General features: G+C 63.2%; 55 protein-coding genes and 2 tRNA genes (1 of these 57 running past the window's edge). 38 read left to right on the top strand and 19 right to left on the bottom strand.

Annotation, left to right across the window (positions count from 1 at the left end):
- Positions 1–988, bottom strand: partial view of an NfeD family protein gene (locus tag IEV75_RS01890; RefSeq protein WP_188450844.1) — the 5' portion only. 482 nt of this gene lie to the left of the window's left edge; 988 of the gene's 1,470 nt are visible here — the first part of the coding sequence; its start codon is at positions 986–988; its stop codon lies off the left edge, out of view.
- A gap of 274 nt (positions 989–1,262) precedes the next feature.
- On the opposite strand from IEV75_RS01890, the gene IEV75_RS01895 reads away from it, so the two are divergent.
- On the top strand, positions 1,263–1,712 hold the full coding sequence (locus IEV75_RS01895; protein ID WP_188450845.1) for a hypothetical protein: 450 nt from the start codon (positions 1,263–1,265) through the stop codon (positions 1,710–1,712).
- A 19-nt stretch (positions 1,713–1,731) separates the two neighbouring features.
- Positions 1,732–2,322, top strand: coding sequence for a YqaA family protein (locus IEV75_RS01900; protein WP_188450846.1), 591 nt, complete (start codon positions 1,732–1,734; stop codon positions 2,320–2,322).
- Between the two features lie 13 nt (positions 2,323–2,335).
- Here IEV75_RS01900 and IEV75_RS01905 read toward each other — a convergent pair.
- Positions 2,336–2,410 (bottom strand) — tRNA-Thr (locus IEV75_RS01905).
- A gap of 376 nt (positions 2,411–2,786) precedes the next feature.
- Here IEV75_RS01905 and IEV75_RS01910 point away from each other — a divergent pair.
- From IEV75_RS01910 to lpdA, 10 genes are all read left to right on the top strand, one after another.
- The gene (locus IEV75_RS01910; protein ID WP_188450847.1) at positions 2,787–2,957 is read left to right on the top strand and encodes a hypothetical protein; all 171 of its coding nucleotides are present in this window, start codon (positions 2,787–2,789) and stop codon (positions 2,955–2,957) included.
- Positions 2,958–3,029: 72 nt separating this feature from the next.
- On the top strand, positions 3,030–4,298 hold the full coding sequence (gene murA / locus IEV75_RS01915) for a UDP-N-acetylglucosamine 1-carboxyvinyltransferase (protein WP_188450848.1): 1,269 nt from the start codon (positions 3,030–3,032) through the stop codon (positions 4,296–4,298).
- A complete protein-coding gene (locus tag IEV75_RS01920; protein ID WP_188450849.1) occupies positions 4,295–4,744 on the top strand; it encodes a DUF2948 family protein in 450 nt (149 codons plus the stop codon). Before murA ends, IEV75_RS01920 begins: the two co-directional genes overlap by 4 nt.
- Positions 4,741–5,226, top strand: a complete 486-nt coding sequence (locus IEV75_RS01925) for a UPF0262 family protein (protein WP_188450850.1) — start codon at positions 4,741–4,743, stop codon at positions 5,224–5,226. Before IEV75_RS01920 ends, IEV75_RS01925 begins: the two co-directional genes overlap by 4 nt.
- Positions 5,223–5,642, top strand: a complete 420-nt coding sequence (locus IEV75_RS01930) for an arsenate-mycothiol transferase ArsC (RefSeq protein WP_188450851.1) — start codon at positions 5,223–5,225, stop codon at positions 5,640–5,642. Before IEV75_RS01925 ends, IEV75_RS01930 begins: the two co-directional genes overlap by 4 nt.
- Positions 5,643–5,774: 132 nt before the next feature.
- The gene (infA, locus tag IEV75_RS01935) at positions 5,775–5,993 is read left to right on the top strand and encodes a translation initiation factor IF-1 (protein WP_019961978.1); all 219 of its coding nucleotides are present in this window, start codon (positions 5,775–5,777) and stop codon (positions 5,991–5,993) included.
- Between the two features lie 5 nt (positions 5,994–5,998).
- Positions 5,999–6,589, top strand: coding sequence for a Maf family protein (locus tag IEV75_RS01940; protein ID WP_188450852.1), 591 nt, complete (start codon positions 5,999–6,001; stop codon positions 6,587–6,589).
- A complete protein-coding gene (locus IEV75_RS01945) occupies positions 6,589–7,647 on the top strand; it encodes a ribonuclease E/G (protein ID WP_188450853.1) in 1,059 nt (352 codons plus the stop codon). The genes IEV75_RS01940 and IEV75_RS01945 overlap by 1 nt, the downstream gene beginning before the upstream one ends.
- The gene (locus tag IEV75_RS01950; RefSeq protein ID WP_188450854.1) at positions 7,644–7,820 is read left to right on the top strand and encodes a DNA gyrase inhibitor YacG; all 177 of its coding nucleotides are present in this window, start codon (positions 7,644–7,646) and stop codon (positions 7,818–7,820) included. The genes IEV75_RS01945 and IEV75_RS01950 overlap by 4 nt, the downstream gene beginning before the upstream one ends.
- 77 nt (positions 7,821–7,897) lie before the next feature.
- Positions 7,898–9,319 carry a dihydrolipoyl dehydrogenase gene (lpdA, locus tag IEV75_RS01955; protein WP_188450855.1) on the top strand — a complete coding sequence of 474 codons (1,422 nt, stop codon included), beginning with the start codon at positions 7,898–7,900 and terminating at the stop codon, positions 9,317–9,319.
- 206 nt (positions 9,320–9,525) lie between these two features.
- On the opposite strand, the gene IEV75_RS01960 is transcribed toward lpdA, so the two are convergent.
- Positions 9,526–12,207, bottom strand: coding sequence for a TonB-dependent receptor (locus IEV75_RS01960; protein ID WP_188450856.1), 2,682 nt, complete (start codon positions 12,205–12,207; stop codon positions 9,526–9,528).
- Between the two features lie 196 nt (positions 12,208–12,403).
- Between IEV75_RS01960 and IEV75_RS01965 the strand changes: the two genes are divergently transcribed.
- Together IEV75_RS01965 and IEV75_RS01970 are read left to right on the top strand one after the other, a co-directional pair.
- Positions 12,404–12,479: transfer RNA gene (locus IEV75_RS01965), tRNA-Phe, on the top strand.
- Between the two features lie 64 nt (positions 12,480–12,543).
- Positions 12,544–13,761: an MFS transporter gene (locus IEV75_RS01970; protein ID WP_188450857.1), complete on the top strand. Its 1,218-nt coding sequence runs from the start codon at positions 12,544–12,546 to the stop codon at positions 13,759–13,761.
- Between the two features lie 61 nt (positions 13,762–13,822).
- Here IEV75_RS01970 and IEV75_RS01975 read toward each other — a convergent pair whose 3' ends face one another.
- On the bottom strand, positions 13,823–15,310 hold the full coding sequence (locus IEV75_RS01975; RefSeq protein ID WP_188450858.1) for an NADP-dependent isocitrate dehydrogenase: 1,488 nt from the start codon (positions 15,308–15,310) through the stop codon (positions 13,823–13,825).
- Positions 15,311–15,425: 115 nt separating this feature from the next.
- On the opposite strand from IEV75_RS01975, the gene IEV75_RS01980 reads away from it, so the two are divergent.
- The 7 genes from IEV75_RS01980 (at position 15,426) to IEV75_RS02010 (ending at position 21,783) form a co-directional block, all read left to right on the top strand.
- Positions 15,426–16,304, top strand: a complete 879-nt coding sequence (locus IEV75_RS01980; protein ID WP_188450859.1) for a LysR family transcriptional regulator — start codon at positions 15,426–15,428, stop codon at positions 16,302–16,304.
- Between the two features lie 210 nt (positions 16,305–16,514).
- Positions 16,515–18,020, top strand: a complete 1,506-nt coding sequence (locus IEV75_RS01985; RefSeq protein WP_188450860.1) for a SulP family inorganic anion transporter — start codon at positions 16,515–16,517, stop codon at positions 18,018–18,020.
- Positions 18,021–18,030: 10 nt separating this feature from the next.
- On the top strand, positions 18,031–18,885 hold the full coding sequence (locus tag IEV75_RS01990; protein ID WP_188450861.1) for a universal stress protein: 855 nt from the start codon (positions 18,031–18,033) through the stop codon (positions 18,883–18,885).
- An 11-nt stretch (positions 18,886–18,896) separates the two neighbouring features.
- Positions 18,897–19,253: a TraR/DksA family transcriptional regulator gene (locus IEV75_RS01995; protein ID WP_188450862.1), complete on the top strand. Its 357-nt coding sequence runs from the start codon at positions 18,897–18,899 to the stop codon at positions 19,251–19,253.
- Positions 19,254–19,380: 127 nt separating this feature from the next.
- A complete protein-coding gene (locus IEV75_RS02000; protein WP_188450863.1) occupies positions 19,381–19,890 on the top strand; it encodes a bactofilin family protein in 510 nt (169 codons plus the stop codon).
- Positions 19,891–19,936: 46 nt separating this feature from the next.
- A complete protein-coding gene (locus IEV75_RS02005; RefSeq protein WP_188450864.1) occupies positions 19,937–20,635 on the top strand; it encodes a ParA family protein in 699 nt (232 codons plus the stop codon).
- Entirely contained in the window at positions 20,581–21,783 is a 1,203-nt protein-coding gene (locus tag IEV75_RS02010; protein ID WP_188450865.1) for an alpha/beta hydrolase, read from the top strand. Before IEV75_RS02005 ends, IEV75_RS02010 begins: the two co-directional genes overlap by 55 nt.
- Here IEV75_RS02010 and IEV75_RS02015 read toward each other — a convergent pair whose 3' ends face one another.
- The 3 genes from IEV75_RS02015 to IEV75_RS02025 form a co-directional block, all read right to left on the bottom strand.
- Positions 21,784–23,370 (bottom strand): AbgT family transporter, encoded by a 1,587-nt coding sequence (locus tag IEV75_RS02015; protein WP_188450938.1) that lies wholly within the window; start codon positions 23,368–23,370, stop codon positions 21,784–21,786.
- Positions 23,371–23,492: 122 nt separating this feature from the next.
- Positions 23,493–24,578 (bottom strand): Rieske 2Fe-2S domain-containing protein, encoded by a 1,086-nt coding sequence (locus tag IEV75_RS02020; RefSeq protein WP_188450939.1) that lies wholly within the window; start codon positions 24,576–24,578, stop codon positions 23,493–23,495.
- A 60-nt stretch (positions 24,579–24,638) separates the two neighbouring features.
- Positions 24,639–25,253, bottom strand: coding sequence for a TetR/AcrR family transcriptional regulator (locus IEV75_RS02025; RefSeq protein ID WP_188450866.1), 615 nt, complete (start codon positions 25,251–25,253; stop codon positions 24,639–24,641).
- A gap of 284 nt (positions 25,254–25,537) precedes the next feature.
- On the opposite strand from IEV75_RS02025, the gene IEV75_RS02030 reads away from it, so the two are divergent.
- From IEV75_RS02030 to IEV75_RS02070, 9 genes are all read left to right on the top strand, one after another.
- The gene (locus IEV75_RS02030) at positions 25,538–26,332 is read left to right on the top strand and encodes an outer membrane protein (protein WP_188450867.1); all 795 of its coding nucleotides are present in this window, start codon (positions 25,538–25,540) and stop codon (positions 26,330–26,332) included.
- Between the two features lie 158 nt (positions 26,333–26,490).
- Entirely contained in the window at positions 26,491–27,465 is a 975-nt protein-coding gene (locus tag IEV75_RS02035; RefSeq protein ID WP_188450868.1) for an NADPH:quinone oxidoreductase family protein, read from the top strand.
- 45 nt (positions 27,466–27,510) lie between these two features.
- Positions 27,511–28,587 carry an isoaspartyl peptidase/L-asparaginase family protein gene (locus IEV75_RS02040; protein ID WP_188450869.1) on the top strand — a complete coding sequence of 359 codons (1,077 nt, stop codon included), beginning with the start codon at positions 27,511–27,513 and terminating at the stop codon, positions 28,585–28,587.
- A gap of 79 nt (positions 28,588–28,666) precedes the next feature.
- A complete protein-coding gene (locus IEV75_RS02045; RefSeq protein WP_188450870.1) occupies positions 28,667–29,701 on the top strand; it encodes a glycerophosphodiester phosphodiesterase family protein in 1,035 nt (344 codons plus the stop codon).
- Positions 29,702–29,834: 133 nt separating this feature from the next.
- Entirely contained in the window at positions 29,835–30,983 is a 1,149-nt protein-coding gene (locus IEV75_RS02050; RefSeq protein ID WP_188450871.1) for a homogentisate 1,2-dioxygenase, read from the top strand.
- Between the two features lie 26 nt (positions 30,984–31,009).
- The gene (locus IEV75_RS02055; RefSeq protein WP_188450872.1) at positions 31,010–32,011 is read left to right on the top strand and encodes a sodium-dependent bicarbonate transport family permease; all 1,002 of its coding nucleotides are present in this window, start codon (positions 31,010–31,012) and stop codon (positions 32,009–32,011) included.
- 4 nt (positions 32,012–32,015) lie between these two features.
- The gene (locus IEV75_RS02060) at positions 32,016–32,327 is read left to right on the top strand and encodes a P-II family nitrogen regulator (RefSeq protein ID WP_188450873.1); all 312 of its coding nucleotides are present in this window, start codon (positions 32,016–32,018) and stop codon (positions 32,325–32,327) included.
- 45 nt (positions 32,328–32,372) lie between these two features.
- Positions 32,373–33,017, top strand: coding sequence for a carbonic anhydrase (locus IEV75_RS02065; protein ID WP_188450874.1), 645 nt, complete (start codon positions 32,373–32,375; stop codon positions 33,015–33,017).
- A gap of 28 nt (positions 33,018–33,045) precedes the next feature.
- Positions 33,046–34,059, top strand: coding sequence for a fumarylacetoacetate hydrolase family protein (locus tag IEV75_RS02070; RefSeq protein WP_188450875.1), 1,014 nt, complete (start codon positions 33,046–33,048; stop codon positions 34,057–34,059).
- Here the strand turns inward: IEV75_RS02070 and hspQ are convergent, their stop codons facing one another.
- A complete protein-coding gene (gene hspQ / locus IEV75_RS02075) occupies positions 34,060–34,398 on the bottom strand; it encodes a heat shock protein HspQ (RefSeq protein WP_233351721.1) in 339 nt (112 codons plus the stop codon).
- A gap of 223 nt (positions 34,399–34,621) precedes the next feature.
- Between hspQ and IEV75_RS02080 the strand changes: the two genes are divergently transcribed.
- Positions 34,622–35,752: a Ppx/GppA phosphatase family protein gene (locus IEV75_RS02080; protein WP_188450877.1), complete on the top strand. Its 1,131-nt coding sequence runs from the start codon at positions 34,622–34,624 to the stop codon at positions 35,750–35,752.
- Positions 35,749–36,480 (top strand): RlmE family RNA methyltransferase, encoded by a 732-nt coding sequence (locus IEV75_RS02085; RefSeq protein ID WP_188450878.1) that lies wholly within the window; start codon positions 35,749–35,751, stop codon positions 36,478–36,480. The genes IEV75_RS02080 and IEV75_RS02085 overlap by 4 nt, the downstream gene beginning before the upstream one ends.
- 2 nt (positions 36,481–36,482) lie before the next feature.
- Here IEV75_RS02085 and IEV75_RS02090 read toward each other — a convergent pair whose 3' ends face one another.
- Positions 36,483–36,845, bottom strand: coding sequence for a hypothetical protein (locus IEV75_RS02090; RefSeq protein ID WP_188450879.1), 363 nt, complete (start codon positions 36,843–36,845; stop codon positions 36,483–36,485).
- Positions 36,846–36,949: 104 nt separating this feature from the next.
- Here IEV75_RS02090 and IEV75_RS02095 point away from each other — a divergent pair.
- Positions 36,950–37,716, top strand: a protein-coding gene (locus IEV75_RS02095) for an IS5 family transposase (protein WP_217983230.1) whose coding sequence is annotated in 2 segments (ribosomal slippage) — positions 36,950–37,259 and positions 37,259–37,716 — 768 coding nt in all. Because the reading frame shifts where the segments join, the coding sequence is not laid out codon by codon here.
- On the opposite strand, the gene IEV75_RS02100 is transcribed toward IEV75_RS02095, so the two are convergent.
- Both IEV75_RS02100 and IEV75_RS02105 read right to left on the bottom strand, forming a co-directional pair.
- Positions 37,675–38,091, bottom strand: a complete 417-nt coding sequence (locus IEV75_RS02100; protein WP_188450881.1) for a hypothetical protein — start codon at positions 38,089–38,091, stop codon at positions 37,675–37,677. The genes IEV75_RS02095 and IEV75_RS02100 overlap by 42 nt on opposite strands.
- Positions 38,092–38,179: 88 nt before the next feature.
- Positions 38,180–39,112: an aromatic ring-hydroxylating dioxygenase subunit alpha gene (locus IEV75_RS02105; RefSeq protein ID WP_188450882.1), complete on the bottom strand. Its 933-nt coding sequence runs from the start codon at positions 39,110–39,112 to the stop codon at positions 38,180–38,182.
- 259 nt (positions 39,113–39,371) lie between these two features.
- Here IEV75_RS02105 and IEV75_RS02110 point away from each other — a divergent pair, with 259 nt between their 5' ends.
- Positions 39,372–41,678, top strand: a complete 2,307-nt coding sequence (locus IEV75_RS02110; RefSeq protein WP_188450883.1) for an ATP-dependent helicase — start codon at positions 39,372–39,374, stop codon at positions 41,676–41,678.
- A gap of 68 nt (positions 41,679–41,746) precedes the next feature.
- Entirely contained in the window at positions 41,747–42,391 is a 645-nt protein-coding gene (locus tag IEV75_RS02115; RefSeq protein WP_188450884.1) for a TetR/AcrR family transcriptional regulator, read from the top strand.
- Positions 42,392–42,397: 6 nt separating this feature from the next.
- Here IEV75_RS02115 and IEV75_RS02120 read toward each other — a convergent pair whose 3' ends face one another.
- From IEV75_RS02120 to IEV75_RS02135, 4 genes are all read right to left on the bottom strand, one after another.
- Positions 42,398–43,270, bottom strand: a complete 873-nt coding sequence (locus IEV75_RS02120) for a 50S ribosomal protein L11 methyltransferase (protein WP_188450885.1) — start codon at positions 43,268–43,270, stop codon at positions 42,398–42,400.
- 18 nt (positions 43,271–43,288) lie between these two features.
- The gene (locus IEV75_RS02125) at positions 43,289–44,122 is read right to left on the bottom strand and encodes an ABC transporter permease (protein WP_188450886.1); all 834 of its coding nucleotides are present in this window, start codon (positions 44,120–44,122) and stop codon (positions 43,289–43,291) included.
- The gene (locus IEV75_RS02130; protein WP_188450887.1) at positions 44,119–45,117 is read right to left on the bottom strand and encodes an ATP-binding cassette domain-containing protein; all 999 of its coding nucleotides are present in this window, start codon (positions 45,115–45,117) and stop codon (positions 44,119–44,121) included. Before IEV75_RS02130 ends, IEV75_RS02125 begins: the two co-directional genes overlap by 4 nt.
- A 104-nt stretch (positions 45,118–45,221) precedes the next feature.
- A complete protein-coding gene (locus tag IEV75_RS02135; protein ID WP_188450888.1) occupies positions 45,222–47,069 on the bottom strand; it encodes a purple acid phosphatase family protein in 1,848 nt (615 codons plus the stop codon).
- A 177-nt stretch (positions 47,070–47,246) separates the two neighbouring features.
- Here IEV75_RS02135 and IEV75_RS02140 point away from each other — a divergent pair, with 177 nt between their 5' ends.
- Together IEV75_RS02140 and IEV75_RS02145 are read left to right on the top strand one after the other, a co-directional pair.
- Positions 47,247–49,088, top strand: a complete 1,842-nt coding sequence (locus tag IEV75_RS02140) for an aminopeptidase P family protein (protein ID WP_188450889.1) — start codon at positions 47,247–47,249, stop codon at positions 49,086–49,088.
- The gene (locus IEV75_RS02145; protein ID WP_188450890.1) at positions 49,085–49,615 is read left to right on the top strand and encodes a hypothetical protein; all 531 of its coding nucleotides are present in this window, start codon (positions 49,085–49,087) and stop codon (positions 49,613–49,615) included. The genes IEV75_RS02140 and IEV75_RS02145 overlap by 4 nt, the downstream gene beginning before the upstream one ends.
- A 272-nt stretch (positions 49,616–49,887) precedes the next feature.
- Here the strand turns inward: IEV75_RS02145 and IEV75_RS02150 are convergent, their stop codons facing one another.
- From IEV75_RS02150 to uvrB, 3 genes are all read right to left on the bottom strand, one after another.
- Entirely contained in the window at positions 49,888–50,715 is an 828-nt protein-coding gene (locus IEV75_RS02150; RefSeq protein WP_188450891.1) for a NotI family restriction endonuclease, read from the bottom strand.
- Entirely contained in the window at positions 50,715–51,857 is a 1,143-nt protein-coding gene (locus tag IEV75_RS02155; RefSeq protein ID WP_188450892.1) for a DNA cytosine methyltransferase, read from the bottom strand. Before IEV75_RS02155 ends, IEV75_RS02150 begins: the two co-directional genes overlap by 1 nt.
- A gap of 126 nt (positions 51,858–51,983) precedes the next feature.
- On the bottom strand, positions 51,984–54,116 hold the full coding sequence (gene uvrB, locus IEV75_RS02160; RefSeq protein ID WP_188450940.1) for an excinuclease ABC subunit UvrB: 2,133 nt from the start codon (positions 54,114–54,116) through the stop codon (positions 51,984–51,986).
- Positions 54,117–54,278: 162 nt separating this feature from the next.
- On the opposite strand from uvrB, the gene IEV75_RS02165 reads away from it, so the two are divergent.
- Positions 54,279–54,842, top strand: a complete 564-nt coding sequence (locus IEV75_RS02165) for a response regulator (RefSeq protein WP_233351714.1) — start codon at positions 54,279–54,281, stop codon at positions 54,840–54,842.
- Positions 54,843–54,899: 57 nt separating this feature from the next.
- Here IEV75_RS02165 and IEV75_RS02170 read toward each other — a convergent pair whose 3' ends face one another.
- On the bottom strand, positions 54,900–55,199 hold the full coding sequence (locus IEV75_RS02170; RefSeq protein WP_188450893.1) for a GIY-YIG nuclease family protein: 300 nt from the start codon (positions 55,197–55,199) through the stop codon (positions 54,900–54,902).
- Positions 55,200–55,501: the final 302 nt, after the last annotated feature.

The following is a 55,501-nucleotide window of genomic DNA, read 5'->3' on the forward strand; positions in this document are numbered from 1 at the left end:
AGATCAGGCCCGCCACGAATGTGACCGGCTCCAGCCCGTTATAAAAGCTCACCAGCAGGCCGATAAAGCCGAGATTGAGGACCAGAAACGCAATGTTGGGATCGGTAATGACGGTGAGTATCTGGGTGGGCAGGCTCATTTCCACGCGCTCGACGCTCGCGCCTTCCAGCGCCAGCGTCACTTCACTGCCATCGCCCAGCATGACGGTGCGTCCGCTGGCCACGGTTAGCAGCTCTGTTGTCGATGCGGCCACGAAGTCGGCGGCATTCTGCTCTACCGCCTCGCTATAGGTCAGGCTCACCCCTTCGCGCACGGCGCGCTCGGCCCAGTCGCCATTGCGCCCGCGCAGCTCTGCCAAGGCGCGGATATAGGCCACCGAATCGTTGACCATCTTGTTGCGCATGGCTTCGTCATTGCCCGGTGCCTGCGGCGATGCGGGCGCGGTGCGCTCGCGCGCGGCGTCTTCCAGGACATTGCCGTTATCGCCAGCCTCTCCCCCCTCGTCACCCTCGTCAGGCGTTTGCGGCGGACTGCCCGGTGCGCCGCCCATGGTGACGGGTGTTGCCGCGCCCACCGTAGTGCCCGGTGCCATGGCCGCGACGTGGGCCGCATAGAGGATATACGCCCCGGCGCTGGTCGCGCGCGCGCCCGTCGGCGCGACATGGACGATCACCGGCACAGGAGAGGCGAGAATGGCATTATTGATGTCGCGCATCGCATCGACGAGGCCGCCGGGCGTATCCATCTCGATGATGACGGCGTCTGCTTCTCCTGCCGCACGCTCGATCACGCGTACGACATGGCCTGCCCGCGCGGGCCCGATAGCGCCCTGAAGGCTGACGAGGTGAACCGTCGCGGCTGCGCTTTCAGACTGCCGTGCCAGCGCACCGGCAGCGAGCATCACAGCACCCAGCGCAATCAGGCCCGCGCAGAACAACCGCACAGGCGTCATCAGCATTTTGGCAGAGTATCGTCGCGTCACGGACATGGAGGGGTTCCGTCAGCTGAAGGCCTTACAGCAAACCTAACCCGGAAATGGCGAAAGCCCAATGCGGCGATGGGGGAGAACAGCGCTTTTCGGGCTCCGCGGCAACCAAGCGTGTGATTTCCCCAGCGCCGATCAGCTCTTCCCCTGAAGGGCCATGGCTTCCTTCTCTGCGACGCACTCCCGCCAGCTTGAAACGCTCAAAATACTCAAAAGTTGAAAAATGCGGCAGAGCTGGGATGATGTGGAGTAGTTTCGCAGCGGAAGGAGTCGTGCGATGGCGGAGATGAAAACCATCGAGATAGATTTCGAGGTTCACCAGCGGATCGAGGCGGCGCGAAAGGGATTTGGTGAGACCCCAAATACTGTGTTGCGCCGCTTGCTGGAAATTGACCGGCCTGGCCGGGCAACGCCGCCGCCTGGACCGACACAAGCCTTGGGGCGAAGCAAGCGCGAGCCCCGGCCGTGGTTCGGCAAGGGTGTGACGCTGCCGCATGGGACACTGGTGCGGATGGATTATAATGGACGGGTCCATTCCGGGCAGATTGACGATGGCGGCTGGCTGGTTGAAGGCAAGCGGTTCAAGAGCCCGTCCGGAGCGGCAAGCGGTATTGCGGTCACTGGGCGGGGGGACAAGACCCGGCTGGATGGATGGAAATACTGGTCGGTGAAATTGCCTGCGAGTGATGTATGGCACCACATCTCAACACTTCGCCGGGCAGGCTGAGCGGACGCAGAAGGCACCCATGAACCTCGAAGCCCGCTTTGCGCGCTGGGCGCGCGGTGGACAATCGCGCCTGGCCCTGTTTGCCGCCTCCTTCCTGGAGGCGACAATCCTGCCTGTACCCATAGAGCTATTGATGATCCCGGTCATGCTGGCTGACCGCGCCCGGCTCTGGCAGGCCGCCGCTGCGGTGCTGGCGGGGTGCCTGGCCGGAGTGGCGGCGATGTATCTGGTGGGCGTGATCGCGTTCGAGACGGTTGGCGCACCGGTCATTACGGCGCTGGGGCTGGAGGCGCGCTACGAGGCCTTCCTGGGCTATGCCGAAGACAATGGCGTGATGGCGCTCCTGATCATCAATGTGACACCGATACCGCTCTTCGTTGCGGCTCTGGGTGCGGCGGTGTCCGGGCTCTCGCCGGTGACCGTTTTCGGCATTATCGCGCTCACGCGCGCGGCGCGCTATTTCGGCCTGGCGCTTCTGGTCTGGCTGTTCGGCACGCGCATACTTGCCATGCTTGAGAACCTGCGTGACCGTCCGCGACTGCGGCTGGCGGTCTGGGCGGCGGGCATCGCGCTGGCGGCAGCCGCGCTGGTACTGCCGGTCATCGTATAAGGCGAACAGGAAATGGTGCCGCTAGAGTGAATTGAACACTCGACCTCTCCCTTACCAAGGGAACGCTCTACCCCTGAGCTATAGCGGCCTTCGGCGTATGGGGCGGACGCCTCGCGCCTGCCTTGCCGGAGCGGGGCGTATAGCCCAAGTTTGCGGCCGCGCCAAGGGCACGCTTGCGGTCGTTTGCAGGGGGAGCTCTTCTGGTTCCGCAGCCCATCGGGGCTGCGTTGTTCAGCGGACCCCCACCTGCGCGGGGGCAGGCAGTCGCGGGCGCGCGTTCGCGCTTTTCAGGCCACAAAGCGGCCTGTTGCCTTTGAGTACAACTCACCACGCGTTTCACCGGCGCAAGCCGGTGCCCAGCAATTTTCTGGATCCCGGCTTTCGCCGGGAAAACGAAACAGATGGAAGCCGACGCAGGGCAGTGCCCGCTTGACCGGCCCCCCTCTTGGCGGCACACCAGATCCATGAGCAAAAAGTCCGACAGGGGCTCACGCCCGCCAGAAGAGTCCGACAGCCGTGAGGCGCGTCTGGCAGAGGCCTTGCGCGCCAATCTGCGCCGGCGCAAGGCAGCCGCCAGACCGGCGAAAGGCGGCGCTGAAAAAACGTCTGGCACAAAGCCCGCCGGTCAGGGCTAGGATAGGGACAAATCCCATCCTACATGGCAGGCATATCGCCGCCCTGCCTCACCCGTTTTCAGGACCGTTTTCATGGATCGCATCGTCATTCGCGGGAAACAGCCACTTTCCGGCACCATTCAGATTTCCGGCGCGAAGAACTCGGCTCTGAAGCTGATGGCGGCAAGCCTGCTGACCGAAGGCGAGTTGCTCCTGGAAAACATGCCGCGCCTGGCGGATACGCGCTTCATGGCGCACCTTCTGGCCCATCTGGGCGTGGAGGCTGAAGAGCAGGCCGGCAACCGGCTGAGCCTCACGGCTGCGAACCTTTCGGGCACGACAGCGCCCTATGATCTGGTGCGCAAGATGCGCGCCACCTTCAACGTGCTTGGCCCGCTTCTGGCGCGCGAGGGCAAGGCGAAAGTCTCCCTGCCGGGTGGCTGCGCCATCGGCGCGCGCCCTGTCGACCTGCACCTGAAAGCCATGGAGGCACTGGGCGCCAGGATCACGCTGGAAGAAGGCTATGTGCTGGCCGAGGCACCGGCGGGCGGGCTCAAGGGCGGCCATATCGTCTTTCCGTTTGTCTCGGTGGGCGCGACCGAGCACGCCATGCTGGCAGCGGTGCTGGCGAAGGGCACATCGAAGCTGGAGAATTGCGCGCGCGAGCCGGAGATTGAGGACCTGGCCAATTGCCTGGATGCCATGGGCGCGAAGATCTCCGGCGCGGGCACCGGCACGATCATGATTGAAGGGGTTGCGAGCCTCAACGGGACGGTCTGGCCCGTCGTGGCCGACCGGATCGAGACCGGCACCTATGCGATGGCCGCCGCCGCCGCGGGCGGCGATGTCACCCTGACCGGCATGGTTCCGGCGCATAATCAGGCGCTGTGGGCGGATTTGCGGGAGGCCGGCGTGACGGTGGAAGAGGGTGAAACCTCGGTGCGTATCGTGCGCAAGGGCCCGATCAGGGCCGTCGACATGCAGACCGCGCCCTATCCGGGCTTTCCCACCGACCTGCAGGCCCAGTTCATGGCGCTGATGTGCCTGGCCGATGGGGCTTCTGTCATCCGCGAGACGATATTTGAAAACCGTTTCATGCATGCCCCGGAGCTGACGCGGCTGGGCGCGCGTATCGATGTGCGCGGCAATGAGGCGGTGGTGCGCGGGCCTGCGCCGCTGAAAGGCGCGCCGGTAATGGCAACCGATCTGCGCGCTTCCGTTTCGCTGGTGATAGCCGGGCTGGCGGCGGAAGGGGAAACCATCGTGTCGCGCGTTTATCACCTTGACCGCGGCTTTGAACGGCTGGAGGAAAAGCTGTCGGCCTGCGGGGCTGATATCCGCCGCGAGAAGGAAGAGGCATGAGCACGAAGCCATTACGCCTCATCGGTCAGGACCAGGATGATGTCGCGCCGGTTTCGGCGGCGCTGCAGGATGCGATTGCGCGCATTGCCGACCTGAAATTCGAGGCGCGCGCCCGGCGCTTCACGGCCGTCTTCACGCGCTATCGCTGGGAAAAGCCTGCCGGCAAGGGTGAGCGCATACGCTCCGGCCTGCAGATCGGCTCGGTCACTGCGGCAAAGGCCCAGCGCCTGCGCAAGGGTGCGCCCGATGCCTTCGTCTCCCTGCTCTCGCTAACCTTTGAGCCGTCAGAGGGGCACGACGATCCGTCCGGCACGCTGGTATTCACCTTTGCTGGCGGCGGCGCGCTGAAGCTGGATGTAGAGTGCGTCGATCTGGTGCTCGCCGATGTGTCCGCGCCCTGGAAGGCGTCGGCACGCCCCGACCATGAAAGCGAAGGCGCGCCATGAGCGAACATGCCCCTGAAGACCGGCTGATCGCGATCGAGCTGGACGCGGCCAGTATCGGCAAGGCGGAAGAAAATGTCGAACATGAGCGCCGGGTGGCGATTGCCGATCTGCTTGAAGCCAATCGTTTCCGCCCGGAAGACGGGCCGGGCGGCCCCTACCGGCTGCGCCTCGCCATCGAAGAACAACGCCTTGTCTTTGATGTCAGCGCCGAGGACGGCACGCCGGTGCGCCTGTTCGTCTTCTCGCTTGGGCCGCTGCGCCGCATTCTGAAAGACTATTTCCTGATCTGCGAGAGCTATTACGAGGCCGTGCGCGATGCCTCCCTCGCCCAGATTGAGGCGGTCGATATGGGGCGCCGGGGCGTCCATAATGAAGGTTCATCGCTCCTGAAAGAACGGCTGGAAGGCAAGATCGATGTCGATTTCGACACGGCACGCCGCCTCTTCACCCTGATCTGCGCCCTGCACCGGAGAGCCGGGTGAGCGCGCCCCGGGCTGTCTTTGTATGCGGGCGCAATTCGGTACGTTCGCCCATGGCCGAGGCGCTCTGGCGCGCGCGGTTTGGCGCAGGTGCGCGTGTGCAGTCGTGCGGTATCGAACCGGCGAGCTGCGCAGACGGTTTCATGATCGCGGTGATGGCAGAGCTCGGCAGCGATCTCTCCGGCTTCGAGCCACAAGGCCTTGAGGCGGTTCACGCCAGCGCGGATACGCTCGTCATATGCCTTGCGCCGGAAGCCGATGAGGCCGCAAAAGCGCTGGCGAAAAGCGCCAAGGCGCGCATCGAGCACTGGCATTTCGCTGATCCGGCAGACATTGAAAGCAGCCGTGAGGCGCGCCTTGATGCCTACCGGGCCATACGCGATGCGTTGAAATCGCGCATCAATGCTGTGGTTTTGTGAGCCAATACTGCGCCAAGGCTCGACGTAAGCCCCATACAGGGACTATATAGCCCGCCACGCGCCGCGCCGGGCAAGGGCTGATTCCGTCATGACGAGGGAAAAGGCCACCGGCAGCCAGACAAGAGGAGCTGCATGGCGAAGGAAGAATTGCTGGAGTTTCCCGGTGAGGTCACCGAACTCCTGCCGAATGCCACTTTCCGGGTGAAGCTGGAAAACGATCACGAGATCATTGCCCACACCGCCGGCAAGATGCGCAAGAACCGCATCCGCGTGCTGGCCGGTGACAAGGTGCTGGTCGAGATGACGCCCTACGACCTGACCAAGGGCCGTATCACCTACCGCTTCAAGTAATCGCGATGACTGCCGATGCGCGCCTTGTCCTGGCGAGTGCCTCGCCGCGCAGGCGCGACCTGCTGGCGGGGATAGGCTTCCCGCCGGACGCCATTGCCCCTGCCGATATCGATGAGAGCGAGCAGCCCGGAGAGCTGCCGCGCGATCTTGCCCAACGCCTGACGCGGGCAAAGCTCGCCGCTGCCACCGGCCACGAAAACGCCTATGTGCTGGCCAGCGACACGGTGGTCGGTGTTGGCCGGCGTATCCTGCCCAAGACCGAAACCGAGGACGAAGCCCGCGCCTGCCTGTCGCTGCTATCGGGGCGCAATCACCGGGTCTTTACCGGCGTGGCGGTGCGCGCGCCTGATGGCCGGGTGGCGAGCCGGCTTTCCATGACGCGCGTGGCGGTCAAACGCCTGAGCGCGCAAGAGGTCGATGAATACATCGAAAGCGGCGAATGGCAGGGCAAGGCGGGCGGATACGGCATTCAGGGCCGGTTCGGCGCGCATATCATCCAGATCACCGGCAGCTATACAGGCGTGATGGGCCTGCCCGTCTACGAGACCCGCCAATTGCTGGTTGGCCTTGGCTACCGTCCGGGGAGCGCGTCCTGATGCGCATTATCGTGGCAGAGCATGTGGGCGAAACCCGCGCCGCCATCTTTGAGGGCGACCGCGCGGTAGAGCTGCATGTCGAGCGCTGGAGCGAGCGCAGGAGCCGCGCCATTCGGGGCGAGATTTACCGTGCCCGCGTGCGCCGCATCGAGCCGCAGCTCAATGGTGCCTTCCTCGATATCGGACGCGGCCCCGATGGCTTCCTGCCGTTCGGTGCAGCCGGCCGGCCGGCCGGCTTCCACGAGGGCGCTGCCATCGGCGTGCAGATCGCGCGCGAAGCGTTTCAGGAAAAAGGCCCGACGCTGACCCTGCATGAGGTGGACCCCGGCGACGCGCCAGAAGCCCTCCTCACCGCGCCGCCACTGGCAGAGCGCCTGTCCGGGCTGAACGACGCGCCGATCGTGCCGGCGGTGAAGGCCGGGATTGATCTTGATGGCGAGTTCGAGGCCGCGCTGGAAGCCGATGTGCCTCTGAATGGCGGCGGGCGGCTCATTATCGAGCCCGTAACGGCGCTGACAGCCATTGATGTCGATGCCGCCGGACGCACCGGCGGGAAGGGGAACTTCGCCTTTGATCTGAACCGTACGGCTGCGCGCGAGGCGGCCCGCCAGATACGCCTGCGCGGGATTGGCGGGGTGGTCGCCATTGACTTCCTGCCCCTGAAGAAGAAGGGCGATCAGGCGGCGCTGGACGCGACGCTGAGATCGGCCTTCAAAAATGATACGGCCAAGGTGGATATCGCCCCCTCCTCGCGCTTTGCCATTGTCGAGCTGGCCCGCCAGCGCCTGGCGCGCGCCCTGCACGAACAGATGTGGGAGCGCTTTGGCGTGGAGAGCCTTGAGACCCGCGCCCTTGCCGCCCTGCGCGCGCTGGAGGCCGAAGGCAGGGCCAGCCGTGCCAGCCAGCTCGTGCTGGAAGCTGGCCCGGACGTGTATGAGTGGCTCGCCCGCGATCCTATTGGCTGGAACAAGGCGATGGCCTCGCGGCTCGGCGCGCGCTTCACCCTGAAACTCTCTGACCGTCTGCCGCCGCGCGGCTTCGCTGCGGGGAGGGCATGATGAGCGCGAAAGCCAGATGCCCGATCTGCAACAAGCCGGTGGTGCATGAATTCCGGCCCTTCTGCTCCAAGCGCTGCGCCGATCTTGATTTGCAGAAATGGCTGTCGGATTCCTATGCCGTGCCCGGTGAGCCGGTCTCGCCCGAGGCGCTTCCTCCGGAGGAGGGGGAGTAGGGTCCGCACCCCAAGCCTTTCCGCTGGCGCCGTGCCACGCTAAACACCCGCCAAACAATCAGACGGAGGAAATCGCCATGGCCGATATTCGCAAATGTCAGGTTCTCGTTGTCGGCGGCGGACCGGGCGGTTATCCGGCGGCCATCCGCGCAGGCCAGCTCGGGCTTGATACGGTGATTGTCGACAAGCACGGACTCGGCGGCACCTGCCTCAACCGGGGCTGCATCCCCTCCAAGGCCTTCATCCATGCCGCCTCAAAGTATGAGGAAATGGCGGGCCATGTGGGCGAGGGGGCGCTTGGCATTTCGCTTAAAAATGCCCCGGTGCTCGACATGGCAGGTGTCACCGCCTGGAAGGACACCATAGTTGGCAAGCTCACCAAGGGCGTCGGCCAGCTGCTCAAATCCGCCAAGGTGGAGGCCGTCTCCGGCTGGGCGACATTCTCCGATGCCAAGACCTGCACCGTCGAGATGGAAGATGGCAAGACCCTCACCATCGAGGCGGAGAATGTGATCCTGGCCACGGGTTCAAAAGAGACCGAGCTGCCCTTCCTGCCGTTCGGCGGGAAGGTCATCGGCTCCACGGCCGCGCTGGAACTGACCGAGCTGCCCAAGAAGCTCGTCGTTGTAGGCGCTGGCTATATCGGGCTGGAACTCGGCATTGCCTTCGCCAAGATGGGCAGCGATGTGAGCTTTGTTGAAGCCGCCGACGCCATCCTGCCGCTCTATGATAGCGAGATGACGCGTCCGATCACGCAATGGCTCAAGCGTCACAAGATCAATGTGCATCTGAAAGCGCGCGCCAAGGGCGTGGAGGAAAAGGACGGCAAGAGTTTCCTCGTCTTCGAGGATTCCTCCGGCAAGGCGGAAAAGCTGGAAGCGGACCGCATTCTGGTGGCCGTGGGCCGCAAGCCGGTCACCGAAGGCTGGGGGCTGGAGAATATGGGCCTCGACATGGCGGGACCCTTCGTGAAGGTCGATGACCAGTGCCGGACGCCCATGCGCGGCGTCTACGCCATTGGCGATCTGGTGGGCGAGCCTCTGCTGGCCCACAAGGCGACCGCTCAGGGCGAACTCGTAGCAGAGGTGATTGCGGGCCATCGCCGCCGCTTTGATCCCAATGCAATCGCCGCCGTGTGCTTTACCGAGCCGGAGATTGTCGGCGTGGGTCTTGGCCCCGACGAGGCGAAGAAGAAGGGCGAAAACGTCATCACCGGCAAGTTCCCGCTGGCTGCGTCAGGCCGGGCGCTCTCCATGGAGGGCGGGGCCGATGGCGGCTTTGTGCGCATCACGGCGCGCGAGAGCGATCATGTGATCCTTGGCATTCATGCCGTCGGCAAGCACGTGAGCGAGCTGTCAGGGGAATTTGCGCTTGCCGTCGAGATGGGCGCGCGCCTGGAGGACATTGCCGGCACGATCCACGTCCACCCGACCCTGACCGAAGGCTTTGCCGAGTCCGCGCTGGCGGCGCTGGGCCATCCCATTCATATCCCGGCCTGATCCGCATTCCGGCAAAAGCCGGTATGCGGTTTCTTTTGTTTTCGCAGCCCATCCGGGCTGCGATGTTCCGCGAAAAGTCGCGGGCGGCCGGTCGGCCTTGCGGCCCCTGACGGGGCCGGATGGTCACCCCGGCGCGCAGCGCCGAAAAGCGCGACCGCGCGCCCGAGCCTATGCGAGGAGCGACGCCCGGATGGGCGGAGCATCACTTAAAATTGTGCCCCCACGCGCACATAGGCCACCCGCCCGCGCGGATCATGAACCTTGGTGTCATAGCCCAGCGGGGTCGGCACGAAGGGGGCAGACTCATCGGTGATGTTGAGCGCGCCCGCGGTGACGGTCACAGCCGCTCCGGCGAGGTCGAGCGTGTAACGCCCCTGCAGGTCGAGCACGGTCCAGCTTTCCACATCGCTGCCCGCGCCCTCATCATTGCGGTATCCGGCAATGTGGCGCACGCCAGCGCGGGCGCCGAATGCGCCGCTGGTCCAGTCCAGATACGCGCTGGCGCGCCAGTCCGGTACCGAGCGGGCAAAATTGGTGAAGTTGCGATTGCCCAGAGCGTCAATCTCGCGATCAAGCACTGGGTCGACAATCGTGAACTCGCCGATCCAGCTGGCGTCCACGCCCCACCCCAATGATCCGCCTGCCAGATCGAGCGGATCACCGCGCAAGGCGAGGTCAATGCCAGATGCATCGACGCGCGGCGCGTTGACGAAAGCGGCGCGCACCAGCACCACGTCGCCCGCCGGGGACAGCTCGATGCGCGGATCGTCAAACTGGCCGTTGTCCGCCAGGTCTGCGGCGATGATCGCGTTCGCGCTTTCCCGCACGATCAGATCCTCATAGCGCACCCGCCAGCCGTCCAGCGTCGCGCTGATGCCGGCAAAACGCGCCGACAGGCCCGCGGAGAAGGTCTGGGCACGTTCCGGATCAAGGTCCGGATTACCCACCGTGCGCACCGGGCGGAACAAAGCCTGCGTGCCGATGGTCAGCGATTGCAGCGTGGTCGTCGCCGAGACCTCCTGATGGAGCGACGGTGCGCGGTAGGAGCGCGACCAGGACGCGCGCAAGGTGATGGCGTCGTTCAGGTCAAACGCGGCGGCAATGCGCGGATCGGTGGACGAAAAATCGCCCTGACGCTCATGGCGGGCGGCAAGCTGCACGCGCAGCGCTTGCGTAACCGGAATAATTGCGTCGGCGAAGACTGCCTGTGCGCTGCGCGCTCCCGAATAGTCCGGCCCGCCGACGATGAACAGGAAATTGTCCGCGTTGAAATCATCGCCGTGATCCACACGCAGGCTCTCGCGGCGCAAATGCACGCCGAAGGCCGCCGAAACCGGTCCGGCGGGCAGGGTTAGAAGCGCCTCCGTCGCGGCTGTGAACTCACCCGTGACGAGATCAGCGTGCGAATTGCGGATATTCTCGCCGATGATGTAGTCGATCACGGCAGGGTCGTTATAGCGCGGGTCGGACGCGTCGGTGACGAGCACGCCGGAGCCGAACGGGTTGAAGAAGAAGCAGCCCTGTGACGGGTCGCCGGCTGCGACGCCCTGCCCGGACGCCCGTACCGGGCAGTCTGCCCCGCCAAACCCGGCGAGGGCCGCGTTGAAATTGTCTGCCAGCGTATCGGTGATGGTCGCGCGCAAGCTGTTGCGCGAGTAAGTCAGATCGGCGCTCAGCGTCCAGTCGCGGTTCATGGTCTGAACATCTTGCTCAAGGCTCGCTTCGGCGCGCCAGGTACGGTGTTCAAACTCCCTCCGTGCGGCACCGGCGCTCTCGCCCAGAGGGCGGCCGAGCCAGACGACATCGCGCCCGAACGGGTTGCCCGGGTGGGTTTGCGGGATTACCGGAAAACGCAGGTTTGGCAGGGAGGGCGAGTTGCCGCGTTCGACGTCCTGCGCATTGCCGGCAAGGCGAAAGGCAAGGCGGGTGTCCCCGAAATCGCCGGACAGGGCGGCAAAGCCGGACAGGCGCTCCTCATCGGTCAGAACCGAGAAGAATTGTCCGAAATCCAGCCCGCACGAGCCGATCTGGCCGAAGGCAGTCTGTGCGCCGGTGGCAAGCGGGCGTCCGCCTGCGGCCACACAGTCGGGATCGAGCACCGGGGCCGGGCCGCCTGTGGCATTGGTCACTTCAAACCCGCCGCCGGGCGCGAGTATGTAGTAGGAGCCTGGGGATCCCAGCGATGAGAGGCCCGTACCCGGCGCAAACGGAGTCTCGAAGCCTTCCAGCCCCTGCCGGTCAAACCATTCGATCGCACCGGTGATATGCCAGTTGCCGCTTGCGCGGCCTGCGATGGCACCGAGCGTATAGCCCGCGCCTGAGCCGGAGAATTCTGTGGGCCCGCGCCATTCGGCGAAGGCTTCAACCCCCTCGAAGCGGTCGCGCGTGATGACATTGATGACGCCTGCCACCGCATCGGCCCCATAGACCGGCGAGGCTCCGTCGCGCAGGACTTCCACCCGCTCGACCGCCAGCGAGGGCACCAGCGCGTTGAAATCGACAAAGCTGGAGCCGTCATCTGCGGCCACGCTGGCAACCGTCTGCCGCTGGCCGTTGACCAGCACCAGCGTTGCGCCAAGCCCCAGCCCGCGCAAGTTTACGTTTGACGTGCCGGAGGTGTCATTCTGCGTGCCGGGATCCTCGTTGAACTCCGAGCCGGTGACGAAGGTCTCAAAGACAAGCGCTTCGCCGATGCGCGAAAAGCCGGCAGCATCGATTTCCTCGCGGCTGATCGTGGACACGGGACGGTCTGCCCCGAGTGCGCCGGGCGCGCGTCCGCCAGTGATCGTAATCACATCGCGCGGCTCGCTGGCTAATTGGGCGAAAGCGGGTCCGGCGATCGCACAAAGGGCGGTGCTGGCCAGAAGGCCGCGAAGGATAGCTTGCATGGGAATATGTCTCGTCAGGCAGGGAACGGGTCGGGATCAGCCGGTTAGCAGTGCACATCGCGCCGGGCAAGGCGTGACCGGCGTTCACATAGTACGCGGCGTTCATGTGCAAAGCATGGGCGCAAGATGCGCCAACCCCCATGGACAGGGGCAAAAACCGGTCCTATAAACCGCGCTTCCCGGCCCGCCCGGGTGTGCCCAGGTAGCTCAGTTGGTAGAGCAGCGGATTGAAAATCCGCGTGTCGGTGGTTCGATTCCGCCCCTGGGCACCATTTTTCTGCTATCCCGTCTGTCCTGCTTGCTTTCCTCCCGTCCTGGCAGTAGCGGAGCCCGGCCATGCTGGATTTTATCCGCACCAATGCGCGCTGGCTTTCCGCCGGTCTGTTGCTGACCTTCGTCTCGTCCTTCGGACAGACCTTCTTCATCGGGCTTTCCGGCAATGACATGCGCGCCCGGTTCGGCCTGAGTGAAGGGGAGTTCGGGCTCATCTATATGCTGGCCACACTGGCCAGCGCCGCCATTCTGCCCTGGCTCGGGCGCTCACTGGACCACGCCGATGCGTGGAAGGTGGCAGGCTTTTCCCTGCCGGCGCTGGCGGCGGCTTGCCTGCTTGTCGCCTTTGCGCCGCATGTGGCTGTGCTGGCGCTGGCCATCTGGCTGCTGCGCCTGTTTGGACAGGGCATGATGACACATATCGCGCTGACCCAGACCGGGCGCTGGTTCGCGGCCAATCGCGGGCGGGCGGTGTCGCTGGTCGTGCCGGGTCATCAGCTGGGCGAGGCGCTGCTGCCTGTGGTCTTTGTCTCTGCCGCCGCCCTTCTGGGCTGGCAGGGGGCGTGGATCGCGTCAGCGGCCCTGATCGCGCTTATTGCCTGGCCTCTTGCGGTGGCCCTGCTGCGGCGGGAGCGTGTGCCACAGGGGGATGACATTGCTGCATCAGCCGGAGACCGGCAGCGCCAGTGGACGCGCGGCGAGGTCTTGCGCGATCCGGTCTTCTACCTGCTGCTGACCGGTGTGCTGGCCCCGCCCTTTATCGGAACCACGATCTTCTTCCATCAGGGCCATTTCATCGGCTTGCGCGGCTATGACCCTCTGGTCTTTGCCAGCGCCTTTCCGCTGATGGCGGTAACCACGATCATTTTCGGCTTTGTATGCGGCGCTCTGATCGACCGTTTCGGCACCGTGCGGATATTGCCCTTCTTTCTCGTCCCTCTTGCCATTGCGAGTCTGAGCGCAGGGCTGCTGACGCCGGTCTGGGGCGTCTATCTGTTCATGTTCCTGGTCGGGGTGAGCTATGGCTTTACCGCGACCCTGCTCGGTGCGCTCTGGCCGGATGTCTATGGCGTCACGCATCTTGGCGGCATACGCGCCATCATCGTATCGGCCATGGTGTTCTCCACTGCCCTGGGGCCGGGCCTGACGGGTGTGCTGATCGATCAGGGGATCGATCTGCCAGACCAGCTGATCTTCATGGCCGGATGGTGCGTGCTGGCCTCGCTGTGCCTGTGGTTTGCGGCGCGCACCCTGCGGCGGAGGCAAGGCGGGCCTGAATAAATCATGCATGCCGGCGGGCATGTCAGGAGCGCCATGGCCTCCGCTCCTGACACCGGGCTGTCTACTGTCCCTGGCCCAGGGAGAAGCCGGGCTTGCCATCGAAATTGTACAGCTGCTCGGTCTTGATGAAGTCGATCCCCTCGCGGGCAAGGCGGACCATCAGCTCGGCCACCATGCCGCGATTGCCCAGGCCGTCGAACATGAAGCGGCAGCGCCAGTGATCGGTCCTGAAGGTTTCCGGCAGGCCATCGGGCCAGACTTTCACGCCCCGGTTGGAGATCATCACCAGCTCCGGGCCGCCATCACGCACAGCGGCGCTGACGGCCCGGGCCAGCGTATCGGGATCGTCACCCGTCCAGTGAACGAAGACGTCTATGCCCGCCATCTCGCGCTTTTGCGGCGTGCGGCGGATGACGGAAGGAATGGCAGGCGCACCACGCCCGCTATCGGCACTGACGGCTGGAAGGTGTGAAGGCGTCTCGCCCAGCCGGGCAATGACGGCATCGGCAAACGCCGATGTGGTCACCATCTGGCGGGAAGTGGCGGCCCGGAAAATGTCATTGGTGTGGATGCCATCCTCGATCGTTTTGGCCCACGCGTTCTGGACGCGGGCCGCCGCCTCGCCCTGACCGATATGGGTGAGCATTTGCACGCCGGCGAGCAGGAGGCCGGACGGGTTGGCGCTGTTGTGGCCGGCGCGGCGCGGTGCGGAGCCGTGAATGGCCTCGAACATGGAACAGTGCTCGCCGATATTGGCCGAACCGCCGAGCCCGACCGAGCCGGTGATCTCGGCGGCCACGTCGGAGAGGATGTCGCCATAAAGATTGGCCATGACGATGACGTCGAACTGGCCGGGATTGGCGGCGAGCCTGGCTGCGCCGATATCGATGATCCAGTGCTCGGCCTCGATCTCGGGATAGTCCGGTGCGATCTCGTCAAAGATGCGGTGATAGAGGCCGTCGGTCAGCTTCATGATATTATCCTTGGAGAAGCAGGTGACCTTGCGCCGGCCATTGGCGCGCGCGTACTCGAAGGCATAGCGGATGATCCGTTCGGTTGCCGGACGCGAGAAGAGTTTCAGGCACTGATAGACCTCGTCGGTCTGGCGGTGCTCGATCCCGGCGTAGAGATCCTCCTCGTTCTCCCGGATGATGACGACGTCCATGCCGGGGTGCTTCGTCTCGACAAACGGATGCAGCGAAGCGCAGGGGCGCACATTGGCAAACATGCCCAGAGACTTGCGTACAGTGACATTGAGCGATTTGAAGCCGCCGCCCTGGGGCGTCGTGATGGGCGCCTTGTAGAACACCTTCGTGCGCCGCAGGCTCTCCCAGGCTTCCGGCTCGATCCCAGCACTGACGCCGCGCAGATAGATCTTTTCGCCGATCTCGATGGGCTCGGGCGCTATACATGCGCCCGCCGCCTCGAGAATACGCAGGCACGCCTTCATGATTTCCGGACCAATACCGTCGCCGTGGGCAACCGTCACCGGGACGGGCACGCGCGTGGCGGTCCGGAACGCTGTCGAGGGACTCGGCTGGTGGTTCATCTTTCGGTCTCCATGATCGCTGGCGGGCGCGGCATGCGCCCTTGCGCGGGGACACTGCTTCAGGCATTCAGATTTGAAAAATTGAACAGCGCACCTCAATCAATGAGGAAAACTCATGATTACCCTGGCCGACCGGATCGATCTGGACCTTGTCAGCGCCTTTCTGGCGGTGGCACGCACGGGCAGTTTCACGCGCGCCGGTGAGGAGGTGCTGCGCACCCAGTCGGCGGTGTCCCTGCAGATCAGACGGCTGGAGAGGGTGCTGGGCGTGCGGCTGTTCCGGCGCAATGCGAGGGCTGTCACCCTGACACCGGCGGGCGAGCGGTTCCTGCCGTTCGCGGAACGGCTGGCCAGCCTGCATGACGAGACGCTGGCCGCGTTCCGGACCGGTGATGTGACTGGCTTTGTGCGCCTGGGCACGCCAGAGGATTTCGCGACCGCCTATCTGCCGCGGGCGCTGGCCCGGTTCGCGAAAGCCTATCCGGGGGTGCAGCTGGAGGTGACGTGTGACCTGACGCTGAACCTCATGGACATGTATCGCGGTGGCAAGCTGGATGTGGTTCTGGTCAAGCGTGAACCGGCCTCGGGGGCCGATCCGCAGCGCGTATGGGCGGAAAGGCTGGTCTGGGTAGGCGCGGGACCAGAGCTTTTCGAGCCGGGCGAGGTTACAGGCCTCGTCGTCAGCCCCGAGCCGTGCGTCTACCGCAAGCGGGCGGTGGAGGCACTGGCACGGGCCGGCCGGCGGGCGCGCCCGGCTTATGTGTGCGGGTCACTGGCGGGTTGCCTGGCGGCGGTGCGCGCGGGTCTGGGTGTGGCCGTTCTGCCGGAGGGGATGGCGCCGGACGATCTGTGCATTGATGCCGGCGAGCGCATGCCGGCACTGACTGATGCGGAGATCGTTCTTCTGAACCTGCCCGATGCCGGCTTGCCAGCGCGGCGGCTGGCCGATCATTTGGCGCGTGAACTTGAACAGGTGGCACGAGAGCGGGCGTAGCCATGCCCAATATATCCTGAATGCGTGCATACCGGCCATGCAGGCCGGGATTCGCTCTTGCCATGGTGCGCCGCAGCATATAGAGCGGCGCTGAACAGCGCTCCCGCCCTTGCTGCGGCTTGGCGCGCAATCTGACATCGGTGTCCGGCGCCGTGGCTGCTTCTTTCAGGGACAGCCATAGGCCGGGCTCATGCCTTGCGAGGCCCGCACATGACATTGCCCGGTTTTGATTCCGAGATTCTCCGTCGCATTCGTAGCGAGTGGTTCGGTAATGTGCGAGGCGATGTACTGGCAGGCCTGGTGGTTGCGCTCGCGCTGATCCCCGAGGCGATTGCCTTCTCGATCATTGCCGGTGTTGATCCGGCGGTCGGACTCTATGCCAGCTTTTCCATCGCGGTGCTGATCGCCTTCACCGGCGGGCGTCCGGGCATGATCTCGGCGGCAACGGCAGCGACGGCCGTGCTGATGGTCACGCTTGTGCGTGATCACGGCCTGCAATACCTGCTGGCCGCGACCGTGCTGGCAGGCCTTCTCCAGATCGGTGCGGGGGTGCTCAAGCTCGGCTTTGTCATGCGCTTTGTGTCGCGCTCGGTGCTGACCGGCTTCGTCAACGCGCTCGCGATCCTGATCTTCCTGGCGCAGATCCCCGAACTGACCAATGTGAGCTGGGTGACCTACGCCATGGTTGCCGGCGGACTCGCCATCATTTACGGCTTTCCGTATCTGACCAAAGCCATTCCCTCGCCGCTGATCTGCATCGTGGTGCTGACGGGGCTGGCGATATGGCTGGGGCTCGATGTGCGCACCGTATCGGATATGGGCGAACTGCCCTCCACCCTGCCGATGTTCCTGATTCCGGACATTCCGTTCAACTTCGAAACCCTGATGATCATCCTGCCCTACTCGGCGGCGGTAGCGATGGTGGGCCTTCTGGAATCGCTCCTGACAGCGCAGATCGTCGACGATCTCACCGACACGCCTTCGGACCGCAACCGGGAGTGTATCGGGCAGGGCATTGCGAATACTGCCACCGGCTTTATCGGCGGCATGGCGGGTTGCGCGATGATCGGCCAGTCGATCATCAACATCAAATCGGGCGGACGCGGGCGATTGTCCACGCTGATGGCGGGTCTGTTCCTGCTCTTCATGATCCTGGTACTGGGCGATTGGGTGGGGCTGATCCCCATGCCCGCGCTCGTCGCCATCATGATCATGGTGTCCATCGGCACCTTCTCGTGGCGCTCGGTGAAGAATCTGCGCGATCACCCCAAAAGCTCCAGCTTCGTAATGATCGCGACGGTTGCCACGGTGATCTTCAGCCATAACCTCGCGATCGGGGTGGGCGTGGGCGTGTTGCTCTCCGGCATTTTCTTCGCCTGGCGTGTCTCGCGCAATTTTGCCGTCACTACCATCGCCAGCGAAGATGGCCGCGAACGCACCTACATTGTCACCGGACAGCTCTTCTTCGCCTCCTCGGAGGACTTCATAAAGGCGTTCGACTTCCGCGAAGCGCTGGACAAGGTGACGATTGACCTGTCGGCTGCCCATATCTGGGACCTCTCCAGCGTGGCAGCGATCGACATGGCGGTGCTCAAATTCCGGCGTGAAGGCGCCGAGGTGGAAATCAAGGGCATGAATGATGCCAGCCGCACGCTTGTTGACCGGCTGGGCATTCACGACCAGCCGGGCGCGCTCGAACGCCTGATGGGCCATTAGGAGGCTGGACATGACCCATATCATCGCCCTGATCGACGGTTCCATCTACGCAAGCAGCGTGTGTGCTCACGCAGGCTGGGTTGCCGGCAAGACAGGGGCCAGTGTCGAGCTGCTCCACGTGCTGGGACGGCGCGGCACGGCCAGCCAGCCCGTCAATCTCTCAGGCAATCTCACCCTCGGTGCGCGATCCGACCTGCTGGAAAAACTCGCGCAGCATGATGCTGACCGGGCAAAGCTCGCGAAGGAACGCGGACGGGTCATTCTGGACGCCGCCAAGGCAGAACTTGAGGCGGCGGGGATCACCAGCGCTACGGCACGCCTGCGCCATGGCGATATCGTTGAGGCGATACACGATGTCGAAGCCAGCGCAGACCTGATCATCATAGGCAAGCGCGGCGAAGCTGCGGACTTTGCCAAAGGCCATCTGGGCTCGAATCTGGAGCGTATCGTGCGCGCAGCTACGAAGCCCGTGCTGGCATCGTCGCGGGCCTTCCAGCCTGTTCAGCGCGCCCTCATCGCGTATGATGGCGGAGCCAGCGCCGACAAGGCTGTTGCTCATCTCGCCAATGGCAAGCTCCTTGCCGGCATACCCATCGATATCGTCTCGGTGGGCGAGGATGCGCCAGCGCGCCGGTTGAAGCTGGAAAATGCAGCCGGGATACTTCGCGCGGGCGGGCATGATGTGACGGCCGAGATCATCGCGGGCAAGCCGGAAGATGTTATCTCGCAGCGTATTGCGGTGCGCGGGATCGGCTTGCTGGTGATGGGGGCGTATGGCCATTCACGCATCCGCAATCTGGTGATTGGCAGCACGACCACTGAGATGCTGCGCATCTGCCCTGTGCCGGTGATGCTGTTTCGCTAGTATCGGGACTGATGACGGACAAGAGCCACTCCCGCGAAACACTTGCTGCCCGTTTCCGCCCGCTGATCGAGGCCGAGCTGGAGCAGTTGCGGGCGCTGACCGAGGCGGGCAATGCGGACCGCTCGCCGGTGGAGCTGGACCAGCAGAGCATCGGGCGCGTTTCGCGTATCGATTCGCTGCAGGTTCAGGCCATGGCCCAGGCCTCAGAGCGCCGCCGGACCGCACGCCGCAGGCAGTTGCAGGACGCCCTCTCCCGGCTGGAGGCCGGCGAGTTCGGCTGGTGCGATGAATGCGGCGAGGCTATTGCGGTGAAACGGCTGGAAATCGATCCGGCCGTGACGCGGTGTGTGGACTGTGTCCTATCCTGAAGCCGGCGGGTGAATTACCCCGGTTTACCGGCATCAAAGACTTGCTCTTGCGCTCAGTCCGGTGCTGGATAAGTGCCCGCCTTTCGGCTAGCACTGCAATAAATCACAAAAGAGCTGGGGTCCCCTCATGAGCAATTCCTCTTCTGCCTCCAAATCCTCCAAGATCGGCATTCCTGACAATGGCGAGGATCTCGCCTTCTTCATGGGCGAAAAATGTTCCGTGGAAGGTGCCGTCCTTGATGTTGATGGTGCCGCGCGCATTGACGGCCAGTTCAGCGGCAAGCTGCGCGCCGTCCATCTGATCGTGGGCGAGAAGGGCCATGTCGCCGGCGACATCTCCAGCGAAACCGCCGATATCATGGGCAGTGTCGAAGACACGCTGGTGCTCTCGGGCAAGCTGACCATCCGGGAAGCCGGCCGCATTGAAGGCCAGATCACCTATGGCTCGCTGGAAGCCCATGAGGGTGCGCAGCTTGTCGGGCAGATCAATACGCAAGGGCGTGCCACGCGCACCGAAGGCACCTCGTCGCTGAGCAATCTGCGTTCGGCGATCTCGCAATCGGCACGCGACACCGGCTCGGCGCCCAAGCCCGCAGAGAGCTCCTCTCCGGCCGGCGATGACGACAGCGAATCCTGATCTGCACACTGATCGTGGCAGTTGAGGAAAGCAGGACGGCAGGGCCATGAGCTGCACCACCGTTATGTTCGCGAACGCCAAGGGTGGTGCGGGGAAGAGCACGCTTGCCTTCCTCAGCGCCATCCATTTTGCCGCGACGCATGATCTGCGCGTGTGCGTGATCGATTTCGACCGGTTGCGCACCACCTATAACGCCGTTCGCCGGTTCTCCGGCTCGGGTGTGCAATCCTTCTATCTGGCCGATGAGCATGGCGAGGGGCACAGGGTTGCGCCCGATGCCGTCAGGTCCGCCCTGGACAATCGCCGGGCTTCCAGCGATGTGCTGTTTGTCGATACGCCGGCGGGATTTCCTGCCGAAACCATGGTGCCGGCCATCAGGCCGGACATCATCTTCGTGCCGGTTGCCGTCTCCGACGCCGATATCATGGCGACCAAGGCCTATCTGCCGGAACTGGAGGAGGCCGCCAGCCGCATGTCGGAGCCGACCGGCGTGAAGCCGCGCATCATGCTGGTTCCCAATCAGGTGTTCAGTGACGATCAGGCACTGCGGGTCCGCGATGCCTTCCGCGGGCATTCGGTGCGCATCGCGCCTGCGCTTGCGTTCTCGCGCACTTTGCGCGAAGTCTTCCACTTCGAGCCAGGCGATACCAATATCGCGTCGGTTTTCCTCGAAGATGGCGGCTTTTTCCGATGGATGTCGGCGGATATTTTCTCGCTGCGGCAGATGCGCTCCCGCGACGGCTGACGGCCCTGCGGGCTGTCATCGGTGCCATGTTGGCACTGGCCTCGGTCAGCGCCTGCGCACCCACGCTTCGCGTATCGGACTTTGCCGAACTTCCCGGTGACGTGGCGCGCGAGCCGGTACTGACCGTATCCGCCCGGGCGCCGACACATGATGCGACGCTGTTCGGCCGGGAGCGCGCCGAGACACTGAGCTATGGCGTGCACACTGTCTCCGTTCCGCCGGACCGTGAGCCGGGCCGCATCCGCTATCCGCGCGGCACGCCGGACCCGATGCGCCATTTCACGCTCGCCTTTGCCGAGACGCTGCACGGGGAGGAGGCCTTCCTGGGCGCGCTGAACCGCAAGCTGTCCCAGCTCGACGAGGAGGAGCGCATCCTCGTCGTTTTCGTGCATGGCTATAACGAAACCTTCGGCAGCGGCCTGTTCCGCTTTGCCCAGATGATGCACGATTTCGAGATACCCGGCGTGCCGCTCTACTTCGCATGGCCGAGTGCCGGTGACCCGCGCTACTATGCCTACGATCTCGACAGCGTCTTCATCAGCCGGGACGGGCTCGCCAGCACGCTGCGCCTTGCCTCACGGGCACAGGCCGACCGCATCATGATCATTGCCCATTCCATGGGCTCCATGCTGACGCTGGAAACATTGCGCGACCTGTCCGAGGCTGGCGATAGTGCGGTACTGAACCGGATCGGGCAGGTGGCCCTGATGTCGCCGGATGTTAGTGTGGACGTCTTCCGCAGCCAGCTCGCCACGATTGGTGACGCGTCCGACATTGATTTCATCGTCTTTACTTCTACCCGTGACCGGGCCCTGCAGGCATCGGCGGCTCTACGCGGACAGACCGACCGGCTTGGGTCACTCAGATCCATCGAGGAGGTGTCGGACTTGCGCCTCACCGTTGTGGACGTTTCCGGCTTCGATACGGCTGATCCGCTGCGCCACTCCACGCTGACCATGTCGCCGGAACTGATCGCGCTTTTCGCGGGCACGCGCGATTTCGGGGTCGAGGCCGCGCCCCGGGCGGGCGCCGTGCGCGGGCCCTTGAGCCTCTCGATCAATGTGGTGCGTCAGGCAACCGAGATCATACTGGCACCCGCTGCAGCGGCGGCCGGTGCCATTGAAGGCACCGGCGCACGCCAGCAATAATTACCCGCCCGGCATCTCGTAGAAGGTTGGCGAACCGGGGCCGACCGGCAGGCCGAGGCCGAATGTCCACAGGAAGAACAGCGCGACCCAGGTGACGAGGAAAAAGATCGAATAGGGCAGCATCATCGCGATGACGGTGCCGATCCCGAGCTTTTTGTCATAGCGGGTCATCCAGGCGAGGATCAGGCCGAAATAGCTCATCATCGGGGTGATGATATTGGTGGAGCTGTCGCCAATCCGGTAGGCGGCCTGAATGACTTCCGGCGAGTAGCCGACCAGCATCAGCATGGGCACGAAGATGGGTGCGGTGACCGCCCATTGCGCGCTCGCCGAGCCCAGCATCAGGTTCACAAAGCAGCACATCAGGATGAAGCCGACAAAGATGGCCGGGCCGGTAAGGCCGGTATCCTGCAAGAACTGCGCGCCGGTGACGGCGGTGATCGCGCCGAGGTTCGACCAGCCGAAAAACGCCACGAACTGGGCTGCAAAGAAAACCAGCACGATATAGAGGCCGAGCGTGGAGATGGCAGACGCCATGCCGTCGATCACATCGCGGTCATTTTTCATCGTCCCGGCGGCGCGGCCATAGGCAAAGCCCACGATCAGGAAGAAGAGGAAAATCCAAGTCACGAAACCGGTAAAGAAGGGCGCCTGCTGGAAGATGGAGCCGGTGTCGGGATTGCGAAGCGCACCCCAGCCGGGCAGCCAGCTGGCCAGATCGATCTCTGGCATCAGCGTCCAGGCCATGGCCGCGAACACGGCCAGCGTGGCGATACCCGCCCAGGCAAGGCCCTTTTTCTCCGTGCCGGAGACGGGCTGCATCATGTTCTTGTCGAGCACGGCCGGGTCAGCGCGGCTGGAATCGTAGGGTCCGAGTTTCGGCTCCACGATGAAGATGGTGACCAGCGAACCGACAATCGTGATCATGAAGGTGGAGATCACCATGAAATACCAGTTGGCGGGCGCCGACACGACATAGGCCGGGTCGATCAGCTGCGCGGCCTCGGTGGTGATGCCGGCCAGCAGCGGGTCAATCGTGCCGATCAGGAGGTTTGCGCTATAGCCGCCCGACGTGCCCGCGAAGGCGGCGGCCATGCCCGCCAGCGGGTGGCGTCCGAGCGCGTAGAACACGGCGCCGGCCAGCGGTACCAGCACGACATAGCCCATCTCCGAAGCGGTATTGGACAGCACGCCCGCAAACACCACGGCGACGGTAACGGTATGCCGGTTGGCACCCAGCACGATGGAGCGCACGGCGGCCGACAGAAGGCCGGATTTCTCAGCGACGCCGACGCCCAGCATCGCCACCAGCACCACGCCCAGCGGCGCAAAGCTGGTGAAATTGGTGGTGAGGCTGGTGAAAATGCGCCGGAAGCCATCCTCGTTCATCAGGCTGACCGCGCGGATCATGCCGTCGGCGGCGCGTCCGCTGGCGCCTTCGGGGCGCGGGTCTTCCACGGCGACTTCCAGAAGCCCGCCAAACAGGCCCGATGCCAGGATCATCAGGCCGGCCAGGATCGCAAACAGGGTGACAGGGTGGGGCAGGAGATTGCCCAGCCACTCCACACCATCAAGAAAGCGGGTCATTACACCGCGCTTGTCGGCGCGCGTCGCAGGGCTCGTCTCTGTCACGGGGCAAACTCGTCAGCTGTTCGGGGAAGCGCCTACCATGCCCGGCGGGGCTGTACGGGTCCAGTCCTGCAAATGCCTCAGCTGCGCCAGCGCAGCGTGGCGGGTTGAACCGGGTTTTCGAACCCCGCGCGCATGCCGCCACCCTTTTCCCAGGCGTCCTTCAGGCGGAAATACCATTTGGCCTGCACATCGCTGTCATTGATGAGCATCAGGCGGGGATCAAATTTCAGCCCTTCCTTCTGGATGTTCACCATGTCGCCATCCTGCTTCAGGAAGGAGCGCACGAAGGGCCGCAGTACGGGCTTCAGCGCGCCCAGCACGGGCAGTGTCCAGTAGAAGCTCTGTGTCACCTCGGTGGAAGTTTCGGTGAGCGGGGTCACTGCGGTCAGTCCGACAACACGGCCGCGCGTGCCGGCCGTGATGTGCTCCACGCGCACGCCCGGCAGGCGGAAGCTGATCGCGGTGGTCAGATTGCCGCCGAGGATTTTGTAAAAGCGCGAGTTTTTCGACGGCGTGTGCGGCAGCATTGTAAAGCCGAGCTCGCTGGGTCCGAACGCTTTTTCCTTCTCGTGCATGGATTTTTCCGACCGCCAGAAGACCGAGCGGTGGACATAAGGCCCGTGTGCCGGATCCATCAGGCCGATAACGGCGTGATCGACATGGCAGTCGAAGACCATGCGCTCGACCAGGGCAGGCATACGTTCGCCCACTTCCGGCATGACCGGGGGTTCGTGGTCGGGCTCTGGTGTATCGCCCAGCACAGGGCCGTCACTCGCCGTAGGCATCCATATCCAGAGATTGCCCTGCAGCTCGCGGACCGGATAACGCCGAACGCGGATCCTGCCGATATCCATCTCCTGGCCTTCAACCAGGCAGGGTATGGCCCGGCAGCTGCCATCGGGTCCAAAGCGCCAGCCATGATAGGGGCATTCGATCTGCGGCTCGGACAGGGTCTTTCCGTCAATCGTGCTGCCCTGCGCGCACAGCCGTCCGGCCGATAGCGGCACGCCGCGATGGGGACACAGATCGCGCAGGGCGAATACCTCGCCATCCCTTGCGCGCGCAATCACCACCGGTTCGCCCAGCAGGACCTTGTGCAGCATCTTGCCCGGCTTCACATCCCCGGCCGGGCAGGCATAATACCAGATATTGCGCAGAAACATGGGCACGCCGGCTCCCGGTCATCACGGACGGACCGGTTATCGGAGGCTGGCGGCGCATTATCAAGCCTTTGCTGCGAGACCGGTACCGAACAGGGTCACCAGATCGGCAAAGAAGCCGCTCATGTCGAGCGGGCGGGCCTCTTCGCCGTGCAGCAGGCGCTGGTGCAGTATCGCAAACAGCATGGTGGAATAGAGCGCCAGGGCGCTGTGGCGAACCCGATCAGGGCTTTGTCCGCCCGGATCGATGCCGGGGCCCAGGCGTGCCTCTATGGCTTTCAGGGACGGCTCGACGACGATGTCGAGATAAGCGCGCCCGACCACCGGGTCATGAATGGACTCCACCAGAGCGAAGGCGTGGGCCTGCACGAAGAGGGAGTTGTCAAAGCCCTGAAGCGCGAGATCGAGATAGCCCTTGACCGAGTCCTCCAGATTGCCGCCCGCTTCGGCTGACCTGGCGAGCCATGCCTCCGCCTGCCGCGCGAAATGGTGGAGGATGGCGATGACGACGCCCTGACGGTCCTTGAAGAAGTGCCGCAGCGTGGGCTCGGAAACGCCTGCCCTGATGGCGAACTGGCGCAAGGACACCGGCCCTGACCGGTCCGCCACGGCGGCGACCGACAGCATGTCCAGCAATTCGCGTTGACGCTCCGAATGCAGGACAGGGGATGCGGTCATGGCCGTCTCCGGGCGAAGGGCATGCGGCGTGTTTGCCGTCTGGTTGTCGTTTCCGGGCGCAGGGAATCGCTCCGGTGCCAGTTCGTCCATTACGACACTTCTCCTCGCAATGCACGCGGGGCATGGGTGGTCCGGGCAAGCGGCGGACTGTGTTCGGCTCCGCCTCCCGGATCACGCGTATCCGCACAACCGGCGAAAAAGCACACCACGCCCTTGTCCGGTCTATATACTATTGCATATCCGATACAGCATAACACTTTCAACCTTCCAAGAGGGAGACCGAGATGAGCTTCAAATTCGGCAAACCGGCCCTGAAGGCCGGACTCACGGCGTCTGCGCTGGCCCTGGTGCTCGGCGCAGGCGCGTCCGCGCAGCAATATGTTTCGGCATCTGCCGGGTTCAATTTCCAGCGCGACAGCGCCAATTCCGGCAGCTTCACGCAGGACTTCACAACCGGCGACGGTGTCGCCGTGCCGGCAGGCACAGTGCTGCCGTCCGGTACGCCGCTGGGCTGGAGCACAGAGTTCGACACCGGCGCCTTTGTCAGCGCGGCCTATGGCTGGCGTCTTCAGAGCGGGCTGCGGATGGAAGCAGAAATCGGCTATTCATCCAGCGATGTGGATACCCATACCGACGTCTCGGCCGGTGGCAATCCGATCGGCGGCGCTGATGCGGCCGTGCTGATTACCGGCTCCCCGGCGCTGGGCGTGACGGTGGCGGATCTCGTCGCTGACGGGCGCGGAGTGATCCGCAATACCAGCTTCATGATCAATGCCTATTACGATTTTGACCTGCAAGGTCCGCTGGGGCTCTATGCCGGTGCCGGTATCGGCGCGTCGAACGTGAAGGTCCGGTACAACCCGTCCGATGTCGACATCATCAATGACAGCGAAACCGTCTTTGCCTACCAGCTCATGGCCGGTGCGAGCTACGATGTGTCAGATCGCGTCCAGCTGTTTGGCGGCTATCGTTACCGCGCAACGCAGGACGTGGACTTCAACGTGAACCTGTTCCCGGCCACGCTGGATGTCGAAAACCAGTCCAACATTCTGGAAGTCGGCCTGCGCTTCTACTTCTAGGCGGAAACGCTGACGCTTGAACGGCCCTGCCGGCAGCTTCGCGGACAGGGCCGTTTGCCGTCCAGCAAGGCGCAGGGTTCGCGCATTGCCCTTTGCGGGCACCAGCCTTTATGGTCTCGCGCAACTGACCTGACCTGTTCGAGAGAGGACACCCCCATATGCGCGCTCTGATCTGCAAGGAATTCGGCCCTTACGAGAATCTGGAAGTGGCCGAGGTTGATGCCCCGCCGCTGAACGAGGGCTTTGTGCAGGTCGATGTGAAGGCTGCAGGTGTCAATTTTCCCGACATTCTGCTGGTTGAAGGCAAGTATCAGGCCCAACCGCCCTTCCCATTCATTCCGGGGACGGAATGCGCGGGCATCGTGTCCGAGCTTGGCAAGAACACCAGCGGCTTCCAGCCCGGTGACCGGGTGATCGTGGCGACCATGCTGGGCGGGTTTGCCGAGCAGGCCGTCGCGCCGGCTGCGCAAGTCATCCCGATCCCCGATTCCATGAGCTTTGAACACGCCGCCGCCTTCACGACGATTTACGGTACCTCCTATCACGCGCTCAAGCAGCGCGCGAAGCTGCAGCCGGGAGAGACCGTGCTGGTGCTGGGCGCTGCGGGCGGGGTTGGGCTCGCCACGGTGCAGCTGGCCAAGGCCATGGGCGCGAAGGTGATCGCGGCGGCCAGCACGGCTGAAAAGCTGGAAATTGCCAAAGAGGCGGGCGCCGATGAGCTCATCAACTATACAGCTGAGGACCTGAAGGCCCGGGTGCGCGAGATCACCGCGAACAAGGGCGTCGATGTCGTCTATGATCCGGTGGGCGGCGATTATTCCGAAGCTGCCTTGCGGGCCACGGGGTGGGGCGGGCGCTATCTTGTCATCGGCTTTGCTGCCGGTCTGATCCCGAAAGTTCCGCTCAATCTGGCCCTGCTCAACAGCCGCGACATTCTCGGCGTGTTCTGGGGCGCCTGGGCGGGCCGCAATCCGCGCGAGAATGCGCAGAACATGAAAGAGCTTTTTGACCTCTATGAGGCCGGGAAGATCGTGCCGCACATTTCAGCGGCCTATCCGCTGGACGAATTTGCCAAGGCCTTTGCCGACATCATGGAGCGCCGGGTGAAGGGGAAAGTTATCCTCACCTTCTGATTTTCAGCTATTCTGACCTGCTGCCAGCCAGTCATGGAGTTGACGATGATCCGTGTCCTGACCGCCTTTGTTTTCCTCGCCCTTGCCGCCCCTGCCGCCGATGCGCGGAACGAGAGCGCAGGCGAGCTGGAATGGTCGATCATCATCCACGGCGGTGCCGGGGTGATCGAACGCGGAGCCATGGATGCCGAAACCGAAGCGGCCTACCGTTCCGCCTTGCAGGCCGCGCTGGAGCTGGGCGGTGCCATGCTCTCCGGCGGAGCGGACGGGACAGAGGTCGTGGAGGCGGTAATCCGCGTCCTTGAAGACGATCCGATGTTCAATGCCGGGCGCGGCGCGGTGTTCACGGCCGACGGCCGGGTGGAACTCGATGCTTCGATCATGGTGGGTGATACGCGCGCTGCCGGTGCCGTCGCCGGGGTGACAGGTGTGCGTCATCCGATCTCACTGGCGAGAGCCGTGATGGAACACAGCCCGCATGTCATGCTGGTCGGTGACGGGGCGGAAGGCTTTGCCGCTGAACGCGGACTGGAAACCGCCGACCAGGCCTTTTTCTTCACCGAGCGCCGCTGGCAGGCCATGGAACGCCAGGTGCAGCGCATGGGGCTGCCCGTGCCGCCGCGCCCTGAAGGCGCGCCTGCCCCCGAGCCGGTCCGCGAGGGCGCGCTGGACCTGATGGAGCGCGAACACCGCTTCGGCACGGTCGGCGTGGTTGTGATGGATACCAGTGGCGTGACAGTAGCGGGTACGTCCACAGGCGGCACGACTGCCAAGCGCTGGGGCCGCGTGGGCGATACGCCGATCATCGGCGCGGGCACCTGGGCGGACGATCGTTGCGGGCTCTCGGCCACCGGCACGGGCGAATACTTCATCCGCTTCAATGTGGCAGCTGCCATCTGCCATGAGGCCAACCGGCTGATGTTCGAGCAGCACAGCTTTGAGGAAGCTGCCCAGATCGCCGCCGACCGCATGATGGAAACCCTTGAGGCCGATGGCGGAGATGGCGGCATCGTCATGCTGTTCGTTGGCCAGCCCGTCTGGGCAATGAACACACCCGGCATGTACCGGGCGAGTTGGGGCGAGGGCCGCGAGCCATACGTCGCCATCTATGATGATGAATAGGGTTGCCGCCCGTCATATAGCTGTTGCGTGAACCGGCTATCGGGTCCGGTGGCCGCTATAATCTTGTTCCGGAGCTCTCATGCGCCTGTTTGATCCTGCAATTTTGAAACTTGCCAGCGTCTCGGCCCTGTCCCTGTTTCTGGCTGCCTGCCCGGAGCCGGTGGGCGAAATTGAAATGCCAGAGCCGTCCGGCGAGCTGTCGGAAGCCGAGCGGCGTCTGGCGGAAGCGGCGCCAGCGTCCGACACGCTGCCCGAGCCCCTGGTAGCGGCGGTGGCGCCGGACGGGCAGTCCATTCCCGATGTGCTGCGCTGCCTGATGGACCGCGATGTAACGCTGGTTAGCGCGCACCGGGGCGGTGTGGAGCCCGGTTATCCCGAGCACGCGATCGAAACCTTCGCCAACACGCTGTCGGGCGGACCCATGCTGCTGGAAATGGATGTACGGCGTACCGCCGATGGCGTGCTGGTGATGATGCATGATGAGAGCCTTGACCGCACGACGAACGGAACCGGCAATATTTCCGAGATGACCTTTGCCGAGCTGTCGGCCTTCCAGCTCATCGACAATGAGGGCGAGCTGACGCCCTACCGTATTCCCAGCCTGTCAGAGGTGCTCAGCTGGGCGCGCGGGCGGGCCTTCGTCCAGCTTGACCTGAAGCGCACCGTGCCGGTTGAAGATCTCGTGGAGGCTATCGTCGCCAATGATGCGCTCTCCTATGCCATGGTCATCACCTATGAGACCGAGGACGCGCTGCGCGCTGCGGCGGCCAGTGACGAGGTGGTGATCTCCATCCAGCTGACTGACCCTGAACGCCTGGAGACGCTGACCGAAGCCGGCATTGACCCGGCCCGTCTTGTCGGATGGGCAGGGGTGCAGCGCGAGCTGGACCCGACTGTCTGGGCGCATCTGCTCGAGGCGGGTATTCCGCCGGTTGCCGGCACGCTCTGGCATATTGACAGCGAGGTGCTGGAAAGCGGCGATACGTCCATCTATGCCGGATTTGCCGATGCAGGTGTTGCCATGATTGCATCCGACCTGCACTGGACAGTCTATGAGGCGCTCGAAGCCCGCCAGGACACGGTGGCGTCCTTCCGCGCGTGCACGGCGCAATAGGGCGTCCGCCCGCCTTTGCCAGCCTGCCAGCGTTCAGGCACACTGACGTCATGCAACCCCCTTGCCGGGAAGCCCCTTCCATTTAGTTTCAGATGTAACTAAATTGATGACCCGGCAGAACGGAGAATGTGTCATGGCGCGCAAATGGATCTACACCTCCCGCAGCGAAGGCGATGCCTCGCGCCAGGCCCATGCTGATTTCCCGGAACATGCGCCCTATGAGCGCGAAATGTCCAAGGAGGGGTTTTTCGGCCCCGCGGCCTTCCTGCATCACAAGCGCCCGCCCACCGGCTGGGTGAAGTTTGAAGGCCCGCTGCAGCCGCGCGCGTTTGATCTGGCGCGGCTGAACCGCCCGGATGATGTGCCGTGGTCCAGCCCGTCCGTTCTGCACAATAATGGCTGCGATATCCGTTTCTGGAAGCTGGAAAAGCCGATGACAGGCCTTGCCCGCAACGGCGATGGCGACCAGCTTCTCTTCATCCATACCGGCAAGGGCTCGCTGTTCTGCGACTTTGGCCATCTGGCTTACGAGGCGGGTGACTACATCATCCTGCCGCGCGCCACGATGTGGCGGCTGGTGCCGTCTGAAGCCACGGCCGTTCTGATGGTGGAGGCCACCAACACCCACTACACCCTGCCTGACCGGGGCCTGCTCGGCCCGCATGCGATCTTCGATCCGGCGGTGCTGGATGTGCCGGCCATGGACGAAGCCTTCCGCGCGCAGCAGGCAGATGACGACCATGAATGGGTGGTGCATGTGAAGAAGCGCGGAGCGGTGAGCCGCATCACCTATCCCTATAATCCGCTGGATGCTGCCGGCTGGCATGGCGAGCTTTATCCGGTGCGCCTGAATGTGCGCGATATCAGGCCGCTGATGAGCCATCGCTATCATGTGCCGCCGAGCGCGCACACGACCTTCCTATCGGACCGGTTTGTGGTGTGCACCTTCGCGCCGCGCCCCTTCGAGACCGATCCGGGCGCGCTCAAAGTGCCCTTCTTCCACAACAATAACGACTATGATGAAGTGCTGTTCTACCACGCGGGCGATTTCTTCAGCCGCGACGGCATTGATGCGGGCATGATGACCTTCCACCCGGCAGGCTTCACCCACGGCCCGCACCCGAAAGCGCTCGCCAACATGTTCACGCAGAAAAAGCCCGCGACGGACGAGTATGCGGTGATGATCGACACCCGCGATCCGCTCGATGTGGGTGAGGGGGCAGCGAGTGTGGAGAATCTCGACTACGTTCACTCCTGGAAGCCGAAACAGGCGGCTGAGTAGGCATAGTCGGAGCCGGGGGGCGGGGCATGGATATTTTCACGCTGGCGGAAGCCAATCTGATCTCCCCGCCCATCCTGTTCTTCGTGCTGGGGCTGATCGCGGCGTTCGTCCGCTCAGACCTCTCCATTCCGGAGGCCATCGCCAAGGCGCTATCGCTCTATCTGGTGATGGCGATCGGCTTCAAGGGTGGGGCGGAGATGGCCGTCGGCGACCTGAACTGGTCGGTTGGCGGAGCGATCCTGTCCGGTATCGTGCTCTCGGCGCTGCTGCCGGTGCTGGGCTTTGGCCTCTTGATGCTGACCACGAAGGTAGGGCGCATTGATGCGGCGGCCATCGCGGCCCATTACGGCTCCATCTCCATTGTTACGTTTATCGCTGCGAGCGACGCGGCGCGCTTTCTCGAAACGCCGGGTGAAGGCTTCATGGTGGCGGTTGCCGCCGCCATGGAAGCGCCTGCCATCGTTACCGCGCTGATCCTGGCGGGCTCGGCTGCGCGCGCCTCCAATGGCGGGGAGGGGCATGCCGAGAGCAGGCTTTCGGTCCTGAAGGAGATTGCGGCTAACGGCTCGATCGTCCTCCTGATCGGGGCGTTTTTCATCGGCTGGATGACCGGCCCGCGCGGCATGACGGCTGTTGCCCCTTTCTTCAACGACATCTTCCGCGGCGTGCTCTGCCTGTTCCTGCTCGATATGGGGCTGGTGGCGGGCCGGGGCCTTCTTCGCAACTGGCGCGTCCTCAAACCCGGCGTCATCGGCTTCGGCCTCTACATGCCGCTGATCGGTGCACTGGCAGGGCTGGGAACAGGGCTTCTCGCCGGGCTGGATGCGGGCAGTCTGGGCTTGTTGATGACGCTCGCGGCCTCTGCAAGCTATATCGCGGTGCCGGCGGCCTTACGCCTTGCCCTGCCCGAAGCGCGCCCGGCGATTTCGCTGACGCTGGCGCTGGGGATCACTTTTCCGTTCAATCTGGTGGCGGGTATTCCGCTCTATTTCTGGATCGCCCGGCTTGTAACCGGCACTGGAGGCTAGACCGATGCAGACCAGCCTGAAAAAGCGACTGGAGATCATTATCGAGATGCCGGCCGTCCCGCGCCTTGAGAGCGTGCTGGAAAAGGCGGGTGTAAAGGGCTGGACCGTGCTGCCCGCCAAGTCCGGCCGGGGCAAGAATGGCAGCTGGGCGCGCGAGGGGCAGATCACCGAAGCCGGGCGCATGGTGATGGTGCTGGCCGTTATCGATCCGGCCGTGCTCGATACCGTGCTGGAGCGTGTCTACGCGCTTCTGGAGCGTCAGATCGGCATTGTCATGGTCTCGGACGTGCAGGTGGTGCGCGCCGAACGCTTCTGACCCGCCCGCTTGCCGCCCGGCCCATCGAAGGCTAGACCGCCAGACATGATACCTGACCGTCTGCATGAGGGCTTTGCCCGTTTCCGCGCCGAGCGTTTCGAGCGCAAGCAACGCATCTGGCAGAATCTCGCCAAGGGGCAAAAACCCCATGCCCTGGTGATCGGCTGCGCGGATAGCCGTGTCGACCCGGCGGCGATCTTTGATGCCGGACCGGGCGAGCTGTTCATCATCCGCAATGTCGCCAATCTGGTGCCGCCCTATGAGCCGGACGGCGCGCATCACGGCGTCTCGGCCGCGCTGGAGTTCTCCGTCAAGGCGCTGGGCGTTCCCCATATCGTCGTGCTGGGTCACAAGAGCTGTGGCGGGGTGCACGCAGCGGCGACGGGCGGAGCGGCTGGCACGCAGTTCATCGAGCGCTGGCTCGACCCGCTAAAACCGGTGCTCGACGAGGCCGTTCGCGAGCTCGGCGAAGATGCCGATACTGACCATCTGTGTGATGCGATGGAGCTCGGCTCGATCAAGCGGTCGCTGGAGCGGCTGATGTCGTTCCCCTTCATCTCCGAGGCGGTGCAGGCCGGTACGCTGACCCTGCATGGCGCGCGTTTCGGCATTGCCGATGGCGAGCTGGAATGGCTCCATTCCGATGGCCGCTTCGCCGCCGTTTCACCCGATAATTTCCTCGAAGCCTGACCGCGCCCGGCGCGAAAGGAGCAATCCGATGAAACTTGCCAGCCTGAAGAATGGTACGCGCGACGGCCGTCTTGTTGTCGTCTCGCGGGATCTCGCCTGGTGCACTGACGCCTCCCATATCGCGCCGACCCTGCAGGCGGCGCTCGATGACTGGGCTGCGATCGCGCCGAAGCTGGAAACCCTGTCGGACGAACTGCACCGCGAGACCATTCCGCGCGAGCGCTTTCATGAGCATGACGCGCTCTCGCCCCTGCCGCGTGCGTATCAATGGGCGGACGGCTCGGCCTATGTGAACCATGTGGAGTTGGTCAGGAAAGCGCGCGGCGCGGAAATGCCGGAAAGCTTCTGGACCGATCCGCTCATGTATCAGGGCGGCTCTGATGCCTTTCTGGCGCCGCGCGATCCCATTCCGCTGGGTGATGACAGCTGGGGTCTCGATTTCGAGGGTGAAGTGGCCGTCATCACCGGCGATGCGCCCATGGGCTGCACGGCCGATGAAGCAGCAAAGGCCATCCGCCTCATCATGATCTGTAATGATGTGTCGCTGCGCGGCCTGATCCCGGGTGAGCTCGCCAAGGGTTTCGGTTTCTTCCAGTCCAAGCCGCCGACAGCCTTTTCACCCGTCGCCGTGACGCCTGACGAGCTGGGCAAGGCGTGGGACGGGGCGCGCCTGCACCTGCCGCTGCGCTCTCAATATAACGGCCAGCTTTTTGGCGAGCCGGATGCCGGGGTCGACATGACATTCGGCTTCCCGGAGCTGATCGCGCATCTGGCGAAGACCCGGCCCGTGACGGCTGGCACCATTGTCGGCTCCGGCACGGTATCAAACAAGCAAGATGACGGTCCCGGCAAGCCGGTTAGCGAAGGCGGCAAGGGCTATTCGTGCATCGCCGAGATCCGCATGATCGAGACGATCAATGACGGCAAGCCGAAAACGCCCTTCATGACGCCGGGCGACACGATCCGCATCGACGTGCGCGACGGCAGCGGCAAGTCGATCTTCGGCGCTATCGAGCAGGAAGTGGTAGGTTACGGCCGGTAGCTAGTTCGCCCTGGAGGCGATCTCGGCCTTCACCTTGTAGCGGGCACCGTCAAAACCTTCGAATACAGCGGCTGCTTCCGGGTGGCCGATCGGGCCGTTATGGGCGTCGGGCAGCAGGTTCTGCTCGGAGACATAGGCCGTGTAGTAGCTCTGCTCATTCTCGGCCAGCACGTGGTAAAAAGGCTGCTCCTTGTGCGGGCGGATACGTTCGGGGATGGACTGGTACCATTCCTCGGTATTGGCAAATTCCGGGTCGACATCGAACACCACGCCCCGGAAGGGGAAGAGCCGGTGACGGACCACATCACCAATCGCAAAACGCGCGCTACGCACGGAAATCTCCTTTTTTCCCAGTCTTTTACCGTTCAAGTATGGCGCTGGCGCCGTAAATCCAGCCCTGTGCTGCATGACACACTCGCAAGCCTAATACCTGTCATCTTGTCACGATCGTGTTATCATTGTCTTCAACACACGAACCAGACCGGTCTTGCCGGGCAACGGGCTGCGCGCCGGAAGGTTGCGCGCCTTGCCAGACAGGCCGGGCAACAGGACCAGACAGTTCATGGATACGCATGACCCCGGCGCACGCCCGGGGACCGATTCGCGCAAGACATCCAAAGGCCGGCACCGGCACGATGTCATTTACGGTGCGATAGACCTTGGCACCAATAATTGCCGTATGCTGATGGCTCGCCGCGCGGCGCGCGGCTTTCGCGTGGTGGAAAGCTTTTCGCGCATCGTGAAGCTGGGCGAAGGGCTGGGCGCCAGCGGCGTCCTTTCCGAGGAGGCGATGGACCGTGCCGTCGAGGCGCTGGGTGTGTGCGCCCAGAAGCTGGAACGGCGCAAGGTGACGAAATTGCGCGCCGTGGCGACGCAGGCCTGCCGCATGGCGTCCAACGGGCAGGCATTCCTTGACCGGGTGGAGCGGGAAACCGGCCTGAAGCTGGACCTGATATCGCCGGAGGAGGAGGCCCGCCTGGCTGTCCAGGGCAGTCTGGATCTGCTTGATGACAGCTTCGATGCCGCTGTTGTGGTCGATATTGGCGGAGGGTCTACCGAGCTGTGCTGGCTGGATCTGGCTGAATGGCGCGAACGCGGCGGCTATCCCGATGCAGGGCGGCCGGGTATTCGCGGCTGGACAACCATTCCGCTGGGTGTTGTCACCTTGTCCGAACGCTGCCCCGAACCGGAAAACGCCACACCTCAGGAGCGTGCGGCCTGGTATGAGGCGATGAAGGCCGAAGTGCGCAAGGAGACACGCATCCCGAAGGGCGCGCGCCGCCTGCGCCCGCTGTTTGAACAGGGCAAGGCCCATATGGTCGGCACATCGGGCACGGTTACCTCGGTGGCCGGGGTTCATCTCGATCTGGTGCGCTATGACCGCAATCGCGTGGACGGGCTATGGATGGAGGCGCATGAGGCGCGCGCGGCCTGTGACCGGCTGTCAGGCAAGGACGCTGAAGGACGTGCGGGCGAGGGCTGTATCGGCACCGAACGGGCCGATCTGGTGGTGGCAGGTTGTGCTATCCTGGAAACCGTGATGGATGGCTGGCCGGTGCCGCGCCTGCGTGTCGGGGACCGGGGGCTTCGTGAAGGCCTGCTGCTCAATCTGATCTATCCCAGACGAAAACGCGGCCGCCGCGGCCGCAAGGGACGGACACGCAAAGCCGGCCCGGCAGGAGTTGAAGCATGAGTTCCGGCAAGGATGATGCCCCGCCCGAGGAAAAACGCCGCAGACGCTCCGGCCCGGTCACCAAGGGCGGCAGCAAGCGCGCTGACAAGCAGTTCCACGAGCGCGTCAAAACCGCCAAGAAGCGCAAAGTGTCGTCCCAGCGCTGGCTGGAACGCCAGCTGAACGATCCTTATGTCCAGCGTGCGAAGGCTGAAGGGTATCGTTCGCGCGCGGCCTACAAGCTGATCGAGCTGGACGACAAATTCGGCCTTTTGAAGCCCGGCATGCGTATTGCCGATCTGGGCGCCGCGCCCGGCGGCTGGGTGCAGGTGGCCCTCAAGCGCGGGGCCAGCCATGTCGTCGGTATCGACCTTCTGGAGATGGATCACATCGCGGGTGCCGTCCTGATGACGATGGACTTTACCGATGCGGGCGCGCCCGAAGCGGTGAAAGAGGCGCTGGGCGGACCGGCTGACCTTGTCATGTCCGACCTCGCCCCCTGGACCACCGGTCACAAGAGCACCGACCATTTGCGTATCGTCAATCTGGTGGAGGCGGCGGCAGACTTTGCGCTGGAAACGTTGAAACCGGGCGGGGCCTTCATCGCCAAGGCGTTCCAGGGCGGCACCGAGAGCGAAATCCTTGCACGGCTGAAGCCGCGCTTTGACAAGGTCAAACACGCGAAGCCCGCCGCCAGCCGCGCCGACAGCTCGGAGACCTATCTGGTGGCTCTGGGGTTCCGGGGATAGGGCTACATCATTCCCGCTACAAAGCCCTGGCCAGCGCCCGATGCCCCGATGACTAAGCCCAGCGCTGTGAGGGCAGCGACCATGGAGCCACCGGACACGGTTGCCGGGTGCAGCTTGCCCAGGGAGCGAAGGTCGTGGGCCGCCATGGCCGCCAGAAGGAGTAGCGACACGATCAGCGCGATCGGCATGGCAGGCAGGTCAGGCGCAAACCCGTTCACGATGCGGAAGGTGGCCGGCAGCATGAAGGCGATGCTCGCCATCATCATCAGGCGCTTGTGTGCGGCACCGGTCTGACGAAACACAATCGCGAGGGCCACCAGCAGGCCGAACGCCACCAGGGCGAGAATATCAAACCAGATCAGCACCGAAATGACCGGCAGAACCGTTTCGGCCTCTAGGTTCTGTACCCATAAACGGGATTCCCAAATCAGCTGGGTCGTGATTCAAGCTCCTTGAAGGGAGTTTGATCATGGCCCGATTTGATTTGAGTGATGCGGAGTGGTCGATCATCATGCCGCTCCTGCCGAACAAGCCGCGCGGCGTGCCGCGCACGGACGACCGGCGTGTGCTGAACGGGATTTTCTATATTTTGCGGACGGGATCGCCCTGGCGCGATCTGCCGGAGCGCTACGGCCCGTACACGACGGTCTATAACCGCTTCAACCGGTGGGCGAAGGCGGGGGTATGGGTGAATGTTTTCAATGCTCTGGCCGACCAGTCTCCAGAGTCGATGACGTTTATCGACAGCTCCATCATCCGCGCTCACCAGCACGCTGCAGGCGGAAAAAAGGGGGGCCGGATCACGCCATCGGTCTCTCTCGCGGGGGACTGAGCACCAAGATCCACGCCATCGTGGACGATCAGGGCTTGCCCATCCGCCTGGCCCTGTCTCAAGGCCAGGCCGGCGACAAGAGCGCCGGCGCCGAGCTGATATCCACCCTGCGACGCGCCCGCCATGTGGTGGCCGACCGCGGCTACGACGCCCGCGCCCTTGTGGAGCAGATCGAAGCCATGGGCGCCACAGCTCACATCCCGACCCAGAAAGACCGAAAGGTCCAGAGGTCCGTCGCGCCGCACATCTATCGCCAGCGCAATCTCGTCGAGCGCTACTTCTGCAAACTCAAGCACTTCAGACGATGCGCCACACGCTTCGAAAAGCTGGCCAGAAACTTCCTGGCCGCCATCGCACTCGCATCAGCAAGACTCTGGGTCAGAGCTTATGAGTCCACGCCCTAGACCGGCGGCGATCAGGCGCGGGGCGAAGCCCGTGATCACCGGAATAGCGGTCGCAATCATGGCCACGGCTAGACCGAGGCCGAACACCCCCATCATCTTGTGCAGGCCATAGGCGCGCCGCCCGATGAGGAATGTCTGGACGGCGAGCAGCACGTACCAAGCAGTCATCACTGAGCCGTGGATGTAGAGTTCGCGCGTCATGAACGCGTCAGTCATGAAGGGGGCCTGCTCAAAGAAGGCGCGCAGGTAAAACGTCTTGGAGAAACCTGCCAAGACCAGCGCGAGCAGGGTCAGCGACATGTAGAGGAAAAAGCGCGATCCAGCCGGATTATCCGGCACATCGCCCGATGCGGTATCCAGTACAGTATCAGCCATCCTTTCGCCCTTCCCAACCTATTACAGGGCGGACGTTCCAAGCTGACCGGTGCCGTGTCAAGTTTTGTTGGAGAGGTGACCGTGTGTATTACGTCCGCCAACGCAAGGTCGCGGGCTTAACCGGGTTCACGAACTCGCGCCCCTGGGCGCGGGAATCGAGAATTTCCTTCTTGATGCGCTGGTACCAGATGAAGAGTTGGTCGGCGTCGCGGATCAGCATGCCCTTCGCGCCGAAGGCGAGACCCTTCTGGCGCAGCGCCATGATGTGCACGTCCTGTTGCAGGAAGGGCCGGGTGAACAGGCGCGCTATCGGCTTGATGGCGGTGAGGACCGGCGTGTCCCAATAGAAAACCTGGCGGATCACGGTGCGGCTCGCGTCGATGGGTGTGAGGACGGTGACACCGAGAACCGTGTGCTTCTCGTTCCAGATCCGCTCGATGCGCAGGCCCGGCAGACGGAAGGCGATCAAGACCCGGATCGAGCCGCCAATAATGTTGTAGAGCTTCGAGTTAACCGGCTCATGCGGAACCATGGTGAAGCCCAGCTCGCTTGGCTCGTAGGATTTCGCCTTGTCTTTGAGTGTCTTGGAGCTGCGCCAGATCGGGCTGGCATGGACGTAAGGCCCATGGGCCGGGTCCAGCAGGCCATAGGCGGCGTCATCAATATGGCAGGGCAGCAGGGCTTCCTCGACAAAGCGCACCTTCGCGCTGCCCGGCCCTTCGAACGCGGGCGGCGCGCTTGCCGGTGCACTGCCGGGCTTTTCCGGGATGAAGACCCAGATCAGGCCTTCCTGCTCGGCGACGTGCAGGGCTTCACCATTGCCGGACTGTCCGGTCACCGGGTCTGCAGCATCGCCGGTGCGCGTCAGTTCGAGGGCAAGGCCGCAAACGCTCAGGCTCTGGCTGCGCCCGGCTTTCAGTTCGCGCGCAGGCAGGGCAACATACCAGAAATCACGCAATATGCCGTCATCAGCCAACGGGCAGGCAGCGTCGAGCGTAGCATCGGGTGTGTCTTGAAACATGGGAGATACCGGGAAGGGCGCGGTCATCGACCGCGTGAATCAGAGAGGGCTAAAGGCGCTGGTGAGCGCGTCTCACATCCGGTTTGCTCCCCCATGCTATGCACAGTGTTACCGGTCTGTAATCCAGGCTGCAAGCCGTAAGCGCTGAGTGACCGGCCTCGCCGGTGCAATCGGTCCGCCTTCACCCCTGCCGATTGCCCCAAGGCGTGCTAGTTTTGTTCGCTCCCGTTCGAATCGACTGCTCAGCATCAAGGCCGCCATGAATTCTGTCCCCTTGTCCCAACAGGCCTCTGCCCGTCCGCCATCTGGCGGAGAGACGGGGCTGCCGGGCTATCTGAAGGGATTGAACGCAGAGCAGCGCGCCGCTGTGGAGGCGACTGACGGGCCGGTTCTCGTGCTCGCGGGGGCAGGCACCGGCAAGACGCGCGTCCTGACCACCCGGCTTGCTCATATCCTTGCCACAGGCCGGGCCAATCCGTGGGAAATCCTCTCGGTGACCTTCACCAACAAGGCCGCGCGCGAGATGAAGGAGCGTGTCGGCGCCATTATCGGTGAGGCAGTGGAGGGCCTGCCCTGGCTTGGCACCTTCCACTCCATCGCCGCGCAAATCTTGCGCCGGCATGCCGAGCTGGTGGGGCTGAAACCCTCCTTCACCATCCTGGATACCGATGACCAGCTGCGCCTGATCAAGCAGATCCTCCAGGCCGAGGGGATAGACGACAAGCGCTGGACGCCGCGCCATCTGGCCAGCCTCATCGATGGCTGGAAGAACCGGGGCATCCGCCCTGAAAAGCTGGGCGAGGAGGACCGCTGGACGTTCGCGGACGGCAAGGCTGATGTGCTCTACCGACTCTACCAGGAGCGGCTGAAAGTCCTCAATGCCTGCGATTTCGGCGATCTCCTGCTGCACAATCTGACGATCTTCACCGAAAATGCCGATGTGCTGGCGCTTTATCACCGGCGCTTCCGCTATCTTCTGGTGGACGAGTATCAGGACACCAATGTCTGCCAGTATCTCTGGCTGCGCCTCTTGGCGCGCGGGTCTGGCAATGTGTGCTGTGTGGGCGATGACGACCAGTCCATCTATGGCTGGCGCGGCGCGGAAGTGGACAACATTCTGCGCTTCGAAACCGATTTTCCCGGCGCCACCGTGATCCGTCTGGAACGCAATTACCGCTCTACGGGGCATATTCTCGGCGCGGCCTCCGGCCTCATCAGGTCCAACCGCTCGCGTCTTGGCAAGACGCTGTGGACCGAGGATGATCCCGGCGAGAAGGTACAGGTGCGCGGCCTGTGGGACGGGGATGCGGAAGCGCGTTTCGTCGCCGACGAGATCGAGGCCTTTGTCCGCTCCGGCAACCAGCACAATGATATCGCCATTCTGGTGCGTGCGTCCTGGCAGATGCGCGCGTTTGAAGACCGCTTCATCATGCTGGGCCTGCCCTACAAGGTCATTGGCGGTCCGCGCTTCTTTGAACGCGCGGAGGTGCGTGATGCCCACGCCTATATGCGCCTTGTGCGCTCGGCCGAGGACGATCTGGCATTCGAGCGGATCGTGAACGTCCCCAAGCGGGGGATTGGCGAGACCAGCGTGCAGAAGATCGCCGCAGCGGCGCGCTCAGCGGGTGTCTCGATGAGCGAGATGGCGGGCCTGATGGTCCAGACCGACGAGATACGCGGCAAGGCGCGCACCGCCTTGCAGGTTTTCCTGCGCGATGTCGAGCGCTGGCGGGCGCAAGCCGACACGATGCGCCATGACGAGCTGGCCGAGATCATCCTCGATGAAAGCGGCTACACGGCGATGTGGCGCGAGGACAAGAGCCCGCAGGCCGCAGGCCGGCTTGATAACCTCAAGGAGCTCATCCGCTCCATGGGCGGGTTTGACACGCTGGAAGCCTATCTGGAGCATGTCTCGCTGGTAGCGGATCTCGATCAGGCAAGCGATGGCGATGAAGTGTCCCTGATGACGCTGCACGCCGCCAAGGGGCTGGAATTTCCGCTGGTTTTCCTGCCCGGCTGGGAGGAGACGGTGTTTCCCTCGCAGCGGTCTCTGGATGAGGGCGGCACGGCGAGCCTGGAGGAGGAGCGCCGCCTCGCCTATGTCGGCATTACCCGCGCGAGGGAGCGCGCCATCATCTCCTTTACGGCCAACCGGATGATTTTCGGGCGCTGGCAGTCCGTCCTGCCCTCACGCTTCATAGACGAGCTGCCGCCCGAACACGCCGAAGCGAAGTCCGAAACCGGCTATTATGATGCAGGCCCCGGTTTTGCCGGCGTGTCAGAGCCTGCCGATCCCTTCCGCTCGGCCTATGACAGTCCGGGCTGGAAACGCTTCAAGGCGGCGCAGGAAAGCGGAGCCCGCCGCGATCCGGGCGTGATTGAAGGCAAGGCAAAGCTGATCGAGAGCGGGGACAATGGCGCTGGCGGGTTCAAGCGCGGAGACAGGGTCTTCCACCTGAAATTCGGCTATGGCCGGATTCTGGTGGCCGATGGCGCCAAGCTGACCGTCGCCTTCGACAAGGCAGGCGAGAAGAAGGTCGTGTCGAGCTTCGTGGAGAAGGCGTGAAACGGGCAACGACTTGTTGCCAGCGCACACTATCGACCTTGCGCCGCAATGGCTCTAAACCTTTGTCCATGAGCACGAAAACACAAGTCCGCCCGGCGCGGACCAATGAGCGAGAGGCGCAGAGAGAGGCGACGCAGAGCCGTATCCTCGATGCGGCCATTCCGCTGTTTGCCCAGCGCGGGTTTTCCGGCGCGTCGGTGAGCGATGTGGCGCGCGCCTGCGGTGCGCCGGTACCGCTCATCATGTATCATTTCAAGTCCAAGCAGGGCGTGTGGGAAGCCGCGGTTGAACGGCTTTATGCGCGGGTCAATGCCAAGCTGCAGGACGAGATGGCCGCTCTGGAGGGGCTTAGCGGCCTGCCGTTCTACAAGGCTGCCATAAGGGCCCATATAGCCACGCTGGCGGCATACCCGGAGCACATGCGGCTATTGCTGCAGGAAGGCGCCGAGCGCACGCCGCGCCTGGAATGGCTGATTGCGCATCATCAGAAGCCGCTGAACGATCTCATCATCTCGTTGATCAGCGCCGCACAAGGCGAGGGCCTGATCGCTCAGGGTGACCCCGAACACCTCAAATTCGTGCTATCCGGCGCGTTCTCCCTGCCCATCGTGCTCGCGCCCGAATACGAGATACTGACCGGCAAGAATCCGATCGAGCCCAGCCAGATCGAGGCGCATATCGATGCCTGCCTTGAGCTGATCCTCAAGGCGTGATGCCGGTCAGCCTGCTTTCAGCGTCAGGATCGCCCAGCCCTCGATGATATCGGTGTGTTCGGTAACAAGGCCAGCCCCGGCATAGGCCGCCTCGACGCCTGTAATCTGCTCTTCGAGCAGGCCGGACAGGACGGCCCGGCCATCGGGCGCCAGACGCTCCGCCAGTGCGCGCGCCAGCTCCTGCAGCGGTCCTGCGAGGATATTGGCAAAGATCAGGTCAAACACCGCGCCCTCGAAAGCGGGGTGATCAAACCCGTCCGCCGTGATGGCCTCAATCCGGTCAGCCACGCCATTCTTGGCGTTATTGATCGCGGTTTCCGCCACGGCTTCGGGATCAATATCGGTCGCGAGAATATCGGCATCGGGCCAGACAAGAGCCGCCGCGATGGCGAGTGCGCCCGTCCCGCAGCCCAGGTCCAGCACGCGTGCGGCTTTCAGCCCTTCGCGTTCCAGCCTGTCGCAGGCGATGAGGCAGCCTTTGGTGGTTCCGTGATGGCCAGTGCCAAAGGCGGGGCCGGCTTCTATCTCTATCCCGATTTCGCCGGGGGCCAGTTCCGCTTTCGCATGCTCGCCATAGATAACGAAGCGACCGGCCTTGACCGCGGGCAGGCCGGCGAGCGACAGGCGCACCCAGTCCTCTTCGGGAAGCGGCGCGAACTGGACATCAATATCGGCGCCCGTCAGCCCGATTCCGGCCAAAAATCGGTCTACATCAATCTGCTGATTGAAAAGCACATCAAGCCGCCAGACCTCCTCGCTGCCATCTTCAAAGAAAGACCAGGACAGCATCGGCCCGTCTTCCCACGCATTCAGAGCCGCGTCGGCGGCCTTCATGGGCGCGGCAGGACCGATGGCGAGCAGGCGCCAGAGCGTGGACATGGCAAGCGTTTCCCTGTGCTAGCGCTCGCGCCGGTAAAGCCACATCGTCACGGGTCCGAAGACCGCAGCGATGAGGCCAGGCGCGAGCAGGGCCAGCAATATAGCGCCAGCGTCCGGTGTGCCAGCCATGATATCGCGTATGGCACTGACCAGCAGCGAGACCGGATTGACCGACACCACGGCCTGCAACCAGCCGGGCATGGTCGCCGGGTCGACATAGATGTTGGAGGCGAAGGTAAGCGGCATCAGCACCAGCCAGGCGAGCGTCATCACCGTGGACGGCGTGCGGACAGAAAGCGCCAGCGCGGTGAATATCCAGCCAAAGCCGAGCGCAAACGCGTTCATCAGCATGAGGGCGGGAATGACGGCGATGAAACCGCCTTCGGGCCGGTAGCCCATCAATGTGCCGATAATGAAAACGATCACACCGGATGCCGTGAAGCGGAACACATCGGCCAGCATCGCACCCGCGATCGGGCCGGGGCTCCACACGGGCAGCGAGCGGAAACGGTCAAACACGCCCTTGGAGATATCGGTGTTGAGTGTGAAGCCGGTATAGACGGACGTAAAAACAATCGTCTGAACCAGAATGCCCGGCAGGAGGAATTGCAGATAGGCGTCTGTAGACCCTGCCAGCGCGCCGCCGAACAGATAGGTGAACATCACCGTGAACATGATGGGGGTGACCACCACGTCGAAAAGCTGTTCAGGCATATGCTTGATCTTCAGGAGCGCCCGCCAGGCATAGGTGAGGCTCACCGATACGGGGCGCGGCGGGCGCGGCGCGATGGCCGGGGCTGACAGCACCGCGTCCTGCGCCGCCTGCTCCAGGGGCTTGGTCATCTCGCTCATAGCGCGGCCTCCGAATCCGTCGCGTCGTCCTTCCCGCTTTCCTGCCCATTCTCCGGCTCTGGCGGGCGTCCGGTCAGGGCAAAGAAGACCTCATCGAGGCTGGGCTGGCTGAGGCTGTAGCCCGTCAGCGCTATGCCAGCGGCGGACAAGGCGCCGAGCGCCGCCAGACCGGCGGCGGGATCAGCGACGTCCACATTCAACGATGCCGCGTTGCCGCTCGCGCGTACCTCGCCCACCAGCATGTCAGACAGGATGCGGGAGGCATCCTCGCGCCGTTCAGCGCTGGTGAGATGGATCTGCAGCACGCCGCCGCCGACTTTCGCTTTCAGCTCCGCGCTGGTGCCGCGCGCAATGATGCGGCCATGATCGACCACCGCAATTTCGCCGGCCAGCTGGTCGGCTTCTTCCAGATATTGCGTGGTCAGAAGAATGGTCGTGCCGCTGGCCGCGAGCCCGCGCACAATGTCCCACACCTGATTGCGCGAGCGCGGATCAAGCCCGGTGGTCGGTTCGTCCAGAAACAGCAGTTCAGGCCGCCGGATAAGGCTGGCGGCAATATCGAGCTTGCGGCGCATGCCGCCGGAATAGTCTTTGGCCTGCCGGGCCGCCGCGTCGGACAGGTCGAAGGCGGCGAGAAGCCCCATCGTCCTGTCCTTCGCTTCTGACCCTTTCAGGCCCGACAGGCGCGACAGCAATAGCAGGTTTTCATAGCCTGTGAGGTCTTCGTCCACCGAAGCGAACTGGCCCGTCAGGCTGATCTTGCGGCGTATCTCGCGCGCCTCGCGTTCGATGTCGTGGCCGAGCACGCGTGCGCTGCCGCCGGTGGGACGCAGCAATGTCGCCAGCATGCGCACCAGCGTCGTCTTCCCGGCGCCATTGGGGCCGAGAACGGCGAAAATCTCGCCCCGCCGCACATCCAGATCAATACCGTCCACGGCCCGTTTGTCCCCGAAATGGCGGGCGAGGCCTGTGGTTTCTATTGCGGGAGCGGTCATGGGCAGGCTCGGTCAGCTAATGCAGGGGCGCGCCGGTTTAGCCGAACCGGCGCGCTGCACAAGCCTGCAAAATATTACCGTTTGGACAGGAGCGTACGTGGCTGTCAGTCCTTTGCCAGATCAAAGGCATCGATGGTTTCGCCCTCTGCGTTGATCGCGCGGTAGGACAGGGTGCCGGCAGCCGAGTCCATCTCGATGAGCTGGTAGGTGCGCTCATTCGTGGTGCCAAAGGCGGCGATATCGCGCAATTCCTGCTCGTACATCTTCGTGCCGGAGACCGCGACCAGATAGATCGTGCCATGCTCGCCGGGTTCTGCCGGGCGGTGACCGCGCATCGGCACGGTGCGCATATAGGCGTGGTCATGCCCCTGAAAGGCGATGTCGACATTGTGCCGGTCGAAGATCGGGCCCCAGGCATCGCGCAAGGGCTGGTTGTCGCGCCCCGGACGCGAGGCATAGAAGGGGTGGTGGTAGATCACTACCTTCCAGCGCGCATCGCTTGCCCCCAGCACGCGGTCCAGCCATTCGGTCTGTGTTTCCGGCTCGATCAGGTCATAATTGGAATCCATCACCACGATCAGCATGTCCTGATAGGTGAGGTGATAGGTGCGGCCCGGATCGAGATGCTCAGACCCATTATCGGGCAGGGCAAACTGTTGAAGATAAAGGGTCGGGTGGCCGCCATGACTGTCATGATTGCCGATGGCCGGAACCACGGCGGAGCGGTCGAACACGGTGGAGCCTTCAGCGAAGAACTGGTCCCAGTTATCGCGCTCTGTGCCATGATCGATGAGGTCGCCGGCAATCATCCAGAAGCGGATTTCCGGAAATCTTTCATAAGCCTGGCGGATGAGATCGCCCCATTCATCGAGCCCGTTCTGCGGATCGCCCAGATAGACGAACCGCCAGGTCTGCGCGCCCGGTTCGGCGGCTGTGTGGAAGTGCCTCACTTCACTCCAGTTTTCGCCGCCATCGGCGCTGACGCCAAACGCGTACTGCCCGCCCGGCTCGAGCCCCGTCAGGCGGACGCGGTGCAGGTCAATCGCAGGGTCGTTGACGACCTGACGGCTGCGCAGCGTCATCGTCTCCGCGCGGGCGTAGGCGACAGATTCCGCATCGTTTTCAGGTGCATACCAGAGCACCGGATCGCTGGCCGCGCCCGCACTTGTGCGCCACTGAATGGTGATTTCCGTTGCCGGATCGCCCTGCCAGGTCTGGACGATATGGTCGGGGGTGGCGGAGGAGGGGTAATCCGTGGTGCGGAAAAACCCGACCATGCGCGAGACAAATTCCCAGCTTTCATAAGACCTTAGGACGGGGAGGCCGTCGAGCTCGGCGGGCAGGGCGTTGAAATAGTCATTGTCATCGATGAAAGGCTCACCGCCCTCGGCGGCGATCTGTACATCCGTACCGGCGACAAGCGGAGTGATTTCAATAGCTTCGTCGCCACCCAGAGGCGCTGCAAAAACGACATAAGGCTTCAGCTCGCCGGAGAAGGAGGGGATGCCAAGACGCACCTCCCCGGCCTCGTACTCGCGCTGCCAGACCTCATACGGATCTTCAACATCTACAATGAAATCAAGGTCTTCGCGCCGTTCAAAGCCCAATTCCTCAAGCCAGAAAGGCTGTTCGCCATACATGCCGTCATAGGCGATATAGATGCGGGCCGGGCGGTCAATGGAGAAATGGACGAAAGCCGTTGAAAGATAAGCCCTTTCTTCCCCGGTCAGGAAGGCGAGGACGACTTCGGGGGTGAGGGCGACGAGTGCTTCGGGCTCCATGGTGGCGGCGAATCGGTCAAGTATATCAGATACTTGTGCTTCCAGCGCAGCATGGGGGCTGGTTTCCGGGGCGCGGGTATGGCCGTCTGCAAAGCGCGCGCCAGGATCAGCATAACTTACTGAAATATAAAGGAAAAAGGCGCCCAGCAGCGCAACGGCGAAGCGGATCATGGCGGACTCCCGGTAGACTATCCCCGCCCTATATCGCGTTTAACCCTTGTTGTGTGTGACAGTTTTTGCAAAACGGCGCGGCCCTCTCCTCCGGATAGTCCGGCCCCGCCCGGCCGGATAGACGGCCCGCAGCACGCCCCGATTGATCGCCGCCAAGAGGGGGATTAGCTTGCCCCCATGACCCATATTATCCCCCGCGACACCATCCAGACCTTCACCCCCAAGGGCGGCCCCGCCAATGGCCGCAAGGCCTTGCCCCTGCTTCGAAAAGAGCTGGCGCGCCAGGGCCTTGACGGCTTTCTCGTGCCCCATGAGGACGAGTATAATAACGAATATGTCCCCGCCAGCGCGGACCGCCTGGCATGGGTAACCGGCTTCACGGGCAGTGCCGGGGCGGCGATCGTGATGCGGGACAGGGCCGCCATCTTTACCGATGGGCGCTATACCCTGCAGGTGCGCGACCAGGTTGATGGACAACTCTTCGCCTTCGAGGGCTTTCCCGAACCCGGAATCGCGGGCTGGATCGCCGCAAACGCCCGTAAAGGCGAGACAATCGGCTATGATGCCCGCCTGCACAGCCCGGATGCCATCACGCGGATAGAGGCAGCCGCAGCCCGCGCGGGTATCCACATGCGGATAGTTGATGAGAACCCGGTGGATAGAATCTGGGAAAACCGCCCCGCGGCCCCGTGCGCCAAGATCTATCCCCACCCGGTCAGCCTGGCCGGGCGCAGCGTGGAGGAAAAACTTGACGAGGTTTCTCAGGTACTTAAAGAGGCTGGCGCCGATGCGGCCGTGCTGTCAGACCCGGTTTCGGTGGCCTGGATCCTCAATTTGCGCGGCGGAGACGTCGCCTGCGCCCCTATAGGTCTGGGACGGGCAATCTTAGGTGCGGACGGGTCGATTTCGGGGTATTTCGACCCCGAAAAAGGGGTTTCTGAGCTCTATCCTGTGGGCGGCAACAAGATATCCATCGAATCTGAAGACAGCTTCGATTCCGCGCTCGCCGCGCTCGCCGGGAAGACCGTTCTGGTGGACCCGGCCATCACCAGCGCCCACGTCTTCAACCAGCTTGAAAAAGCCGGCGCGATTGTGAAGCGCGCACCCGACCCGGTGGCCCTGCCGCGCGCGATCAAGAACGCGATCGAGGTGGAGGGCGCGCGCCAGGCGCATATCCGCGATGGCGCGGCCATGGTGCGCTTCCTTCACTGGCTGGATACGGACGCCCAGTCCGGCCATGAGGACGAGATCAGCGCGGCGGTGAAGCTCGAAACCTTCCGCCGGGCGCTGCCTGAGTTTCGCGATATCAGCTTTGAGACGATTTCCGGCGCCGGGCCAAACGGCGCGCTGCCGCACTACCGCGTCTCCACCGACTCGGTGCGCAAGCTGGAGCGCGGCACGCTTTATCTCGTCGACTCCGGTGGTCAGTACCCGGACGGCACCACCGACATCACCCGCACCGTGCCCATCGGCGAGGCTGGCGCAGACATGCGCCGCGCCTTCACGCTGGTGCTGAAAGGGCATATCGCGCTGGCGCGCATCCGCTTCCCCGAAGGCACGACCGGATCACAGCTCGATGCCCTGGCGCGCCAGCCTCTGTGGATGGCGGGGATGGATTATGACCATGGCACCGGCCACGGGGTCGGCAGCTATCTCTCCGTCCACGAAGGGCCGGGCCGCATCGCCAAGGCGCCGAACTCGATTGCGCTCAAACCGGGCATGATCTTTTCCAACGAGCCGGGCTTTTATAATACCGGCAAGTGGGGCATCCGCATCGAGACGCTGCAGGTCGTCACCCCGCCGGAGGATCTGCCCGGCGGCGAGCGGCCGATGATGGGGTTTGAAACGCTCACCTTCGCGCCCATCCACACCGCTCTGGTGGATGTGAGCCTGATGACGGAAGAGGAGCGTGACTGGCTCAATGCCTATCACGCGGCGGTGCTGGAAAAAGTCGGCCCGCTGGTGGCGGGCGAGCCAGAGGTGCATGCCTGGCTGAAAGCGGCCTGCGCGCCGGTATGAGAAGGCTCGCCCAGCTCCTCCTCCTCGCGCCGGTTCTTATGCTGGCGGGCTGCTTTACCAGCGAGGTGGAGCTGATCGGCGCGCGCGATGCCAGGCGCGCCATGCCGCCGGGCGAATACACCCATACGCCATTCGATACAGAGGGCGTGGAATGGGGCGGGGTAACGTGGCAGGGGCGGATCGATTACGGCTTCTTCTCGCGGCGCTATACGTCCGATACGCCAAACTTCCCGCACCAGAACTCGCGGCTGCGCCGGCTCTCCGGCGATATCCATATCGGCCAGTGGCCGCGAGAGGACGGGATCGGCTATGGCATTGTCTTCATCTATGAGGACATGACCACCTATCACCAGCCCGATTGCCATATCCTGACGGCTGAACAGCTCGCCGCCGCCGGCATAACGCGCGACCCGGAAGGCTTCTGCACTATCGAAACGCTTGACCAGCTCGAACAGGTCATACGAACCTATCTGGAGTTGCTGGACGGCGATGTGCGGATAGACGGGATTTACCGCAGGGTGAGGTGAGGATTGCTTCTCAGCAAGAATCGTGTTCTTTATATGTTCCTTATGGACTCGTGGAGAGGCACATGCCGTATTATTGTTTGAACAAGAATGCGCAATCTACAGGTGAACGCGAAGTTCACGACAAAACCTGCAAATACGCGCCAGCTACGTCAAATCAGATCGATCTTGGATGGCATTCGGATTGCCACGGCGCTGTGAAAGAGGCGAAGAAGCACTACAATAACGTAGATGGTTGCGCTCATTGCTCGCCTAATTGCCATACTAAATAGTATTTAGCTCTGTATTCTCAGAGGCGGATTTTTCGAGTTCAGCTTCGTTTGGAGCTCGAGAATAATTTCGCTTGGCTCCGGCGGCGTTCCTTCTCGCAGTGATGTTTGAATTTCATCCCATTCTGAATATATAATATCAGCGTTTGCCAGAGAGTAGTTGTTGCCTGATTTCTTTATTGGGTAACTGAGCCACGTAACTTCGCTATTGCTGGCGGTGGTCTCTTTGAATGTTGGCAGGTGCGAGAAGAAGTGGCTATCCACGACCACAAAGAACTTCTTTCCCCATCGGCGGAAAACAGGAACCTTCAACTGAAGCTGAGGTGCCAATCTTTTCTGCGCGGACGAACGAAAGTCAGGGCGACGGTCTGAGTTTGAAATGTCCAGTTGCCCATGCTCCAGGTAGTAATTCATAGGCGACCTCGTTTCGCCGCCGGAAAAATAAACTGCTTGAACCTCGATAGCTGCAAAATCTGATATTTTATCCGATTCTATTCTTCCAATTAGAAAGTCTACTTTTCCAATTTTACGGGTCTTTTTGCCTTCGTTGGCAATTTTGAGAATACGGATTTCCGGAAATACAGCGAACTCTGCTCCTTCGCCGAAAGCGATGCGGGCGGCATCGCGGAAAATTTTTCCGCCTTCCAGAAAGCGGACCGGGCAAAGAGATGCGGCTGTGTTGCCGTCGGACAATGAGCAAATACCGATTGGATCGGACTTACTGGCCTTCGTGCAGGCGGAATTTCTAAATGGGCAAAGCTTCTGGCCGCGCGAGGAGCGCGCTTTCGGGGTTTGGTCGTCTACTCCAAAACCAAAAATTTCAGAAATCAGCATTATTCGGCCGCGACTAACTTTTCAGTGGACCCGAAATAAGCATCTGCTTTCAAAATCGCTTCGCCTATGCAGCGGCCCAGCAGGGGCGGAACCGCGTTGCCCACCTGGACATATTGTTCGGTTTTTGAACCCAAGAACTCGAACCAGTCAGGAAATGACTGCAGCCGAGCCGCTTCTCGAACACTAATCGAACGGTTTTGCTCGGGATGGATGTAAGCTCCCCAATGCACGTCACACTTGGTCAGCACGGTGCAGGAGAGGCCATCCCACTTCATTCGCCCGTACCGCTTGGTGTGGTCGCAACGGCGAGCCTTTTTCATTCCGTTCGGCAAAAGCTCGAATGGAATGTCGCGCCAGCTGCCGCCTGGCGGAATATGGCGCATCCGTTCGATATTGATGGACGACAAGCGCGGGGCCGCGTGGTTGAGAACTCCATTCGATCCATCGCGCACCAGATACTGAAAGTGGCTGCACGGCTCTGCAGCGTAGTTCGTCACACCTTGATCTTCGCCGTTCTCGAGTAGCGGCAGATCACCAATTGCATCCTTGATCGTGTTGAATGGCAGCCTGCCCGGCCCGTGTGTCGGCTCAGGCCAAATGATCGGTGCGCCTACGCGATTTGCGATAAACACCACCCTACGGCGCTCTTGCGGAACGCCATACTCTTCAGCCTTGAGCGTCCGATGTTCAACGTTGCTGTAGCCAAGCTTCTTCAAGCCATCGATAATCGCATCGACGGCTGCACCATTGCCAGCCGAGAGAATGCCCGTGACATTCTCCATGACCACCCAGCGCGGATGGAGGCCATCCACGAGCCTAAGATACTCGTGAAAAAGCTGGCTCCGTGCGTCGTGCATGCCACGTTTGTGGTTGTAGACGCTGAATGCCTGGCAAGGTGGACCGCCTACGAGGCAATCAAGTTCGCCCCTTCTCAAGCCTGCCGCTCGAAGAAAATCTTCCGCATCAATGTCCTGAATAGGGCCCGGAAGAAATTTGGCCTCGCGGTGGGTATGGGCAAAGGTCGCTCCGGCAGCAGCATCGTAGTCGTTGCCCGCGAGAACATGGAAGCCAGCTTGGCGAAGCCCTTCAGAAAGGCCGCCAGCGCCGCAAAACAAGTCGATTGCCGTATATTTGCTCGCCATGATGCCGTCCCGCTTGAGCGAAGAAGAATCGCATTTGGTTAACGATTCTACCTACACGCAGACGAATTCGTTAACGAAAAGCACCATATGTTCCGCAAATGTTCTTGTAAAGAGCAGGCGCTTCCCCTACTCCCCCAGCGCCTTGATCTCGTCGCGTAGCCGTGCCGCTTCCTCGAATTCGAGATTGGCGGCGGCCTCGCGCATGCGTTTTTCAAGGTCGGCGATGACCGCCTTGAGGTTGTTGGGTTCGAACTTTGCCTGTTCCTCACGGGCGGTCAAGCGATCGTGACCCTGCTGGCGGCCGCGCGAGCCACGGCCGGCGGCCGTCTTCTCCATCACGCCTTCGAGCACATCGGAAATGCCGCGCACAATCGTGCGCGGGGTGATGCCGTGGGCTTCGTTATGGGCGATCTGCTTGTCGCGGCGGCGTGCCGTCTCGTCCATCGCCCGCTGCATGGAGCCGGTCACGCTGTCCGCATAGAGGATGACGCGCGCATCGGCATTCCTCGCCGCGCGGCCGATTGTCTGGACGAGGCTCGTTTCGGAACGCAGGAAGCCCTCCTTGTCGGCATCGAGAATGCCCACCAGCCCGCATTCGGGGATGTCCAGCCCCTCGCGGAGCAGGTTGATGCCCACCAGCACGTCATAGGCGCCAAGGCGCAAATCCCGGATCAGCTCGATGCGCTCCACCGTGTCGACGTCCGAATGCATGTAGCGCACTTTCAGGCCCTGCTCGTGCATGTATTCGGTGAGGTCTTCGGCCATGCGCTTGGTGAGCGTGGTGACGAGGGTGCGATACCCGGCAGCGGCCGTGGCCCGCGCCTCCTCGATAATGTCATCGACCTGGCTGAAGCCCTGTTTCGCGACGGGGCGCACCTCCACCGGCGGATCGATAAGCCCGGTGGGGCGGATCACCTGCTCGGTAAAGACGCCGCCGGTCTTGTCCAGCTCCCAGCTGCCGGGGGTGGCCGAGACGTGGATGGTCTGCGGGCGCATCGCCTCCCATTCCTCGAACTTCAAGGGGCGGTTATCCATGCAGGAGGGCAGGCGGAAGCCGTGCTCGGCGAGCGTGCGCTTGCGGCTGAAGTCGCCCTTGTACATCGCGCCGAGCTGCGGGATCGTCACATGGCTCTCATCGGTGAAGACGAGGGCGTTTTCCGGGATGTATTCAAAGAGGGTGGGCGGCGGCTCGCCGGGCTTGCGGCCCGTCAGATAGCGCGAATAGTTCTCGATACCGTTGCAGCTGCCTGTGGCCTCCATCATCTCGATATCGAACTGCACGCGCTGGGCGAGGCGCTGGGCCTCCAGAAGCTTGCCATTGGCCTCCATCCATTCCAGCCGCTCGGCGAGCTCCGCGTTGATATGGGTAATCGCCTGATTGAGCGTCGGGCGCGGGGTGACATAGTGGGAGTTGGCGTAGACGCGCACCTTCTCCAGCGCCGCCACCGCCTTGCCGGTGAGGGTGTCGAACTCGGCAATGCTCTCGATCTCGTCGCCAAAGAAGCTGATCCGCCAGGCTCTGGCGTCATAGTGGGCGGGGAATATCTCCAGCACATCGCCGCGCACCCGGAACGTGCCGCGCGTGAAGGCGGCGTCATTGCGCGTGTATTGCAGGCTCGTGAGCTGGCGCATGATCTCGCGCGGATCGGATATATCGCCGACCTTCAGGTCGAACACCATGGCGGTGTAGGTCTCCACCGAGCCGATGCCATAAATGCAGGAGACCGACGCCACGATGATCACGTCATCGCGCTCCAGAATGGCCCGCGTCGCGGCGTGGCGCATCCGGTCGATGGCCTCGTTGATCGAGGACTCTTTCTCGATATAGGTGTCGGTGCGCGGCACATAGGCTTCGGGCTGGTAGTAGTCATAATAGGAGACGAAATACTCCACCGCATTGTTCGGGAAGAAGCTCTTGAACTCCCCGTAAAGCTGCGCGGCGAGCGTCTTGTTGGGCGCCAGGATCAGGGCCGGGCGCTGCGTCGCCTCGATGATCTTGGCCATGGTGAAGGTCTTGCCGGAACCGGTGACGCCCAGCAGCACCTGATCACGCTCGGAGCCTTCAAGCCCCTCCACCAGCTCGTTAATGGCCGCGGGCTGGTCGCCCATGGGCTGGAAATCGCTGACGACCTCGAACACCCGCCCGCCCTCGGACTTGTCGGGCCGGTCGGGCCTGTGCGGCGTCCAGTTGGCGGGCAGTTTCAGCGCATCGTGGATGCCCGCAGGCACCGCATCGCGCGTGAAGGCCGCCTGGCCCATATCGGACACGCCGCCAGGGCTGGCGGCCTCTTCCGGCGGGGCGTAGGCGGTATCGTCGCGGGTCAGTTTCACCATGAGAACATATATGCAACACGCAGGCTGTGAAAGCGAGGGTGCTGTTGCACCAGTGCCGCAAGTTTTGATTAACGCTGCGGGTGCACAATGGCCGATACCAGTCGCGAATCCATCGGGCGGAGCATGTCAGGCAGTTTTGAACGCGTGCGGGTCCTTATCGTTGAGGACAACGCGCACATGTCGACGATCCTGCGCAAGGTGCTGCAGGGCTTCGGCGTGCGCACCGTAATCGAGGTGCGCGATGCGGCGGACGCGTTTGAATCCATGCGCTCGGCCAACCCCGACGTGGCGCTGGTCGATTATGCGCTGGGCGATGTGGACGGGCTGGAGTTTACCCGCCTGGTGCGCACCGCCTCGGACAGTCCCAACAAGTATCTGCCCATCATCATGGTCACCGGCCATACCGACCGCACCCGCATCATGGAAGCCATCAATGCGGGTGTGAACGAGTATCTGGCCAAGCCGGTGCGCCCGGTCGATCTCTATAACCGCATGGTGGCGCTGATCGAGCGGCCGCGCCGCTTTATCAAGTCGGGCAATTATTTCGGACCCGACCGCCGCCGGCGCACCGACCCGCGCTATCCCGGACCCTTCCGCCGCGCAACGGACGAGGAAAACCAGAACCCCGAAGACGAGGTCGATTTCGGGTAGGGGGTGGGGGTGCTGCCCTCTCCACCGGGGCCCCGGTCCCCGAGCCGGGGCCTATCTTCAAAACACCATCAGATCATTCAGTTCCGGGTATAGGTCGTGCCAGCCGGGATTGTGCGCCTCGATGAGGGCAACCTTCCATTCACGATTCCAGCGTTTCATGCTGCGTTCGCGGGCGATGGCATCATGGGTGGTGCCGCAATGCTCCAGATAGACAAGGGTGAAAACCTTGTACTTCCAGACAAATTCAGACCCTTTGCCGATGCGGTGCAGGGCGATGCGCTCGGCCGGATTGGCGCAACTGCCAGTATAGAGCGTGCCGTGGCGCTTCGAGGCGAGGATATAGACATAGGCCGACATCGCCGGAGGGTCAGTCAGATTTCGCGTTTCTGCAAGGTTTTATGGGTCCCGGCTCGGGGACCGGGACCCCGGAGCTTGAACCCCATCAGAAATTTTCAAGGTTTTTCACTGCCCTCTCCACCGGGGCCCCGGCTTGTGTTCCGCTTTCGATAATTCTGCCGGATTTACCACCGCCCTCTCCACCGGGGCCCCGGTCCCCGAGCCGGGGCCTATCTTCACTTGATGCTCCACGCATCCGCGTGTCGCTGCGGGCAAAAGTGCCCGGCGGCCGGTCGGCCTTGCAGGCCGCAGAGCGGCCTGAA

Origin of the sequence: Glycocaulis albus (genome assembly GCF_014639075.1) — a bacterium.
Taxonomy (GTDB): Bacteria; Pseudomonadota; Alphaproteobacteria; order Caulobacterales; family Maricaulaceae; genus Glycocaulis; species Glycocaulis albus.

Excerpts from the sequence above, each read along its gene's own strand:
- IEV75_RS01895 (WP_188450845.1), top strand. The coding sequence starts at position 1,263 with ATGGCGGAGATGAAAACCATCGAGATAGATTTCGAGGTTCACCAGCGG.
- IEV75_RS01900 (WP_188450846.1), top strand. The coding sequence starts at position 1,732 with ATGAACCTCGAAGCCCGCTTTGCGCGCTGGGCGCGCGGTGGACAATCG.
- IEV75_RS01910 (WP_188450847.1), top strand. The coding sequence starts at position 2,787 with ATGAGCAAAAAGTCCGACAGGGGCTCACGCCCGCCAGAAGAGTCCGAC.
- murA (WP_188450848.1), top strand. The coding sequence starts at position 3,030 with ATGGATCGCATCGTCATTCGCGGGAAACAGCCACTTTCCGGCACCATT.
- IEV75_RS01920 (WP_188450849.1), top strand. The coding sequence starts at position 4,295 with ATGAGCACGAAGCCATTACGCCTCATCGGTCAGGACCAGGATGATGTC.
- IEV75_RS01925 (WP_188450850.1), top strand. The coding sequence starts at position 4,741 with ATGAGCGAACATGCCCCTGAAGACCGGCTGATCGCGATCGAGCTGGAC.
- infA (WP_019961978.1), top strand. The coding sequence starts at position 5,775 with ATGGCGAAGGAAGAATTGCTGGAGTTTCCCGGTGAGGTCACCGAACTC.
- IEV75_RS01940 (WP_188450852.1), top strand. The coding sequence starts at position 5,999 with ATGACTGCCGATGCGCGCCTTGTCCTGGCGAGTGCCTCGCCGCGCAGG.
- IEV75_RS01945 (WP_188450853.1), top strand. The coding sequence starts at position 6,589 with ATGCGCATTATCGTGGCAGAGCATGTGGGCGAAACCCGCGCCGCCATC.
- IEV75_RS01950 (WP_188450854.1), top strand. The coding sequence starts at position 7,644 with ATGATGAGCGCGAAAGCCAGATGCCCGATCTGCAACAAGCCGGTGGTG.
- lpdA (WP_188450855.1), top strand. The coding sequence starts at position 7,898 with ATGGCCGATATTCGCAAATGTCAGGTTCTCGTTGTCGGCGGCGGACCG.
- IEV75_RS01960 (WP_188450856.1), bottom strand. The coding sequence starts at position 12,207 with ATGCAAGCTATCCTTCGCGGCCTTCTGGCCAGCACCGCCCTTTGTGCG.
- IEV75_RS01970 (WP_188450857.1), top strand. The coding sequence starts at position 12,544 with ATGCTGGATTTTATCCGCACCAATGCGCGCTGGCTTTCCGCCGGTCTG.
- IEV75_RS01975 (WP_188450858.1), bottom strand. The coding sequence starts at position 15,310 with ATGAACCACCAGCCGAGTCCCTCGACAGCGTTCCGGACCGCCACGCGC.
- IEV75_RS01980 (WP_188450859.1), top strand. The coding sequence starts at position 15,426 with ATGATTACCCTGGCCGACCGGATCGATCTGGACCTTGTCAGCGCCTTT.
- IEV75_RS01985 (WP_188450860.1), top strand. The coding sequence starts at position 16,515 with ATGACATTGCCCGGTTTTGATTCCGAGATTCTCCGTCGCATTCGTAGC.
- IEV75_RS01990 (WP_188450861.1), top strand. The coding sequence starts at position 18,031 with ATGACCCATATCATCGCCCTGATCGACGGTTCCATCTACGCAAGCAGC.
- IEV75_RS01995 (WP_188450862.1), top strand. The coding sequence starts at position 18,897 with ATGACGGACAAGAGCCACTCCCGCGAAACACTTGCTGCCCGTTTCCGC.
- IEV75_RS02000 (WP_188450863.1), top strand. The coding sequence starts at position 19,381 with ATGAGCAATTCCTCTTCTGCCTCCAAATCCTCCAAGATCGGCATTCCT.
- IEV75_RS02005 (WP_188450864.1), top strand. The coding sequence starts at position 19,937 with ATGAGCTGCACCACCGTTATGTTCGCGAACGCCAAGGGTGGTGCGGGG.
- IEV75_RS02010 (WP_188450865.1), top strand. The coding sequence starts at position 20,581 with ATGGATGTCGGCGGATATTTTCTCGCTGCGGCAGATGCGCTCCCGCGA.
- IEV75_RS02015 (WP_188450938.1), bottom strand. The coding sequence starts at position 23,370 with ATGACCCGCTTTCTTGATGGTGTGGAGTGGCTGGGCAATCTCCTGCCC.
- IEV75_RS02020 (WP_188450939.1), bottom strand. The coding sequence starts at position 24,578 with ATGTTTCTGCGCAATATCTGGTATTATGCCTGCCCGGCCGGGGATGTG.
- IEV75_RS02025 (WP_188450866.1), bottom strand. The coding sequence starts at position 25,253 with ATGACCGCATCCCCTGTCCTGCATTCGGAGCGTCAACGCGAATTGCTG.
- IEV75_RS02030 (WP_188450867.1), top strand. The coding sequence starts at position 25,538 with ATGAGCTTCAAATTCGGCAAACCGGCCCTGAAGGCCGGACTCACGGCG.
- IEV75_RS02035 (WP_188450868.1), top strand. The coding sequence starts at position 26,491 with ATGCGCGCTCTGATCTGCAAGGAATTCGGCCCTTACGAGAATCTGGAA.
- IEV75_RS02040 (WP_188450869.1), top strand. The coding sequence starts at position 27,511 with ATGATCCGTGTCCTGACCGCCTTTGTTTTCCTCGCCCTTGCCGCCCCT.
- IEV75_RS02045 (WP_188450870.1), top strand. The coding sequence starts at position 28,667 with ATGCGCCTGTTTGATCCTGCAATTTTGAAACTTGCCAGCGTCTCGGCC.
- IEV75_RS02050 (WP_188450871.1), top strand. The coding sequence starts at position 29,835 with ATGGCGCGCAAATGGATCTACACCTCCCGCAGCGAAGGCGATGCCTCG.
- IEV75_RS02055 (WP_188450872.1), top strand. The coding sequence starts at position 31,010 with ATGGATATTTTCACGCTGGCGGAAGCCAATCTGATCTCCCCGCCCATC.
- IEV75_RS02060 (WP_188450873.1), top strand. The coding sequence starts at position 32,016 with ATGCAGACCAGCCTGAAAAAGCGACTGGAGATCATTATCGAGATGCCG.
- IEV75_RS02065 (WP_188450874.1), top strand. The coding sequence starts at position 32,373 with ATGATACCTGACCGTCTGCATGAGGGCTTTGCCCGTTTCCGCGCCGAG.
- IEV75_RS02070 (WP_188450875.1), top strand. The coding sequence starts at position 33,046 with ATGAAACTTGCCAGCCTGAAGAATGGTACGCGCGACGGCCGTCTTGTT.
- IEV75_RS02080 (WP_188450877.1), top strand. The coding sequence starts at position 34,622 with ATGGATACGCATGACCCCGGCGCACGCCCGGGGACCGATTCGCGCAAG.
- IEV75_RS02085 (WP_188450878.1), top strand. The coding sequence starts at position 35,749 with ATGAGTTCCGGCAAGGATGATGCCCCGCCCGAGGAAAAACGCCGCAGA.
- IEV75_RS02100 (WP_188450881.1), bottom strand. The coding sequence starts at position 38,091 with ATGGCTGATACTGTACTGGATACCGCATCGGGCGATGTGCCGGATAAT.
- IEV75_RS02105 (WP_188450882.1), bottom strand. The coding sequence starts at position 39,112 with ATGTTTCAAGACACACCCGATGCTACGCTCGACGCTGCCTGCCCGTTG.
- IEV75_RS02110 (WP_188450883.1), top strand. The coding sequence starts at position 39,372 with ATGAATTCTGTCCCCTTGTCCCAACAGGCCTCTGCCCGTCCGCCATCT.
- IEV75_RS02115 (WP_188450884.1), top strand. The coding sequence starts at position 41,747 with ATGAGCACGAAAACACAAGTCCGCCCGGCGCGGACCAATGAGCGAGAG.
- IEV75_RS02120 (WP_188450885.1), bottom strand. The coding sequence starts at position 43,270 with ATGTCCACGCTCTGGCGCCTGCTCGCCATCGGTCCTGCCGCGCCCATG.
- IEV75_RS02125 (WP_188450886.1), bottom strand. The coding sequence starts at position 44,122 with ATGAGCGAGATGACCAAGCCCCTGGAGCAGGCGGCGCAGGACGCGGTG.
- IEV75_RS02130 (WP_188450887.1), bottom strand. The coding sequence starts at position 45,117 with ATGACCGCTCCCGCAATAGAAACCACAGGCCTCGCCCGCCATTTCGGG.
- IEV75_RS02135 (WP_188450888.1), bottom strand. The coding sequence starts at position 47,069 with ATGATCCGCTTCGCCGTTGCGCTGCTGGGCGCCTTTTTCCTTTATATT.
- IEV75_RS02140 (WP_188450889.1), top strand. The coding sequence starts at position 47,247 with ATGACCCATATTATCCCCCGCGACACCATCCAGACCTTCACCCCCAAG.
- IEV75_RS02145 (WP_188450890.1), top strand. The coding sequence starts at position 49,085 with ATGAGAAGGCTCGCCCAGCTCCTCCTCCTCGCGCCGGTTCTTATGCTG.
- IEV75_RS02150 (WP_188450891.1), bottom strand. The coding sequence starts at position 50,715 with ATGCTGATTTCTGAAATTTTTGGTTTTGGAGTAGACGACCAAACCCCG.
- IEV75_RS02155 (WP_188450892.1), bottom strand. The coding sequence starts at position 51,857 with ATGGCGAGCAAATATACGGCAATCGACTTGTTTTGCGGCGCTGGCGGC.
- uvrB (WP_188450940.1), bottom strand. The coding sequence starts at position 54,116 with ATGGGCCAGGCGGCCTTCACGCGCGATGCGGTGCCTGCGGGCATCCAC.
- IEV75_RS02165 (WP_233351714.1), top strand. The coding sequence starts at position 54,279 with ATGGCCGATACCAGTCGCGAATCCATCGGGCGGAGCATGTCAGGCAGT.
- IEV75_RS02170 (WP_188450893.1), bottom strand. The coding sequence starts at position 55,199 with ATGTCGGCCTATGTCTATATCCTCGCCTCGAAGCGCCACGGCACGCTC.